Origin of the sequence: Escherichia sp. 94.0001 (assembly GCF_013369155.2) — a bacterium.
GTDB classification, from domain to species: Bacteria; Pseudomonadota; Gammaproteobacteria; order Enterobacterales; family Enterobacteriaceae; genus Escherichia; species Escherichia coli_F.
Genome location: NZ_JABWMS020000022.1, coordinates 1 through 57,671 on the forward strand (window position 1 = coordinate 1; position 57,671 = coordinate 57,671).

A 57,671-nucleotide genomic window follows, 5' to 3' on the forward strand; every position below is an offset into this window, starting at 1 on the left:
GACATATGGTTATTATTCCACTTGTATATTATCAAATATATCATGCTTTGAAAGTGACTTATCAAACACAACCTTTTTCAATGGAGAAATAAATAATCTTTTCTTAAAAAAATGTAATATATTTGGAGTATTCTTCATTAAAACAAAAATAAAAAACCTTCTCTGTGAAGATATTATGCCTGTTCGATGGACCACTCAACTTGTCAATAAGTACTTAGGTAACATATATACAGGAGTATTCAAAACACTGGGAAGTATTGATGACAAAGCGTCTCGTTTCGAAATTTTGATTCCATTGGTTCAAACATTAGTTCGCGACAATGTAACGCTAAATAATGATGTGTATCAAGAATTGAGTAAGTATATGCACGATTACGACAAAACATCTCCGGAAATGAGTAAATACCTTCAGAGCATCAATGAAAGTATGTTCCTTATGACAAACATCCCTCATCAGGATCCCCCCCCAAAGAAAGATGTTATTCAGAATAAAATTACATCTGATGTATATTAATTCACTGCAGAGAAATAAAAAAACCTGAAACATGCACTCAAATATCCTACTCTTCACTCTAATGAGTGAACCCCAGAACTTTTATAAAGAAGCGAGCAACGAAGAATATTAAACTTTCAACATTTCATCAACTTCACATCAAAAATTTAAAAACTTAAACATTAATATAAATACTAACAACCTGATCACATAATCAGGTTTGAAAATGAGTAACCTTCCATACTAGTCAATTAAGAATGATTTATGAAAAAGTATATTATTCCGTTCGTGGCGACAACGTTGATATTCAGCGTAACAACCTTCGCCAAGGATGTCGATCAAGGAACACTAACCGTTGGAGGAGAAGTTGTTGATACAACGTGTTACTTTGTTAATGGTGATTCAACAACCGATATTGTTGTCGAAGATGTTGTAACCAGTGCAATGAATCAACTTATTAATAATGAAATCTATACTTTAAAAACCGGTTCAACCGCTCATGACTTAGAAATTCAGTGTGATGGCAATACAGCACCAAATATCGAAGTATTAGCCTCAGAGTTTGATGCTAATAACTTTACGTTGAATAAAGGAACTGCTGAAAACGTTGGCTTTGCCTTTTTCCTCGGTGATGGAAATATGACAAGAATATTGCCAGGTGTAAAAACACCGCTGAAAGATAATGGTTCTGGACAATATTTTCTTAATATAATTGCACAATATGAGCGTACAAGTACCGATCCTGTAACAAAAGGTTCCGTGGAGTCAACCGTGACGATTAAAATCAGTGCAGATTAAAATTTTTATGCCGGTAGCTCTGCTACCGGTATTATTTACGGAGTGATTACATGAGAATTATAACAGCATTGCTGATGTCATTTTTTATTTTACCTGTTCATGCGGGTGTGGTCATCTATGGTACGCGTATTATCTATCCAGAAAAAACAGAGAAGTTCTCGTACAGTTAATGAATCAAAGCAAAAATGCCTCTTTGATTCAGGCATGGATCGATGATGGAAACACAACTATCGCGCCAGAAAAAATTCAGGTCCCATTTATTCTCACTCCGCTAGTAAGTCGTGTAGCAGGAGGTTCTGGCCAACAACTAAAAATAAAAAAATGCCAAACAATTTACCTCACAATAAAGAAAGTTTATTTTATCTAAATGTTATAGACATCCCTCCAAACAACCCACAAAATGCTGGAAAAAACAAAATTAAACTTGCATTACAAAACCGTATAAAGTTATTTTGGCGTCCCGAAGGAGTAGCGCCGGTAGATAAAAAAAGCCTGTCTCAATTAAATATCAAAAAGAAAGATAATGCCATCTCAATAAACAATGAAACAGCGAACTGGATAACGATTACAACTATCAAAGCCCAAAATGTGAAAGTTAATAATGAAAGTATATTACTACCTCCATTTTCTAATAACGACATTACATTAAAAAATAACAACGCCTCAGAGTATGAACTAACGGTAGTTGATGATTACGGGAATAATATCAATAGTAAAATCGCTGCAAAATAACAGGTAAAAGTCATGTTAAGGACGACACGATGGGTCGCTGCAATTATTATTTTGTATTCTTTTCCAGGTTATGCTGAAGAAACTTTTGATACACACTTTATGATCGGCGGCATGAGAGGAGAAAAAGTTTCTGAATATCATTTAGATAATAAACAACCGCTTCCAGGAAACTACGAACTTGATGTTTATGTAAACCACCAGTGGCGTGGAAAACAAGATATCATGATCCCAGAGTCACCAACCAAACCATGTCTGCCTGAGGAGCTGTTCACCAAACTGGGGGTGAAGACCGATAAGATCAATACAGAAGATAATTGTATTTCACTGGATGAAGCGGTTCATGGTGGTCAATATCAGTGAACACCGACTAAATTTAACGATCCCACAGGCGTATATCATTGAACTTGAAAGAGGCTACGTTCCCCCAGAAAGTTGGGATCGCGGCATTGATGCTTTTTATACCTCCTATAATTTAAGTCAGTATCGCTCTTATGACAGCAATAATAACAGTAATACAGCCAGTTATGGCCGATTTAACAGCGGATTAAATTTATTTAGTTGGCAGATACACTCTGATGCCAGCTATAGCAAACCTGATGATATGAAAGGCACATGGCAAAGTAATACTCTTTACCTGGAACATGGCTGGTCGCAAATATTAAGCACAATTCAGATAGGAGAAAATTATACATCCTCACTCATATTCGACTCTCTGCGATTTAGCGGAATACGCTTATTTCGCGATATGCAAATGTTACCTGATTCCATGCAGAGCTTTACACCTTTAGTACAAGGTATTGCGCAAAGTAATGCATTGATAACGGTTTCGCAAAATGGCTACATCATTTACCAAAAAGAGGTTCCCCCGGGACCATTTACTATCGCAGATTTGCAACTTTCGGGCAGCGGCTCTGATCTCGATGTCAGCATAAAAGAAGCAGATGGTAGTGTTCATTCCTTTTTGGTGCCCTACTCTTCCGTGCCCAACATGCTGTAACCAGGTGTTTCAAATTTCGATTTTATCGCCGGACGCAGTAAGATATATGGTGTAAACAATCAGGAGGACTTTCTTGAGGCAAATTATTTATATGGCCTCAACAATCTTGTGACACTGTATGGCGGTACGATTTTAACCGATAACTATAATGCAATAACGTTAGGAAATGGTTGGAATACACCGCTGGGTGCTATTTCTTTTGACGCTACCCGATCGAGTAGTAAGTTAAATAATGATAAAATACACGAAGGTACAAGCTATCAGGTCGCCTATAATAAATATTTAGTGCACACGGCTACTCGCTTTAGCGTAGCCGCATGGCGTTATGCTTCACAGGATTATAGAACATTCAGCGACCATCTTCACCAAAATGATAAAAACAATCATCAGAGTGATTATGATCATTTTTATGATAATGGCAGAAAAAACAGCCTTTCTGCCAATATCATGCAACCTTTATCCACCGGCATAAAAATTGCTCTCAACGATGAACAGAACTTATTTTGTACCATTACTTTTAAAAACGTTATCGATGAAAATAAAACATATATATGTCAGTAAAAGGAGTTTACTATGAAGTGGCTTTTATTGCTCTCCTTGAGTCTATATTCTTTTATTGTGCAAAGTGCTCCCTGTACACTGACCAATGTCGGTGAACAACGTGGAACTTACACTCTAAAACCACTTAATGTGAAAGGTAATCTCGCTGTTGAAAAAATTGAAAACACTGGAAATATCATTGAGTGTGCGGATTTGCAAGATACGACCAACGCCATTAAAGTTCATTTTTTAACACTGAACGCCTTAAGGTTTAAAGTGGGGGGGTCGTCATTATATTATTAATTTTCCTTTTGAATCTAACGGTAAAAAAATAGAACTACCCGGCAAATCATCTTATAATTTAGAAGAAATCTTATCTGCAATAAATTTCACGATTCCATATTCTATTACTTCGTTACCAGATAATTCTTATATCTCAGATATTTTTCCAGGGGCACCTTTTCCTTTGTTGTTCGAAATTGAAGTGAGCTCATGCATAGGGAGTAATACTAATTGTAACAGCGTCCGCTTTAACTTTAATTTAAATACCATTTTACAGGTTAACTTAATGACTTGTGGTTTTGAAGACAAATCCATCGACACTGGACGATTTGTACTGTCTCGTATCAATAGTGAAAATTATCAGTTTCATCATATAAGATTTGACTGCATCCAGGGCGAGCAAGGTGAATTAGTTTTTGAACCCAGCGAAGTTGAATATTACTTTGAACCAGTGACGATACAGGAGTCAGGGAGCAGCATATTAAAAAATGAGTTAGAAAATAGTGAGGAAGGTGCTGGTCAAGTAGGCTTTCAACTCTCGAATGATGATACGAATGAAATCCTGTATGGCAAAAGCAATAGCTATGCTTTTCAGCATCCCCATGAAGGAAGTAATCAGATTCCTCTTTTTATTCGCCCGCGTACATATGGAAATAATGTCTCAAGCGGGCAAATAATGAGCCGAGTCAAAATTGTGGTTATATACAACTAATCTATCTCCCCCACCTTAACTTTGGGGGAGTTGCCGATTAACGCGCCGCAGGACTAAAAAGCGCAGAATAATCCGTATTGCAGATTCGCTGTACCGCTGGATGCTGAATCATCCGCTCAGCAAAAATGGCATGGTACTCTTCCATCACATTTTCTACGCGACCAATTTCCACGACAGTTTTATCGGCATAAAAGTCATATGCATAAAGCGTTGGAGCAACGAAGATTGCATTGTGCATCGCACCAAAAGCTTTCATTAATGCGGCATCATCAAACTCGCCAAGGATTTCTACGTTTAATCCCTGGGAGTTAAACCAGTTAAGCAATTTGCGTCCCAACATTGAACGCCGTCCAGGAATCAAAAGCCGCCGTTCTTCCAGACAAGCCGGGAATGGTTTTTCCGGTGGTGGATTTGTACACCAGAAGCTCACGCCACATTCGCCAATTCTCACGGAGAACAGGCCTTCCTGCTGCGTAGAATCTATCGGGCAATCGGAAATGATCATATCCAGTTTATGCTGACTTAATTGCTCCAGCAGCATTTCGTGGGTGGATTCGAAGCAGCGAAGATGAATCGGCTCACCTTCTACCACTGCGGCGTTCAGTACGCTACTGACCAGGCGTTTGGAAAGTGCATCAGCCACGCCAACGTCAAACAATAAATTGGACTCTTTGCGATAGTTCACGATATCCAGCATTTCCTGGCTTAAGGTAAACATTTTATCGGCATAGCGATAGACCAGCTCTCCCAGTTCGCTGGGTTCGAGACCACGTCCCTTGCGCTTAAATAGTTTACCTTGCAGGCGCTCTTCCAGCGCCCGGATCTGCCCGGTAATGGTTTGTGGTGTTAAATAAAGCGCCTCCGCTGCGCCAACCACGGAACCTTCTTTATAGACATGCCAGAAGTAATACAAGTGGTTGTAATTGATATGAGACATGCTCATTTCTCTCCCTGATAATAATGAAAAGGGAGCCGTTTATGGCTCCCCGGTAAACCGTCCTGTCAAACTGATGGACGTAAACGAACGCGTAACCAGCTGTAGCCAATTACCGCCGAAGAGATAGAACCGACCAGGATACCGAGTTTCGCCCAATTAATCAGTTCTGGATCTACGCTACCAAAGGCCAGGCTGGCAATAAAGATAGACATAGTAAAACCGATACCGCACAGGATCCCCACCGCCATAATTTGCTGATAAGTCGTTCCCTCAGGCAGATGCGCCAGTTTCAAACGCAGCGCCAACCAGCAGAACAGACTAATCCCCAGCGGTTTGCCAATCAGCAAGCCAGCGATGATCCCCAATGGCAGAATGGAGGTCAAGCCATCCAGCGTGACGCCTTGCAGTGAAACGCCAGCATTAGCAAATGCAAACAGCGGCAAAATCAGATATGCCACCCACGGGTGCAACACATGCTCCAGTCGCTTCGCTGGAGAACGCCCATGCTTCTCTTTCAAAGGAATAAAGAAGCCGACAATTACCCCCGCCAGTGTTGCGTGAACCCCCGATTTCAACACCGCAGTCCACAACACCACACCAACCAGAATATAAACGCCCGTGCGGCGTACACCACACAGATTCAGTACCGCGAGTACGGCAATTGCAACGGCCGCGACGCCAAGAGAGGCCATCGATAAGTCATTAGTGTAGAACAATGCGATGATAATGATGGCCCCAAGATCGTCGATAATAGCCAGAGCCATCAAAAAGATCTTCAGCGCTAACGGAACACGACTTCCCAACAGCGCCAGCACACCAAGTGCAAAGGCTATGTCAGTAGCCGCCGGGATCGCCCACCCTTCGCGGGTAATCGGATCGGCATAGTTAAAGGCCAGATAGAGCAATGCTGGCACAATCATCCCACCAATAGCGGCGATAACTGGAAATGCGGCCTGGCGTAAGCTGGCTAGCGATCCTTGCATCAGTTCACGTTTAACTTCCAAACCAACTAACAGGAAAAATACCGCCATCAGCGCGTCATTTATCCATAACAGCATGTTTTTGTTGATTTCGAGTGAACCAACCCGGAGCTGAACCGGCGTCTCCAGAAAGTCGTGATACCATCCACTGGTTGCGCCGCTATTGGCCATAATCATCGCCAGGATAGCGGCAATGATAAGAATAATGCCTCCCGAGGCATCACTGCTAAAGAATCGATGCAGATGTTTCACTTTTTATTTCTCTTTCAGGTGAATAGATCGTTTTTACTATTTTATCCCGCACAAATCATCGTTAAAATCAGATTATAGTGTAGGAATAATTCGTTTTTTACGAGCCATTGAAGGATTTGCGTCATCAGTGATGAGATGAGTTTTTGACGGCTGTAAGCGCTGACATGTGACCCTAAGCCCTGATAATCATAGCTTAAGGTCAGGATTTCTGAGGGATTAATTAGGAAAAGTAATAATAAAATCGCACTGTGCTATAGCTGTTTATTCCAGAGATGCTTGAAAATATCTAATGTTGAGACAACATTGGCAGGCGACATTCGGTTTAATGAGGGTAGAAAGGGATGAGCCTCCAGGAAGTTGATAAAACGAGTCGCGCTTGCCAACGTCGAATACCGCATTTCATTTGCTTTCTTGTTTCCTGTAAGGTTACAAACAGCCATTGAATAATCACGGGCGGAAAATGCACGCCAGACATTATTTCTCACGCCACCACTCAAAAATAACCGCGGCGGCGTATCATAATGAGTCGTTTTCTCGCCGCGTTCTTTCACAAAGGAAATATGGCACCGGCTTTGATGAATGTGCTGTAAGTTAGCCATCAGACAACCGCCTAATATAAAGCACTCGTGATCAAGGTAGTGTTGAATATTTATAGAATATGCTTCAGTCAGTGCTCTAACCAGTTCAAAATGGCGATATGCCGGAAGAACCGGTTTCACCAGCATCCCCGGATCGTTTTGATGTAATATCGCCCGACCATAATCAATATCAAATAAGGTATCACGCCGCATAGTAAGTAACTCCTTGCGTTGTACGTGATGCGCCAGTGTACCTGGAGACAAACGCTCTTCATAACTTGATGCATATTGATAATGCGACTCTACCGCTGATGAAGAATAATTTGTTGAAATAGCGACGACTCTACCGCTTTGTTCTTCTGCGGTAACAAGACTATAAAGATAGTTGTTACTACCGTTAAACTTTACGCGAAAAGCGCGGGTAGCGAGAGAAATATCAGAAGCAGAAGAGTACTGGCAACTTTCTTTATAGTTTACTTCCCGGGCTAGTTTCATCAACTCACGGTTAAGCCCTGTGCTATTAAGAAGTAATAATTTACGGATATCTGCAAGTGAGGCCCCTTGCTCAATCATCAATGCTAAATGTGTTCTTCGCGGCGTTGTATTTACATGATCCAGAGTGATAAAAGTTCTGGAACAATGATGACAATACATTCTCCTCTGCCCCTGAGCTGAATAGCCATACTTTTTCAGAGATGTGCTTCCGCAAGCTGAACATTGTGGAACCAACCCTCTCCATGAATGATTAACACGATTACGATAAATATTAAGAGATCGTTCAGATATCACAGGAAACAAGTAACCGCATTCCCGACATAAAATATTTTTGCCTTGTGCAATATAATTCTGACTATTCAACAACCCCAGGTTTTTGCATCTTGGTGTTTTGCAACAATCAACATTTACGTTGGTAAACATATTCACTCCCTGCGAATACCCGGATATTATCGTCATATGTCAAAGAAAAGAACCTGATTCAATGTGTAACATTGAATCAGGCGGGCATAGCCCTGAAAGGCATACATTACATTTATTATGGTTACCAGGTTAGCCCCAGGTTACCGCTTCCGGTTTATCACCTCTGGCTTTCATTAATGAATCATTATCAATATCGGCTTTATACTTTAAGAAATTACCATACATTTGTTTTTCAATGTCTGGATTTTTACCTATCTGATTAATGGTCTCAAAACGATCGGTTTTGAGGTTGTATAGGTACTTTGGCTTATTGTTACGATCGATGATCATTTTCCAGTCACCATCACGTATCGCCCATTCGTCGGTTGGATCATCCTGGAATGGCATGTCAATTCCGAAGATTAATGGCTTTTCACGTTTTAGCGCCTTGTTCTCAAGGACAGGAACCAACGATTCGCCATCAAAAGTGCGGTCCGTCGGTAATTTGAAGTTCATCATTTTCGCCAGCGTAGGCATCCAGTCCAGACCATAAACGGGAGTATCTGAAACCATTCCCTTTGGAAGATGCTTTCCGTATTTAATAATCGCCGGAACACGGATGCCGCCTTCCCAAAGATTATCCTTGCGACCACGTAATCCATCAGTTTCCCCTGCCAAATTCAGTTCATAAACTTTACGTGCTTCACGGGTTACTGGGCCGTTATCACTGGTAAAAATAACGATGGTGTTATCTTCTTCACCCATCGCTTTGATTTTATCCAGTACTTTTCCAACCTGAGCATCCAGATAACTGATGTTGGCATAATATTCCCCCACACCACGCCAGGGTTTATCCGCCCAGTCGCCATAAAATAAATCAGGATGCTGCTTCTGATACGCGCTCATATATTGTGAGTACATGTCGAGGTATTTTTTGGGCGAAGCCAGGGGGCTATGCACTTCGGTAAAAGCGACATAAAGGAAGAAAGGCTTACTATCCTTTTTGTTATCCAACCAGTTAACGACTTCCGAACTGACATACTCACCACTCATTTTATCGGCACGAGGTGTGGGTTGCCCGTTACGCAACCAACCCGTCGGATACACCATGCCAAAACGGGGACGCTCCTTCGCATTATCCAGAGTAGCGTCGGTAACAAAACCCGCCGTATTAACCAGTGAGTAATCAAAGCCCATATCTTGTGCTTGTGGCTGATCGGTGCGATCGCCGCCTGCATTCAGATGCAGCTTACCCATCATTGCCGTGTCGTACACTTGCGCTTTGAGTAGATTAGCAATCGTGAGTTCGTTACGCCCTAAGGCAACATCTTTGCCTGAAGGAATCCATGAGCGAATTCCAGTACGAAATGGCATCCGGCCGGTTAATAGCCCAGCGCGTGAAGGTGAACTTAAAGGGGCGGGGGCATAGTAGTCAGTAAATTTGACCCCTTCCTGGGCAAGCCTGTCGATATTAGGTGTTTTAACGATCTGATGACCATATGTTGCTAAATCGCCATAACCTAAATCATCCGCCATAATAATGACTAAATTAGGTTGTTTAGCCTCTGCGGCTAAGGCAGGACTAAAAGCATTCCCTGTGCAAACTGCAAGGCCGATCAAACTGGCCATTAATGTTTTCTGCATAATTATTCCCTGATGAAAATTAGAAATCATAACCAAGCATATAAATCATTTGATCGCCAAAACCATCGTAGCCCAACTTATTATCGAAATAACGCCACGTCACACTGGCTTTCCAGCGAGGATAGAACTTCCAGGCCACTGTTAAACCGCCATTTAGCCCATTCCGACCAAATTGTTGTTCCGCATAGGCATCATTTCTGTCCAGTTCTATTTCATTCCAGTTAGATAAAACAAATTTTTCGTCAAATAACGTAAAAGGTAATACTGCTGTCCAGCCAACAACATAACCATTCCAGCCATTTGTTTGTCCATATTTGGCTGAGACGTAGTCACCAGATTGATTATGTAATCCAATATACGGTTTAAAAAAGCCCCACTCGCCGTTCCAGCCGAGGTAACCGAATCCATAAAACATGTCCAGATCGTCACCCCATGAGTTATCCCATTGGCCATAAATTTTGCCAAAGAATGTCATATCAGAGTCAAAGAGTCTGACATGCGTCATTGCTGAAACCGTATGATTTCTCCCTGCTACAGCATGATTGAGTACATTACTTTCATAAAATGAGTAAAATTCTGCTTCTTTAAAATTTACCCCAAAATCCGCAGTCACTTTCCATACTTCACCACGGTGAGTATTTACAAATCCACTATTCCAGTCTGCATAACCTGCATTTATTGAGCCAAAGGAACCTTTATATTCTAATGAAGAATATGCAGGAAGATGATAGAAAATCGTTGTCAGGGCACACGCAATAAGAAGCCGTCTTTTGGCAGACATATAATATGCTCTCCATTCATTGTTTTTATGGTTCCATAGAAATCAATACATCAGATAATTTATTTTGATTAAGAACGACTCAGAAAGTATATTTAAAGGTGAATGGCAAAGCGTGATGGAGATCGCAGATTACTTTTACCCCCGGGTGTGGAGGTATCGTGTTTCAAAAAGTGTGTCGATTTTAAATATCACTCATTGATTTATAAACATTTTTCCTCACAAAAAGAAAATTCAATTCTGTACAAGAATATTTTGTATCTTCTATTACTTTCTCCAGTAATAACTCACCATTCAGGCATAACTTAAACCTCTTGTTCATAATCTCAACTTTTGTAAATGAAAACGCACATAAGAGTTAAAATAAACAATGTACTAAAGATTAATTACGCAAAAATGCGAGGCGTCTTCAGGATTAGAATCGATAAAACAGAATGGGTTAAAGAGAGCGATATAATAGCGGCGGGTGCTTGAGGCTGTCTGTCTCAGGCATTAGCTGAACGGCAGATAGAGAAAAGCCCCGAGTGATATTTTACCATCAACCCGAGGCCCCCTATATGCAGAACACATGTAGAGTGCCTCTTACTGACCGTAAGGTCAAGGAGAAGAGAGCAATGAAGCAGCATAAGGCGATGATTGTCGCCCTGATCGTCATCTGTATCACCGCCGTAGTGGCGGCGCTGGTAACGAGAAAAGACCTCTGTGAGGTTCACATCCGAACTGGCCAGACGGAGGTTGCTGTTTTCACGGCTTACGAATCCGAGTAAGAGCAACGGCGGGGAGTGATCCCCGCCACTTTACAGGTGCTCGCATATCTTCAACGCACCCTATTTTTACCCAAGCCTGCCCATAGGCAGGCTTTTGGGGAGGTTAGCGAGTCAGGTCGTCAAAAAACTTCTTCACACCATCAAAGAAGCTCTTTGAACGCGGGCTGTTGTGCTCACCGGTTGGGCCACCGAAGCTTTCCTGCAGCTCTTGCAGCAGCTGTTTCTGCTTCTCGTTCAGACCTACCGGTGTTTCGACGACAACGCGGCACAGCAAGTCACCTTGCGCACCGCCGCGAACAGACTTGACGCCTTTACCGCGCATACGGAACAGCTTACCGGTCTGGGTTTCGCCAGGCACTTTCAGTTTGACGCGACCATCAAGGGTCGGTACTTCGATTTCGCCACCCAGCGCTGCCATAGCGAAGTTGATCGGGACTTCGCAATACAGGTTGTTGCCTTCACGCTCGAAAATCGGGTGCTGTTTAACCTGAACCTGAACGTATAGATCGCCTGCCGGTGCGCCATGCTCGCCCGCTTCACCTTCGCCCGCAAGACGGATGCGGTCTCCAGTGTCCACTCCTGCCGGGATTTTAACGGACAGCGTTTTGCTGCGCTCAACACGACCATGACCATGACATTTGTTGCACGGATCTTTGATCAGCGTACCGCGGCCCTGACAGTGTGGACAGGTCTGCTGTACAGCGAAGAAGCCCTGGCGCATCTGCACCTGACCAGAGCCATGACAGGTCGGACAGGTCTGCGGCTGTGTACCTGGTTTTGCACCGCTACCGTGGCAAACGTCACACTCTTCCAGAGTCGGAATGCGGATCTCTTTGGTCACGCCACGTACAGCTTCTTCGAGGGTGAGCTCCATGTTATAGCGTAAATCAGCACCGCGCGCCGCACGTTGACGACCACGTCCGCCGCCAAAAATATCGCCGAAAACGTCACCAAAAATATCGCTGAAGTCTGCGCCGCCGCCAAAACCGCCGCCGCCCATGCCGCCTTGCTCAAACGCAGCATGACCATACTGATCGTATGCCGCACGTTTTTGCGAGTCGGTCAGAACTTCATAAGCTTCCTTGATCTCTTTAAATTTCGCCTCGGCCTCTTTGTCACCCTGGTTACGGTCCGGGTGGTATTTCATGGCCAGGCGTTTGTAGGCCTTTTTGATTTCACGCTCTTCCGCTGTTTTGGAAACGCCTAAAATCTCGTAATAATCTTGCTTAGCCATCTTTTTTAAATTGCCCCTAGATGAATGCACGGGCGGAGAGGAAATTCCCCTTCGCCCGTGTCAGTATAATTACCCGTTTATAGGGCGATTATTTTTTGTCTTTGACTTCTTCAAATTCAGCGTCGACAACATCGTCATCTTTCGCGTTGTTTGCAGAAGCATCAGCACCGGCAGTCTGCTGCTGGGCATGTTGCTGCTGGGCGATTTCCATCAGTTTCTGGGAAACCTGTGCCAGTTCCTGCATTTTCGCTTCGATAGCGGCTTTGTCTTCACCTTTCAGAGCAGTTTCCAGTGCAGTCAGCGCAGACTCGATAGCAGTTTTGTCGTCAGCCGGCAGTTTGTCGCCTGCTTCTTCAACCTGCTTACGGGTGCTGTGCAGCAGATGGTCGCCCTGGTTGCGAGTCTGTACCAGCTCTTCAAACTTACGGTCAGCTTCGGCGTTAGCTTCTGCGTCGCGTACCATTTTCTGGATTTCATCTTCGTTCAGACCAGAAGAAGCCTTGATGGTGATCTTCTGCTCTTTACCGCTGTTTTTATCTTTCGCGGAAACGTGCAGGATACCGTCAGCATCGATATCGAAGGTAACTTCGATCTGCGGCATACCGCGCGGTGCCGGGTTGATACCATCCAGGTTGAACTGACCCAGAGATTTGTTATCAGCTGCACGTTTACGTTCACCCTGCAGCACGTGGATGGTTACCGCAGACTGGTTATCTTCAGCGGTAGAGAACACCTGGCTGTGCTTGGTCGGGATAGTGGTGTTTTTCGCGATCAGCGTCGTCATCACACCGCCCATGGTTTCGATACCCAGAGACAGCGGGGTAACGTCCAGCAGCAGTACGTCTTTTACGTCACCAGTCAGAACACCACCCTGAACAGCAGCGCCGATTGCTACAGCTTCGTCCGGGTTAACGTCTTTACGCGGCTCTTTACCAAAGAATTCAGCAACTTTCTTCTGAACCATTGGCATACGAGTCTGACCACCCACGAGGATAACGTCGTCGATATCAGATACGGACAGGCCAGCGTCCTGCAGTGCAACTTTCAGCGGCTCAATGGAACGGTTTACCAGGTCTTCAACCAGGCTTTCCAGTTTCGCACGAGTCACTTTGATGTTCATGTGTTTCGGACCGGTCGCGTCTGCAGTGATATACGGCAGGTTAACGTCGGTCTGCTGAGCGGAAGAAAGTTCGATTTTCGCTTTTTCTGCCGCTTCTTTCAGGCGCTGCATTGCCAGCGGATCGTTGCGCAGGTCAATGCCCTGATCTTTCTTGAATTCTTCAACCAGATAGTTAATCAGACGGCTGTCGAAGTCTTCACCACCCAGGTGGGTATCACCGTTGGTTGCCAGAACTTCGAAGGTTTTTTCGCCGTCAACTTCGTCGATTTCGATAATAGAAATATCGAAAGTACCACCACCCAGGTCATAAACCGCGATAGTACGGTTGCCAGTACCTTTGTCCAGACCATAAGCCAGCGCAGCTGCGGTCGGTTCGTTGATGATACGTTTTACTTCCAGACCAGCGATACGGCCTGCGTCTTTGGTTGCCTGACGCTGAGCATCGTTAAAGTATGCCGGTACGGTAATAACAGCTTCAGTTACCGGTTCGCCCAGGTAATCCTCCGCGGTTTTCTTCATTTTTTTCAGCACTTCAGCAGAAATCTGCGGCGGTGCCATTTTTTGGCCTTTAACTTCGACCCAAGCGTCGCCGTTATCAGCAACAATAATTTTGAACGGCATGATGGAAACATCACGCTGTACTTCTTCGTCCTGGAAGCGGCGGCCAATCAGGCGTTTAATCGCAAACAGGGTGTTTTGCGGGTTCGTCACTGCCTGACGTTTAGCCGGCTGACCAACCAGAGTTTCACCATCCTGGGTATAGGCAATGATAGAAGGCGTGGTGCGATCGCCTTCGGCGTTCTCCAGCACTCGCGGAGTGGTGCCATCCATAATCGCTACACAAGAGTTGGTAGTACCCAGGTCGATACCAATTATTTTACCCATCTAAACGTCTCCACTATATATTCGGTCATCATGTGGTTGTGAGTCTGTAATAGGGGCGAAACGTCTGGTTTCAACTGCCCAATTTCATTTTTTTGCAGACTCACTCACTGCGGTTGACTACTAAATGGGGTCGTAACCCACGTCATCAAGGGGGAGATGCAAAAATTTTTTGTGCTTTTGCGCAGAAATTTCGCGATATGCCAGAACAAGACACGAAACTGACAGCAATTTTATTCATATAAAGAATGAATGGCAGCCAAGACATTCATAGAAAAATTGTAATAAAAAGAAAATATTACGTACCTGAATCTTCTCTTTATCAGCAGTAAACTAGTGGGTATTCATCCCCTACCTCTCCCCACTAAGAGAATACTTATGAAATCCGTTTTTACGCTTTCCGCCAGCCTGGCGATTAGCCTGCTGCTGTGCTGCACGGCGCAGGCAAACAACCATAAAATCCTCGGCGTCATTGCCATGCCGCGTAACGAAACCAACGATCTGGCGCTGAAACTTCCTGTTTGCCGCATTGTTAAGCGTATACAACTCTCTGCCGACCATGGCGATTTACAGTTAAGTGGTGCATCGGTTTATTTCAAAGCCGCCCGTAGCGCCAGTCAGAGCCTGAATATTCCTTCAGAAATAAAAGAAGGGCAAACCACTGACTGGATCAACATTAACAGCGATAACGACAATAAACGCTGCGTCTCAAAAATCACCTTTTCCGGCCATACGGTGAACTCATCGGATATGGCCACGCTGAAAATTATCGGCGACGACTAACGCCAGAATATAGAAGCCACAAAAAATGAATGTTAATTACCTGAATGATTCAGATCTGGATTTTCTCCAGCATTGTAGTGAGGAACAATTGGCAAATTTCGCCCGGCTGCTCACCCATAATGAAAAAGGCAAAACTCGCCTCTCCAGCGTACTGATGCGCAACGAACTGTTTAAATCGATGGAAGGACATCCCGAGCAACATCGCCGCAACTGGCAGCTGATTGCCGGAGAATTACAGCATTTTGGTGGCGATAGTATCGCCAACAAACTGCGTGGACACGGTAAATTGTATCGGGCCATTTTGCTCGATGTTTCAAAACGATTGAAGCTGAAAGCCGACAAAGAGATGTCTACGTTTGAAATTGAGCAACAGTTACTGGAACAATTTCTGCGTAATACCTGGAAGAAAATGGACGAGGAACATAAGCAGGAGTTTCTGCACGCGGTCGATGCCAGGGTGAATGAGCTGGAAGAGCTGCTGCCGCTGCTGATGAAAGACAAATTATTGGCAAAAGGCGTGTCGCATTTGCTTTCCAGCCAATTGACCCGCATTTTACGCACCCACGCAGCAATGAGCGTACTTGGGCATGGTTTGCTGCGCGGCGCGGGGCTGGGAGGCCCTGTAGGCGCGGCACTAAATGGGGTTAAAGCGGTCAGCGGCAGCGCCTATCGCGTGACGATTCCAGCCGTACTGCAAATCGCCTGCCTGCGCCGGATGGTTAGTGCCACTCAGGTCTGATACCGGAAACCGGGGAAAATTTTCATTTTCCCTTCAAAAGATCGTAGACACTGCCCCACTGGCTGATTATTATGCCGCGCCCTGAAAACACTACAGTTATTCAGGGAAATTATTTCACCATTCATTCGATGATGATTTTTGAGGAATTATGGGCAACACTAAGTTGGCTAATCCGGCACCGCTGGGCCTGATGGGCTTCGGCATGACCACCATTCTGCTTAACCTGCACAACGTGGGTTATTTCGCTCTTGACGGTATTATTCTTGCAATGGGCATTTTCTACGGCGGCATCGCGCAAATTTTTGCTGGTCTGCTGGAGTACAAAAAAGGCAACACTTTCGGTTTAACCGCATTCACCTCTTACGGTTCTTTCTGGCTGACGCTGGTTGCGATTCTGCTGATGCCGAAACTGGGTCTGACCGATGCGCCAAATGCACAGTTCCTTGGTATCTACCTTGGTCTGTGGGGCGTATTTACGCTGTTTATGTTCTTCGGCACGCTGAAAGGCGCACGCGTTCTGCAATTCGTTTTCTTTAGCCTGACCGTGCTGTTTGCCCTGCTGGCGATCGGTAATATTGCCGGTAATGCCGCGATCATCCACTTTGCCGGCTGGATTGGTCTGATCTGCGGTGCCAGCGCAATCTATCTGGCGATGGGTGAAGTGCTGAATGAGCAGTTTGGTCGCACCGTTCTGCCGATTGGTGAATCCCACTAATTGTTTTGAGATCCCCCCGCTCGGGGGGATTTTTTTATTCGCTAACTTCGCGTCTTGCACTCTTCGGTCTGAATGCTGCAACCACTTCCGGTGCCGTTTCAACGTATGGCCCTTCCAGCAACTGAATGCAGTACGGTACGCTGGCAAAAATACCGTGTACCACAACGTTACCCTCAGCATCCTTCACCCCTTCCAGCGTCTCTTTAATAGACTTCGGCTGACCGGGTAAGTTAAGGATTAGTGCTTGTTTGCGAATCACGCCCACCTGGCGCGAAAGGATCGCGGTTGGAACAAAATGCAGGCTAATTTGGCGCATCTGTTCACCAAAGCCCGGCATCTCGCGGTCCGCTACTGCCAGCGTCGCATCGGGCGTGACGTCACGACGCGCCGGACCAGTTCCGCCCGTGGTGAGCACCAGATGGCAACTCATTTCATCCACCAGCTCACACAACGTTTGCTCAATGATCGCCTGCTCATCGGGGATTAAGCGGGTTTCCAGTTCAAACGGCGTGGTCAGCGCCGATGTCAGCCATTCTTCCAGTGCAGGGATGCCTTTATCCTGATAAACGCCGCTGGATGCGCGATCAGAGATGGAAACTAAGCCAATACGTAAAGTATTCATCAAGATTTTTCCGTTTAAACAGTCTCGTTAAACAGAATGATACACTGCGAAGGGAGTGACAGACAGGCTTCAGAAGAGGTAGCGTGACCGACTTCCCGGTCACGCTAAGAATGATTACAGCAGATCGCCGATCATTTTTTCCAGTTTTTCCTGGTCAACAGCAAACTTACGGATACCTTCCGCCAGTTTATCTACTGCCATTGGATCCTGGTTGTGCTGCCACAGGAACTCGGACTCAGTGATACGCGCCGGACGCGCTTTCACTTCGCCGGTGTAAGACAGTTTACGCTCGATAGCCCCTTCGCTCTCAGCCAGCTCTTTCAGCAGTGCCGGTGCGATGGTCAGACGGTCGCAGCCTGCCAGTTCCAGAATTTCGCCGATGTTACGGAAGCTTGCGCCCATAACCACGGTTTCATAACCGTGCTCTTTGTAGTACTGGTAGATTTCAGATACAGAAACCACACCCGGATCTTCTGCCGGAGCGTACTCTTTCTTATCGGTATTCGCTTTGTACCAGTCAAGAATACGGCCAACAAATGGCGAGATCAGGAACACGCCTGCTTCCGCACAAGCACGAGCCTGAGCGAAGGAGAACAGCAGGGTCAGGTTACAGTTGATACCTTCTTTTTCCAGCTGTTCTGCAGCACGGATACCCTGCCAGGTAGAAGCCAGTTTGATCAGAATACGATCGTTGCTAATACCTGCATCGTTGTAGAGTTTGATCAGGCGTTTTGCTTTCGCAATTGACGCTTCGGTGTCATAGGAAAGACGCGCATCAACCTCAGTTGAGATACGGCCCGGAACCAGTTTCAGGATTTCCAGACCAATATTTACTGCCAGTTTGTCGGTCGCGTCCACGATCTGCTGCGCGCGATCGTTGCTCTGCTGTTTCGCCCAGGCGACAGCATCATCAATCAACTTACGATATTCCGGAATCTGCGCTGCGTTAAGAATGAGAGAAGGGTTGGTTGTGGCATCCTGCGGTTGATACAGCTTCATTGCCGCGATGTCCCCAGTGTCGGCCACTACGGTGGTGTACTGACGAAGGGAGGTCAATTTGTCCGTCATGATAGTATTTCTCTTTAAACAGCTTGTTAGGGGGATGTAACCGGTCTGCCCTGATGATATCACGACGCAACGTCAGCGCAACCGCCGACAAGACGGTTATCGCCTGGCGAGACTGTTTCGGATTTCTGACACTGCGTTGATATCGCCCGCCATTTTTATACAAAACCTCATGTATGCTACGCAGAAGTTATCAACTACCTCGTAGCGTATATACTTCTTAAACAATTGGTAACGTTTACACAGGAAAGTCATCGCGACCGGCAATAAGAGGGATATGCATGCCAGATTTTTTTTCCTTTATTAACAGCGTCCTCTGGGGCTCGGTAATGATTTACCTGCTCTTCGGCGCAGGTTGTTGGTTCACTTTTCGCACCGGTTTTGTGCAGTTTCGCTACATCCGCCAGTTTGGCAAAAGTCTTAAAAATAGCATTCATCCACAGCCAGGCGGTTTAACCTCATTTCAGTCATTGTGTACCAGTCTTGCGGCGCGCGTGGGTAGCGGTAACCTGGCTGGCGTTGCACTGGCAATTACCGCCGGTGGACCTGGAGCCGTCTTCTGGATGTGGGTTGCCGCGTTTATTGGCATGGCGACTTCTTTTGCTGAATGCTCCCTCGCACAACTTTATAAAGAACGTGACGTCAGTGGGCAGTTTCGCGGCGGGCCAGCATGGTATATGGCGCGAGGACTGGGGATGCGCTGGATGGGCGTTCTGTTCGCCCTCTTTTTACTCATCGCCTACGGCATAATTTTCAGCGGAGTTCAGGCGAACGCCGTTGCCCGCGCTCTGAGTTTTTCTTTCGATTTCCCTCCGCTGGTGACAGGTATTATTCTCGCTGTCTTTGCTCTGCTGGCAATCACTCGCGGTCTTCATGGCGTCGCCCAGCTCATGCAGTGGTTTGTCCCGTTGATGGCGTTAATCTGGGTACTGACCAGTCTGGTGATTTGCGTAATGAATATCGGGCAACTTCCCCACGTCATTTGGTCTATTTTTGAGAGTGCTTTTGGCTGGCAGGAAGCGGCAGGCGGCGCGGCGGGATATACCTTAAGCCAGGCGATTACTAACGGTTTTCAGCGCAGTATGTTTTCCAATGAGGCGGGAATGGGGTCGACGCCAAACGCGGCAGCGGCAGCTGCGTCCTGGCCTCCGCATCCCGCAGCGCAAGGGATTGTCCAGATGATTGGCATTTTTATCGACACCCTGGTCATCTGTACGGCAAGCGCCATGCTGATATTACTGGCGGGTAACGGCACAACCTACATGCCGCTGGAAGGTATTCAGCTTATCCAGAAGGCGATGCGGGTGCTAATGGGCTCCTGGGGTGCGGAGTTTGTTACCCTCGTGGTTATTCTGTTTGCCTTCAGCTCCATCGTTGCCAACTACATTTATGCCGAAAACAATCTCTTCTTCTTACGCCTGAACAACCCTAAAGCGATCTGGTGTCTGCGAATCTGCACCTTCGCAACGGTCATCGGCGGCACCTTGCTAAGTCTTCCGCTGATGTGGCAACTGGCAGATATCATAATGGCCTGCATGGCTATTACCAATTTGACCGCCATATTACTGCTCTCGCCTGTGGTTCATACCATTGCCAGTGATTATCTACGCCAGCGTAAACTCGGCGTGCGCCCGGTGTTTGATCCGTTGCGTTATCCGGATATTGGTCGCCAGCTTTCTCCGGACGCGTGGGATGATGTTTCGCAGGAGTAATCACAACTATCGATCAACTCATTCTCTTTTTTTGCTAAAGTCGGCATAAATTTCCCGCAAGGACTGGATATGCTGATTCTTATTTCACCTGCGAAAACGCTCGATTACCAAAGCCCGTTGCCCACCACGCGCTATACGCTGCCGGAGCTGTTAGACAACTCCCAGCAGCTGATCCATGAAGCGCGGAAACTGACGCCTCCGCAGATTAGCACGCTGATGCGCATCAGCGACAAACTGGCGGGTATCAACGCCGCTCGCTTTCATGACTGGCAGCCAGATTTCACGCCAGAGAATGCCCGACAGGCGATTCTGGCATTTAAAGGTGATGTCTATACTGGCTTGCAGGCCGAAACCTTCAGCGAAGACGATTTTGATTTTGCCCAACAGCATTTGCGAATGCTTTCCGGCTTGTATGGCGTACTGCGCCCGCTCGATTTAATGCAGCCTTATCGTCTGGAAATGGGGATCCGTCTTGAGAATGCCCGAGGGAAAGATCTGTATCAATTCTGGGGAGATATCATCACCAACAAGCTGAACGAGGCGCTCGCAGCACAAGGCGATAATGTGGTGATTAATCTGGCGTCAGATGAGTATTTTAAATCGGTGAAGCCGAAGAAATTGAATGCCGAGATTATCAAGCCAGTGTTCCTCGATGAGAAGAACGGCAAATTTAAGATAATCAGCTTCTACGCTAAGAAAGCACGCGGTCTGATGAGTCGTTTCATTATTGAAAATCGGCTGACCAAACCAGAGCAACTGACTGGTTTTAATAGCGAAGGTTACTTCTTTGATGAAGCTTCCTCCAGCAACGGCGAACTGGTGTTTAAACGCTACGAGCAGCGTTAAGTTTGCAGTAAATGCCGGATGGCAATCCGGCATTCATATTTAGCGATGATGTTTGTCCGGCCCCGGACGATGATCGCCACGGTGGTCATTACGATGATCATGGTGCTTGTTATGACGTGGCGGCGGTCCGTGTGGGTGCCAGCGATTGCCTCGCCATTCATAATGTTGTTTCCACCAGCCGTGGTCGCGCCAGTGACCGCCATCCCAGTAATAGCCACGATTATCACGATCGCCTATCTGTAATTTTACTGACGGGACTAACGTAATTTCCGCAGCCTGTGCTGCCATGGGAGCGACCAGAACCAGGGAAAGTGCGAGTACGATAGATTGCATCTTTTTCACAGGTTACTCCTTTTATCATTGCCCGTTATGGGTCGATATCCGGAGATTACGCGATGAGAACGGCGGTTGTTATTCTCCGCAATCCTAATCTCTAAGTTACCGCATTTATTGAGAATTTCTCCTTTTTTCCTGTCGTTTTTCTCCATATTTTCTTCATAAAAAAGCCGGGCTGTATAAAAGCAAACCCGGCCTGATTGAGATAATGAATAGATGTTACTGATGATTCATCATCAATTTACGCAACGCAGCAAAATCGGCGGGCAGATTATGCGAAAGCAAGGGTAAATCAGCACGTTCTGCCAGCTCTTTTGGCAGATCCAATGTTTCACCGAGAATCGCTTCCACGCTCTCTTTAAATTTCGCCGGATGCGCGGTGCCGAGGAACAAGCCATATTCGCCTGGATGCAACTGGTCACGCAGCGCACGATAAGCTACGGCAGCGTGCGGCTCCGAGGTATAGCCCAGCGCTTTTAACTCACGCATTGTCTGTTGCGTGGTTTCATCATCTACGGCTGCATAACCCAGCTCTTTCAGTTGCCAGATTTTGCGGCGGAACAACTCTTCCACACGCGGCCAGTTGTTCGGTTGACTCACGTCCATCGCGTTGGATAACGTCGCCTGAGTCGCTTTAGGGGACCACTGCCCGTCGTGCAGGAAACGCGGCACTGTATCGTTCACGTTAGTGGCAGCGATAAAACGCTTCACCGGCAGGCCAAGAGATTTCGCCAGCAGGCCCGCAGTCAAATCGCCGAAGTTACCGCTCGGCACCGAGACAACCAGCTGGTTGCGCGCTTCCTGCGGCAGCTGCGCAACAGCTTCAAAGTAGTAGCAAATCTGCGCCAGCAAACGGCTGATGTTAATGGAGTTAGCAGAGTTTAGCCCCAGCGCCACTTTCAGTTCTTCATCATCAAACGCCTGCTTCACCAGCGCCTGACAGGCATCGAAATCGCCGTCGATGGCAACAGTTTCAATATTGCCGCCCAATGTACAGAACAGTTTTTCTTGCAGTGGACTGATTTTGCCTCTTGGATAGAGGATAACCACTTTCACATTCGGTAAACCGTAGAAAGCATGAGCCACTGCCGCTCCAGTATCACCGGAGGTCGCGGTCAGAATGGTCACTGGCTTATCGCCCGCAATATGGGTCAGCATTTGTGCCATAAAGCGACCGCCGAAATCTTTAAATGCCAGTGTTGGCCCATGAAACAATTCCAGACAACCGACATCGCTTTCAACATTGGCGACCGGAGCCGGGAAGGCAAACGCCGCGCGCACGCGCTCTTCCAGTATTTCCTGCGGGATCTCATCACCAATAAACGCCGAGAGGATCTTCGCACTGCGGGTGACAAAATCCAGTTTCAGCATCTCATCAATTTCAGTCAGGCTGAATTCCGGCAGGTCGTGCGGAAAAAACAGCCCCTGATTTTTGCCCAACCCCTGAGTTACGGCTTGCGCAAAGCTGACCTGTTCGTTGTGATCTTTCAGATTGTAGAGTTTCATTTAGTTTTCCAGTACTCGTGCGCCTGCCGTATCCAGCCGGCAAATATGAACAAAACCTTCCTGATTTTGCAGGTAGTTCTTACCCAACCAGTCGGCAACGCGCTGGGCGGTATCCGGCTTGTCACACAGAGCGAACAAGGTCGGCCCGGAGCCAGAGATACCGCTCGCTACCGCGCCGATTTCCGCGACCGCCTGCCGCGCCTGCCGGAAGCCTGGCAGTAACCGTTCACGGTAGGGTTCAGCGATAACATCTTTCATCAGCTTCGCGGCAAGCTCAGGCTGACGGGAATAGCAGGCGTGAATGAAGCCTGCCAGATGTCGCCCGTGCGCAATGCAATCCTGGCGGCGATACTGCGCCGGTAAAATCGCCCTGGCTTCTGCCGTCGAGACTTTAATCCCCGGATATGCCAGCACCCACAGCCACTCATCAAACCCTGGCACTTGCTGGCTGATGATGTCGTTTTCTTCGATCATCAACTGCATACCACCAAGAAAACACGGTGCCACGTTGTCGTAATGAATGCTGCCGGAGATACGCCCTTCCAGCTCGCCCATCAAAGCCAGCAAACGAGTGTCATTAAGCGGCTTGCCGCAGTGTTCATTCATCGCCATCAGCGCCGCGACCACCGAACAGGCACTGGAGCCTAAGCCCGAGCCGATCGGCATATTCTTTTCCAGCGTCATTGCCACTGGAATTTGCTTGCCCAGCTCCTGGCAAAAACGCTCCCAGCACTGATAAACGATATTTTCCCTTGGTTCTGACGGCAGCTTATCGGCAAAGCGTCCAAGGTTGTTGAGACTGAATGTCTCTGCCGCCTCAACCGTGACTACATCTCCGAGCAATGCACCATCAACAGGTGTCACCGCCGCCCCGAGCACATCAAACCCGACGCTCATATTGGCACTGGAAGCCGGGGCATAAACTTTAACCATGTCAGACTCCTAACTTCCATGAGAGGGTACGTAGCAGATCGGCAAAGACACCAGCAGCTGTAACGTCATTGCCCGCGCCATATCCGCGCAGAACCAACGGCAGCGGCTGATAATAGTGGCTATAGAAGGCCAGGGCGTTTTCGCCATTTTTCACTTTGAACAGCGGATCATTGCCATCCACTTCGGCAATCTTCACGCGGCAGATGCCGTCTTCATCAATATTGCCAACATAGCGCAAAACTTTGCCCTCATCACGAGCCTTCGCCACGCGTGCGGCAAAGAGATCGTCGAGCTGTGACAGATTCGCCATAAAAGCTGCAACATCACCCTCTGCGTTAAACTCTGCGGGCAGCACAGGTTCAATTTCAATATCCGCCAGTTCCAGTTCACGTCCCGTTTCACGGGCGAGAATCAATAGCTTACGCGCCACATCCATACCAGAAAGATCATCTCGCGGGTCCGGTTCGGTATAACCCATTTCCCGCGCCAGCGTGGTCGCCTCGGAGAAACTCATGCCTTCGTCTAACTTGCCGAAGATATAAGAAAGCGAACCGGAAAGAATGCCGGAGAACTTCATTAATTCATCACCTGCGTTGAGCAGATTTTGCAGGTTCTCAATAACCGGTAATCCAGCCCCAACGTTAGTGTCATAGAGGAATTTACGCCGCGATTTTTCCGCCGCATAACGCAACTGATGGTAGTAATCCATCGACGAGGTGTTGGCCTTTTTGTTTGGCGTAACCACGTGGAAACCTTCGCGCAGGAAGTCAGCATACTGATCCGCCACCGCCTGGCTGGAGGTACAGTCGACAATCACCGGATTCAGCAAATGATATTCTTTCACCAGGCGAATTAAGCGCCCGAGGTTAAACGGCTCTTTGGCTTGCGCCAGTTCTTCCTGCCAGTTCTCCAGATTAAGGCCATGCACATTGGTGAGCAGAGCCTTTGAGTTGGCAACGCCGCAGACACGTAAGTCGATATGTTTATTCTTCAGCCAGCTTTGCTGGCGCTTCAGTTGCTCCAGCAGCGCACCGCCAACACCACCGACGCCAATCACAAACACTTCGATAACCTGATCGGTATTGAACAGCATCTGGTGGGTAACGCGCACGCCAGTGGTCGCATCATCGTTATTTACCACGACAGAGATTGAGCGTTCAGAAGATCCCTGAGCAATGGCGACAATGTTGATATTGGCGCGGGCCAGCGCGGCAAAGAATTTCGCCGAGATCCCACGCAAGGTGCGCATACCATCACCTACCACCGAGATAATGGCTAGCCGTTCCGTCACCGCCAGCGGCTCCAGCAAGCCTTCCTTCAGTTCAAGATAGAACTCTTCCTGCATCGCCCGTTCAGCTCGCACACAGTCGCTTTGTGGAACGCAGAAACTGATACTGTATTCAGAAGACGATTGCGTAATCAGCACCACTGAAATGCGAGCGCGTGACATCGCTGCAAAGACGCGCGCCGCCATGCCGACCATCCCTTTCATTCCCGGACCGGAAACGCTAAACATTGCCATGTTATTCAGATTGGAAATGCCCTTGACTGGTAATTCGTCTTCATCACGGCTGGCGCCAATGAGCGTACCTGGTGCTTGAGGATTTCCGGTGTTTTTAATCAGGCAAGGGATTTGGAACTGGGCGATAGGGGTAATGGTGCGGGGGTGAAGAACTTTAGCGCCGAAGTAGGAAAGCTCCATCGCTTCCTGGTAGGACATCGACTTCAACAACCTCGCATCGGGCACCTGACGCGGGTCGCAGGTATAGACCCCGTCAACGTCCGTCCAGATCTCGCAACAATCGGCGCGTAAACAGGCAGCCAGTACCGCGGCGGAGTAGTCGGAACCGTTACGTCCAAGCACCACCAGTTCGCCTTTTTCATTACCGGCGGTGAAACCTGCCATCAGCACCATGTGGTCAGCCGGAATGCGGCTTGCCGCAATACGGCGGGTGGACTCAGCAATATCGACGGTAGATTCGAGGTAATGACCGACTGCCAGCAGTTTTTCGACCGGATCGATTACGGTAACGTTGTGACCACGCGCTTCTAACACGCCGGCCATAATGGCGATCGACATTTTCTCGCCACGGCAAATCAGTGCCGCGTTGATGCTATCCGGGCACTGCCCTAACAAACTAATACCATGCAGGACATGTTTAATTTGGGCAAATTCCTGGTCGACGAAAGTTTTCAGCTGCGCCAGCGGGAATCCCGGCTGAGCGGCGGCGAGTCCCGTCAGAAGTTCGGCAAAAATACGTTCGGCATCGCTGATATTGGGTAAAGCATCCTGGCCGCTAATGGTTTTTTCAATCATCGCCACCAGGTGGTTGGTGATTTTGGCGGGGGCAGAGAGGACGGTGGCCACCTGCCCCTGCCTGGCATTGCTTTCCAGAATATCGGCAACCCGCAGAAAACGTTCTGCATTTGCCACTGATGTACCGCCGAACTTCAACACTCGCATGGTTGTTACCTCGTTACCTTTGGTCGAAAAAAAAGCCCGCACTGTCAGGTGCGGGCTTTTTTCTGTGTTTCCTGTACGCGTCAGCCCGCACCGTTACCTGTGGTAATGGTGATGGTGGTGGTAATGGTGGTGCTAATGCGTTTCATGGATGTTGTGTACTCTGTAATTTTTATCTGTCTGTGCGCTATGCCTATATTGGTTAAAGTATTTAGTGACCTAAGTCAATAAAATTTTAATTTACTCACGGCAGGTAACCAGTTCAGAAGCTGCTGTCAGAGACACTTTTTTTAATCCACACAGAGACATATTGCCCGTTGCAGTCAGAATGAAAAGCTGAAAAATACTTACTAAGGCGTTTTTTATTTGGTGATATTTTTTTCAATATCATGCAGCAAACGATGCAACATTGCCGTGTCTCGTTGCTCTAAAAGCCCCAGCCGTTGTTGTAACCAGTCGACCAGTTTTGTGTCATCTGCCACTGCCAGGGTCGTCAGCAATGACATGGCTCGTTCGCGTAAAGCTTGCAGTTGATGTTGGTCTGCCGTTGTGTCACTTTTGGCCGGTTGTTGTATTAATGTTGCTAATTGATAGCAATAAACCATCACCGCCTGCCCCAGATTCAGCGAAGGATAATCTGCCACCATCGGCACACCAGTAAGAACGTCAGCCAAGGCTAACTCTTCGTTAGTCAGCCCGGAATCTTCGCGACCAAACACCAGCGCGGCATGGCTCATCCATGAAGATTTTTCCTCTAACAGCGGCACCAGTTCCACCGGCGTGGCGTAGTAATGATATTTCGCCCGACTGCGTGCAGTGGTGGCGACAGTGAAGTCGACATCGTGTAACGATTCAGCCAGAGTTGGGAAAACTTTAATATTATCAATAATATCACCAGATCCATGTGCAACCCAGCGGGTAGCTGGCTCCAGGTGTGCCTGACTATCGACAATTCGCAGCTCGCTAAACCCCATCGTTTTCATTGCCCGCGCCGCTGCCCCAATATTTTCTGCTCTGGCGGGTGCGACCAGAATAATCGTTATACGCATATTGCCACTCTTCTTGACCTAATAACCGCGCACAGGGTGATCATTGTCAACTTATTACGCGGATCGAATTTACAAACCCTTAACGTAAGTCGCAGAAAAAGCCCTTCACTTAACTTAAAAAAGGCTAAACTATTTCCTGACTATACTAATGGTTGAATTGTTAAAAAATGCTACATATCCTTCTGTTTACTTAGGATAATTTTATAAAAAATAAATCTCGACAATTGGATTCACCACGTTTATTAGTTGTATGATGCAACTAGTTGGATTATTAAAATAATGTGACGAAAGCTAGCATTTAGATACGATGATTTCATCAAACTGTTAACGTGCTACAATTGAACTTGATATATGTCAACGAAGCGTAGTTTTATTGGGTGTCCGGCCCCTCTTAGCCTGTTATGTTGCTGTTAAAATGGTTAGGATGACAGCCGTTTTTGACACTGTCGGGTCCTGAGGGAAAGTACCCACGACCAAGCTAATGATGTTGTTGACGTTGATGGAAAGTGCATCAAGAACGCAATTACGTACTTTAGTCATGTTACGCCGATCATGTTAATTTGCAGCATGCATCAGGCAGGTCAGGGACTTTTGTACTTCCTGTTTCGATTTAGTTGGCAATTTAGGTAGCAAACATGCAGACCCCGCACATTCTTATCGTTGAAGACGAGTTGGTAACACGCAACACGTTGAAAAGTATTTTCGAAGCGGAAGGCTATGATGTTTTCGAAGCGACAGATGGCGCGGAAATGCATCAGATCCTCTCTGAATATGACATCAACCTGGTGATCATGGATATCAATCTGCCGGGTAAGAACGGTCTTCTGTTAGCGCGTGAACTGCGCGAGCAGGCGAATGTTGCGTTGATGTTCCTGACTGGCCGTGACAACGAAGTCGATAAAATTCTCGGCCTCGAAATCGGTGCAGATGATTACATCACCAAACCGTTCAACCCGCGTGAACTGACTATTCGTGCACGCAACCTGCTGTCTCGTACCATGAATCTGGGTACTGTCAGCGAAGAACGTCGTAGCGTTGAAAGCTACAAGTTCAATGGTTGGGAACTGGACATCAACAGCCGTTCGCTGATCGGCCCTGATGGCGAGCAGTACAAGCTGCCGCGCAGCGAGTTCCGCGCCATGCTTCACTTCTGTGAAAACCCAGGCAAAATTCAGTCCCGTGCTGAACTGCTGAAGAAAATGACCGGCCGTGAGCTGAAACCGCACGACCGTACTGTAGACGTGACGATCCGCCGTATTCGTAAACATTTCGAATCTACGCCGGATACGCCGGAAATCATCGCCACCATTCACGGTGAAGGTTATCGCTTCTGCGGTGATCTGGAAGATTAATCGGCTTTACCACCGTCAAAAAAACGGCGCTTTTTAGCGCCGTTTTTATTTTTCAACCTTATTTCCAGATACGTAACTCATCGTCCGTTGTAACTTCTTTACTGGCTTTCATTTTCGGCAGTGAAAACGCATACCAGTCGATATTACGGGTCACAAACATCATGCCGGCCAGCGCCACCACCAGCACACTGGTTCCCAACAACAGCGCGCTATCGGCAGAGTTGAGCAGTCCCCACATCACACCATCCAGCAACAACAGCGCAAGGGTAAACAACATGCTATTGCGCCAGCCTTTCAATACCGCCTGCAAATAAATACCGTTCATTAACGCCCCAATCAGACTGGCGATTATCCATGCCACGGTAAAACCGGTATGTTCAGAAAGCGCCAGCAAGAGCAAATAAAACATCACCAATGAAAGCCCCACCAGCAAATATTGCATTGGGTGTAAACGTTGCGCGGTGAGCGTTTCAAAAACAAAGAACGCCATAAAAGTCAGTGCAATCAGCAGAATGGCGTACTTAGTCGCACGGTCCGTTAATTGGTATTGATCGGCTGGCGTCGTCACTGCGACGCTAAACGCGGGGAAGTTTTCCCAGCCGGTATCATTGCCTGAAGCAAAACGCTCACCGAGATTATTAGCAAACCAGCTGCTTTGCCATTGCGCCTGAAAACCTGACTCACTAACTTCCCGTTTGGCTGGCAGAAAATCACCTAAAAAACTGGGATGCGGCCAGTTGCTGGTTAAGGTCATTTCGCTATTACGCCCGGCAGGCACCACAGAAAGATTGCCGGTACCGCTTAAATTCAGCGCCATATTCAGCTTCAGGTTCTGCTTCCGCCAGTCCCCTTCGGGTAAAGGGATATGCACGCCCTGCCCGCCTTGATCTAACCCGGTACCGGGTTCAATGGTCAGCGCCGTTCCGTTAACGTCAGGTGCTTTCACCATACCAATACCGCGCGCATCCCCGACGCCAATCACAATAAATGGCTTGCCTAAGGTGATATTTGGCGCATTGAGTTCGCTAAGACGCGAAACATCAAAATCGGCTTTTAGCGTTAAATCACTATGCCAGACCTGACCGGTATAAATCCCAATCTTGCGTTCTTCCACGTTCTGATTGCCATCAACCATCAATGACTCAGGTAACCAAAAATGGATAAAACTTCGTTTCCGCTCCACGGTTTTATCCTCTTCCTGCACCGTATAAAGCTCGGTCACAGGAATAGCGATGAGCGGCCCAACGAGTTTTTGCGGCCCGCTGGTACTTTGGCGAATCGCATCTTCCACATCGCTACGGTAATCGGCACGTTCGACAATCACCTGCCGAATCAGCATTATCGGAATCAACAACAGCAATACTGCAGCAAACAGGGTGGTCATTTTCCAGAACAGGGGGGATTTCAACATAGTCTTCTCCTTTGCAATGGCCGCAGGTTACAAAGGCTATGTGGGAAGAATTTGAAGCTATGTGAAGTGACGGTGAAGTCGAAGCGAAGCCAGCACACCGCCTTGTGGCACGTTGCACAGTGTGACTTCGCCATTAAGCAAACGAGCAACCTCACTGACGAACGCCAACCCCAGACCACTACTTTTTTGCCCATTCGCACGCGGCAAAGAGTAAAAGCGCTCAAAAACACGCGACAGGGCGTAGTCAGGAATACCACTACCGGTATCCAGCACCTTAAGCGTAACGTGTTCATGATCCACTTCAGCGCTTAGCGTTATGCTACCGCCCTCGGGGGTAAAATCGATGGCGTTATCCAATAAATTCCCCAGCGCCTGCTCCAGTAACGCCGATTCAGCAGCAACGTTAACCTCGGTGGGCATAACATGTAGAGTGATGTTTTTTTCCGCCAACTGCACGGTGCGCGCTTCGCTGATGCGGCGAAATAATGCCGCCACATCAACAGCAGTCAGAACGACTTCCTGACGATTCTCCAGTCTTGCCTGGCGTAGTAACGTTTCCACCAGCGCCTGCATTCGCGCATTTTGTGTCAGAATGTTGTCAGTAAAACGAGCCACCACTTCCGGCGGCGGACCTTCGCGTAAAATTTCCGCCGCACCACGAATCGCCGCCAGTGGGCTTTTTAGCTCATGAGTTAACGCATAAACATACTGCTCAATATAGTTTTTCCCTTCCAGCTTCACGCGCATACTTTCCAGCGCCTGCGCGAGTTTACGCAGCTCGCTACTACCGAGATCGGGGAGAGGAACGGGCTTATTGTCAGTGACAGAATCAGCATAGCGAGTGAGCCGGGCAATGGAGCGGTTGATCCACCAAACCATGCCTGCGCCAATCACCAGTGCAATCCCCAACAAAATGGCGCTGGCCCATAAAATTCGCCGCTCGCTGCGCTTAATGACCGGAGCCATCGCCGCGTTCGGTTTGCCTACGCTCAAAACGCCAATAAGCCGCGAGCCGTCCATAATTGGCGCGGCAACATACATCACAGAACTTTCGGGATCGTCAGGATTTTGCAACGTGCTGCGCGCACCATACTGACCACGCAACGTTAGCCAGACGTCATTCCAGCGCGAGTAATCCTGTCCAACGGCTTTATTTGCCGAATCGAACAATACTTTGCCCTGCGCATCAGTCATGTAGACATGATATTCATTGCGCACTTTGTGAATGCCACCGATATTGGCGCGAAACGGGCGATGTTGTAGCTGATTAAACGCCTGCGCCAGTTGCCCATGCGTTGGGTCCCCAGAGAGCAAATCGGGACGCGCCAGCTCCGCCAGCAACGTTGCGGTGTCGATCAACGTCCCCTCCGTTGCTCTTCGCACGCCCGGTTTAACTTCTTTGACAAAAATTGCCAGTACGAACCAGGCCGCCACTGCCACCAGTAAAAAATAGCCCAGCAACAACCTCATGCCGATACGCATTACAGTCCCCTCAGGCTATATCCCATGCCGCGATGAGTATTAATCGGGGAAAGATCGGGGTTAATGGCGCGCAGCTTGGCACGCAGCGTTTTAATGTGGGTATCGACGGTGCGATCGTAGGTGTCCTGCGCATCTTCCCACACGCTATCCATCAGTTGCTGGCGGGACCAGACGCGGCCCGGCGACTTGAGTAATGTTTTCAGCAGCAAAAACTCATACCGCGTCAGCGTTAATGGCGTGTCAAACCAGCTGATCTGCGCCGCAGGTTCATTCAATTCAAAATGACCAATACGGATAACGGGAGACGGCGTCGAGAACTTCCTCACCCGACGCAGTAAGGTGCGCACTCTGGCGCACACTTCGCGAGGTGAAAACGGTTTAGCCACGTAGTCGTCAGCGCCAATTTCCAGCCCAAGCAGGCGATCGACCTCTTCACTTCGGGCCGTCAGGAACAGTACAGGTAACGCCGGATGGAGCGCCAGTAACTGGCGGCACAATTCAAAGCCGCTGATATCAGGCAAACCAACATCGAGAATCATGACATCGGGAACCTGCTGGCGAGCTTTATCCAGCACCGGCAAGCCTCGCTCAAAGACCTCGACGGCAAAACCTTCCTGTTGCAACATGTAGACTAGCGTGTCGGCTATCCCTTGCTCATCTTCCACTAACCAGACCGTTTCCCGTTGCATAAATCGCCTCTGTTATTGCCGCCACGGCATGACAGGAACCGCGCTAATCGCGTTTTTCGGCGAACCTTCTACGACTTTGTCGGAGTAAGCCAGATAAGCGAGCGCGTTGCGTTTGGCGTCATAAAAGCGCACGACCTGTAACGACTTAAAGACCAACGACGTGCGTTTTTTGAATACTACCTCGCCCTGAGCTTTGCCGTTTTTAATGCGATCTGACAGTTCAATCGGCCCGACTTGCTGACAAGAAATAGCCGCATCGGAAGTATCTTCCGCCAGGCCCAATCCCCCTTTAATACCGCCGGTTTTCGCCCGGCTCACATAGCAGGTGACATTTTTCACATCGGGATCGTCAAAGGCTTCCACAACAATTTTGTGATCAGGGCCGATCATTTTAAATACAGTGTCGACCGAACCAATCTCTTCTGCATGAGCCAACGGCCCCAGCATTATCAGGCTTAAAGACAGAATCAAATGCTTGTATTTCATATTGTTACCATTTTTATCTATGACATGAGCAATTAGTTCACCACGATAAATAACATATTGATTAAGAACAAAATCTCAATACTTTTATTTCCGTCAAGACCTAAAACATACTCGACTAAGAAAAAAACACTGAATGCTAAAACAGCAAAAAATGCTATTATCCAATTACCTGATGTCAGGTGCTCGTTGTTGAAAGGATGAGGATATTTTATGGATCAGGCCGGCATTATTCGCGACCTTTTAATCTGGCTGGAAGGTCATCTGGATCAGCCCCTGTCGCTCGACAATGTAGCGGCGAAAGCAGGTTATTCCAAGTGGCACTTACAGAGAATGTTTAAAGATGTCACTGGTCATGCTATTGGCGCGTATATTCGTGCTCGTCGTTTGTCGAAATCGGCGGTCGCACTACGCCTGACTGCGCGTCCAATTCTGGATATCGCGCTGCAATACCGCTTCGACTCTCAACAGACATTTACTCGCGCATTCAAGAAGCAGTTTGCCCAAACTCCTGCTCTTTACCGCCGTTCTCCTGAATGGAGCGCCTTTGGTATTCGCCCGCCGCTGCGTCTGGGTGAATTCACCATGCCAGAGCACAAATTTGTCACCCTGGAAGATACGCCGCTGATTGGTGTTACCCAGAGTTACTCCTGTTCGCTGGAACAAATCTCTGATTTCCGCCATGAAATGCGTTATCAGTTCTGGCACGATTTTCTTGGCAACGCGCCGACCATTCCGCCTGTGCTCTACGGCCTGAATGAAACGCGTCCGAGCCAGGATAAAGACGACGAGCAAGAGGTGTTCTATACCACCGCATTAGCCCAGGATCAGGCAGATGGCTATGTATTGACCGGGCATCCTGTGATGCTGCAAGGCGGTGAATATGTGATGTTTACCTATGAAGGTCTGGGAACAGGCGTGCAGGAGTTTATCCTGACGGTATACGGAACGTGCATGCCAATGCTTAACCTGACGCGCCGTAAAGGTCAGGATATTGAGCGATACTACCCGGCAGAAGATGCCAAAGCGGGAGATCGCCCAATTAATCTGCGCTGTGAACTGCTGATTCCGATCCGTCGTTAACGCTGCAGCTCATCTAATGCAGGGGCGTCCAGATGCGAGATGTCCCCTGCGGTTTCAACCACCCAGCCAGACGCCAGCCACAAGCTTTCCTGATAATCCACGCGCGAAATAGAACAGTTACGCAGACGTAAGCGACGCTCTGCCCATGCTGGTAATCCGAGAATCGTACTCACCAGGCATCCCAGTGCAATACCGTGGCTCACCAGCAGCGGTCGGCTTCCCTGCGGTAATTCCCGACAAGATTCCAGTGCCGCATTGACACGATCGCTGAGCTCCTGCATAGACTCGCCTTCAGGAATACGTCCGTCGACAGTGCCATTGACCAGTTGGCGACGCCAGTTTTCTTCTTCTTCGGTGAGTGAATCGATATTTCTTGTTTCCAGTACACCCATATTTAATTCACGCAGACGAGGATCAAGGAGAATATCACAGCCGCAGGCCTGGGCGATGATTTCCGCCGTGCGGCGGGTGCGCCCTAAATCGCTACTGATGATATGCGTAATGCCAAGCTCTTTGGCACGGGTCGCCACCTGCATCGCCTGTTGCTCACCTTTGGCAGTCAGCGGGCTATCAGACTGGCCCTGAATACGTCGCTCGGCGTTCCACTGGGTTTCACCGTGGCGGACTAGGTATACCTGTAACATGCTTTTTTTCCGTATACTGCTGTAACGTTAATTTTCTGAGTAATGCTGATTATGCACCAAGTTGTCTGTGCGACCACCAATCCCGCTAAAATTCAGGCCATTCTGCAGGCATTTCACGAGATCTTCGGCGAAGGATCCTGCCATATTGCATCCGTTGCCGTCGAGAGCGGTGTACCGGAACAGCCCTTTGGTAGTGAGGAAACGCGCGCTGGCGCACGAAATCGGGTGGCAAATGCTCGCTGTTTACATCCAGAGGCTGATTTTTGGGTGGCGATTGAAGCTGGCATTGATGGTGACAGCACCTTCAGTTGGGTGGTGATTGAAAACGCCAGCCAGCGTGGCGAAGCGCGTTCGGCAACTTTGCCGTTGCCTGAGGTGATTCTGGAGAAAGTGCGTGAAGGCGAGGCGCTCGGCCCTGTGATGTCGCGTTATACCGGCATTGATGAAATTGGCCGTAAAGAAGGTGCAATCGGCGTATTTACCGCCGGGAAGCTCACTCGCGCCAGCGTCTATCACCAGGCGGTGATCCTGGCGCTGAGTCCGTTTCATAATGCCGTGTATCAGTGATCTTTCAGCAACACCTCTTCCAGCCACTGGCGCAGCTCGACAGGCGCGGCTTTCAGACTGTTAGATCCACGCGTAATCGTCGCGATGCCCGCGCCGAGTTCATTTTTCAACTCACGCTGGCTCATTTCGCCGCGCAACAGCTCTTCGACAATACGCACGCGAGTCCCCAACGCTTCGCGCTCATCTGGCGTCAGCATCAGGTTTAACAACGGTAAATGGAGATCGTTTTGGTAGGCATTCTTAAGCAGGTCGACAAAACGTAACCACTCCTGGTGACGCTGTTCTGCCATCGCTGCTGAATAGGGTGATTGTTGGGCCATAATATGTCGCCATTGTTAGCGGGGGAAGCAAAATGCCTCCCCCGGTTGTACTCGCTAAAGAGTACGATAGCATATCATAAACGTGCGGATCAGTAACGACGTCCCCATTCCATGGCGCTCATCAACGTTGGTTTATCCCCCATGAAATAGCGGTAGTAAGCGTCATAAGCCAGCACGTTCTTCACATAACCGCGCGTCTCGGAGAACGGAATACTCTCGACAAATGCCACTGCGTCGATACGACCAGCGCTGTTGCCGAGCCAGGTGCGCACTCGTCCAGGTCCGGCGTTATAAGCTGCTGAGGCGAAAATACGGTTATTGCCAAACTGCTGATAAACATATTGCAGGTAACTGGTGCCGATGTTGATGTTCGTTTCCGGATCCAGCAATTGCCCAGGGCTGCTGTAGCCAGGAATAGAGAACATCTTCACCGTATGGGTCGCCGTACCAGGCATAATCTGCATCAGCCCGCTGGCCCCTACCGGTGACTTCACTTTCGGATTCCAGGCGCTCTCCTGACGGGCAATCGCCATCGCATAGCTTTGCGGGATCTCCTTACCGCTGGTGTAACGTTTGAAAAAATCGTTGTAGGCCAGCGGGAATCGTTCTTCCAGATGATCCCACAACTTCCCGGCGATCGTCGCCTGAACGCTGAGATCCCACCATTGGTTGTTGAAAGCATACCGTGCCAGCTGTGCCTGCTCTGTTTTTGACTTGCTCTTCACCAGATTGGCCCACTCGCTACGCGCGGTGTTATCGAGATTCCAGTACATCAACTCGCGCACGCGCGCCATCTCCGGCCCCTGAGTCAGGGTGCTGTCAACATTCTGCGGCGCTTTATCAATCTTCAGCTCATACTCTTCGCCGATGCGCTGTGCAGCAACCATCGGGTAGAAACCACGCTGTTGCATGAGTTGATGCAGAATCTCTTTCGCTTCAGCTTCGCGTCCGCGTTCCAGCAATAAATCGGCCTGCCAGTAACGCCATTCATCTTTCTCTTTCGCTTCCATCGGCAAACGCGCCAGCCAGGTATTCAGGCCACGCCGATCGCCAGTGCCAAGCGCCATCCGTACTCGGCGTTCAATCAACGAGGTGGATTGCGAGCGCATAATGGCGTCATCGCGCCATTTCGCCTGCTCGTCGGTGACATCGTTGCCCATCAAACGCCAGGCGACGATATCGCGCAGTTCCTGAATCTGATCTTCATTAAGCTGCTGTGCCTGAGCAAGCGATGGAATCATCAGCCGTGCATTTTCAGCATCCTGCCGCGCCACGCTGGCAAACGCCACCGCCGCCATTTGACGGGTAAAATCGGTCGCACCGGTTGTACGCGCGAAGGTCAGTACCGTATTAGGGTTGTTCGCCAGAGAAATAATCGCCGAGGCGATAGTCTGGTAATCGGCAGGCATCTGCCCTGCCAGCACTGTTACCAGACCTGTGTTACCTGCTTTCATCGCCAGACGGATACGCTCTAAATACGCCAGCGGATCTTGTTTACCTGACGCACGCCAGACGCTAAATAACTTGTCACAGGCGTTAGGCTGGCTCTTGCCGGTTAGCCACAGCTCTTTCGCCCCTTGCCAGGCTTCTTCACTCTGCCCGGTGTTCCATTTCGCATAGTAGTAATTACATTGCGCTTCGGTAGTTCCGGGCTTTTCCGGGCTAAAGGCTAACAAGCCACGCCAGTCTTCACGCCGCGCCAGTTCATTGACGAAACGAGATTGCAGCGTGCGAGCGGGAGGAAGCGTGGGGTTAGCGCGAACAAAGTTAGTGACCGTCACCGCCGGTTGATTCATCAGGTCATCGGTGATCTGGCGGTATTCCAGGTAGGGATAAAGCGGATAATCCTTCAGTCCAGGCATCATTTGTTCGACCACATCCATTTGTCGATTATCCCAGGCCTGCTTAATTTGCGCGTAACGGCTACGCTGCTCATCCAGTGAGTCGGCTCGCGCCACGCTGCTGACCGTCAGCAGACAGACACCGACAGCCAACAGCCGCCAGGTAACGTGTTTGGCTTTTTCCACAAGCGCATCCTCTAAGTGTCAATACATCAATGCAGCGTCATGCCGCGTAATAGATTTATGCTAACCAGTCATTGCCGTTTACGCCACGTTACGGACACTTTTTTACTTTTACTGCGAGGGTGATCGACCGGCTGGGATTAGATAAGGAAACAGGCTACACTTCGCCTTTGAAAACTCATCATCACGATAAACATAGAGGCGAAGTCCAACGTGGCTCAATTCGTTTATACCATGCATCGTGTCGGCAAAGTTGTTCCGCCGAAACGTCATATTTTGAAAAACATCTCTCTGAGTTTCTTCCCTGGGGCAAAAATTGGTGTCCTGGGTCTGAACGGCGCGGGTAAGTCTACCCTGCTGCGCATTATGGCGGGCATTGATAAAGACATCGAAGGTGAAGCGCGTCCGCAGCCAGACATCAAGATTGGTTACCTGCCGCAGGAACCTCAGCTGAACCCGGAACACACCGTGCGTGAGTCCATTGAAGAAGCGGTTTCTGAAGTGGTTAACGCTCTGAAACGTCTGGATGAAGTGTATGCGCTGTACGCCGATCCGGATGCCGATTTTGACAAGCTGGCCGCTGAACAAGGCCGTCTGGAAGAGATCATTCAGGCTCACGACGGTCACAACCTGAACGTTCAGCTGGAGCGTGCGGCGGATGCGCTGCGTCTGCCGGACTGGGACGCGAAAATCGCTAACCTTTCCGGTGGTGAGCGTCGTCGTGTGGCGTTGTGCCGCCTGCTGTTGGAAAAACCAGACATGCTGCTGCTCGACGAACCGACCAACCACCTGGATGCCGAATCCGTAGCGTGGCTGGAACGCTTCCTGCACGACTTCGAGGGCACCGTGGTTGCGATTACCCACGACCGTTACTTCCTCGATAACGTTGCAGGCTGGATCCTCGAACTTGACCGCGGTGAAGGTATTCCGTGGGAAGGTAACTACTCCTCCTGGCTGGAGCAGAAAGATCAGCGTCTGGCGCAGGAAGCTTCACAAGAAGCAGCGCGTCGTAAGTCGATCGAGAAAGAGCTGGAGTGGGTACGTCAGGGAACTAAAGGCCGTCAGTCGAAAGGTAAAGCACGTCTGGCGCGCTTTGAAGAGCTGAACAGCACCGAATATCAGAAACGTAACGAAACCAACGAACTGTTTATTCCACCTGGACCGCGTCTGGGCGATAAAGTGCTGGAAGTCAGCAACCTGCGTAAATCTTACGGCGATCGTCTGCTGATTGATGATCTGAGCTTCTCGATCCCGAAAGGGGCGATCGTCGGGATCATCGGTCCGAACGGCGCGGGTAAATCAACCCTGTTCCGTATGATCTCTGGTCAGGAACAGCCAGACAGTGGCACCATCACTTTAGGTGAAACGGTGAAACTGGCATCTGTCGATCAGTTCCGTGACTCAATGGATAACAGCAAAACCGTTTGGGAAGAAGTTTCCGGCGGGCTGGATATCATGAAGATCGGTAACACCGAGATGCCAAGCCGCGCCTACGTTGGCCGCTTTAACTTTAAAGGGGTTGATCAGGGTAAACGCGTTGGTGAACTCTCCGGTGGTGAGCGTGGTCGTCTGCATCTGGCGAAGCTGCTGCAGGTTGGCGGCAACATGCTGCTGCTCGACGAACCAACCAACGATCTGGATATCGAAACCCTGCGCGCGCTGGAAAACGCCCTGCTGGAGTTCCCGGGCTGCGCGATGGTTATCTCGCACGACCGTTGGTTCCTCGACCGTATCGCCACACACATTCTGGATTACCAGGATGAAGGTAAAGTTGAGTTCTTTGAAGGTAACTTTACCGAGTACGAAGAGTACAAGAAACGCACGCTGGGCGCAGACGCGCTGGAGCCGAAGCGTATCAAGTACAAGCGTATTGCGAAGTAATGCGTAAAATGCCGGATGCGGCGCGCCAGCATCGCATCCGGTAATAGTTAAATGATTAATGGGAGGCAAGTTCCCGGAAAAAGGCAGGATTTTCTTTAATTGTGGCAAGTACTTTTGCAGCCAATCCCGTAGGATTTCTTCGCTTCGATTCCCAGCTTTTAATGGTATCCACACTGGTTCCCAGAGCTTTTGCCATCTCACTTTGCGAAACGTTGAGTTGCTCACGAATAGCTTTAACATCCGCAATTTCGTAGCGGGTCACCCGTGCAGGTTCTTTTAAACCTTGTTTAATCTCGACAGCCTCTTCCAGAGAGGTTTTCAACTCATCAAAAAAACTCATTTTATACCTCACCTTTGAGCAGTTTCGTCAACTTCTTTAGTTGAGCTTTTTCCGTATCTGTCAGACTGTCTTTGGCATTCTTCGGATAGGCCATAATCAAATAAATAATCTCTTCCGTCGCCAGAAAGTAAATTATTCTGACACTACCACTTTTTCCCTGTGAACCCGCAGCCATTCGGACTTTACGCAATCCACCAGTCTGCTGAATGAGATCACCTTTATCGGGAGTTCCGATGAGTTCTTTTTGCAATTCCTTTAATTCATCATCGGTTGCAATCTGCTTGATCTGACGCGTAAACATTGGCGTCTCTATAAATATTATCGCCTTGCCCATTACCCCTCCCTGGCAGGTACATTGTACACCAAAATGGAGTACTAAGTACACTTTTGAATCAGTAATATCACTCAACATCTTATAAAGATGATTATCCCTGCTCCCCCATCATCTCCCGCACCAGCTCCACGCAGCGCAGGAAACGGCTATCGTAATCGTCCTCTTCAACCCGAACAAATTCGATATTGTTCTCTTCCAGCATCTCCACCAGCAAGTTCTGGAACTCTTTGCGATCCACCGAACTGCCGAGACTGCGTAAACCATCCGCCACCCACGGCGTGTTGTTCTCCAGCAGAATCACCAGATCAAAACGGTATTCATCGATCAGCGCCTGTACGAACGGATGCTCGCGCCCTTCGTACTTTTTGCAGAACGCCTGAGTTGTCACAAAATCGGTGTCGATAAACGCCACTTTATTGGCATATTTTACTGCAAAATCAATATATTGAGCGTGTCCAAGCGCGATTTTATCGTAGTCGGAATACTGCAATGCAATCTCATCGCCGCCAAGATGCGAAAAGACATAATCGCGACCATATTCCCATGCACTGGTAGTGTTGAAGATATTGGCAAGTTTGTTTACCAGGGTGGATTTACCGCTCGATTCGCCGCCGAGGATCGCCACGGTGCGCACAAAGAACGGCTTCACTTCGGTGGGAATATATTCCCAGTAGCGGAACGGGTTTTCGCGGATCTGCGCACCGCTGATACTCATAAAGGTGCGTTTCGGATCGACCAACACCGTTTCGATCCCCAGATGTTCCATATACTGCGGCGCATCGGCTTCTTCCGAGGTGTAGATCAGATCCGGCTGGATCCCTTTTTCAGCCATAAACTTTTTGATGCCGTTGCTCCACACATCCCAGCCATGCGGATACGGCTCCATGCCCTCTTCGTTGAAAGCATGAATGCGAATATTTTTCTGATATTTAAAAGTTTGCAATAACCAGCGCAGACGATCCGGCACCGTGGGCTGCTGCGACATGGCGCTATCTTCGAACAACGCGCGGTCGCGGGTATCGTCAAAGCCCATAATGATATGCAGTTCGTCAACCTGACTACAGGCACGCTGGATAAGGTAGATATGTCCGGTATGCAGCGGGTAAAACTTACCGAATACAACACCAATAGTTTTCTTCTGCCGGGGAAATTCAAGTCCCAAATAACGGTGCAACGCCTCCAGCTTTTGCGCGCTGGGGCTTTTAATTTTGGCATTCAGTAACTGGCTTAAATACCCTTTGGTCATACCGCTGGCATCAGCCACCTGCTGTAGCGTACAGCCCTGTTGCTTGATGGCAGTTTTCAGATAATCAAATGACGACATATCTCCCTCCCTATCTCTCATTATAAGTCGTCGAACACGCTAAGCGCGTCGGAGAGTTTTTTAACGCCAAAAATCTGCATCCCTTCCGGCGCTTTTTTCGGCACGTTGGCTGCCGGAACAATCGCCCGCCGAAAACCATGTTTCGCCGCTTCAGAGATTCGTTCCTGGCCGCTGGGCACCGGGCGGATCTCCCCTGCCAGCCCGACTTCACCAAACACCACCAGATCCTGCGGTAGCGGTCTGTCGCGCAGGCTGGAAACCATCGCCAGTAGTAACGCTAAATCGGCACTGGTTTCCGTCACCTTCACGCCGCCGACCACATTCACAAATACATCCTGATCGGCCATTTGCAACCCACCGTGACGGTGCAGCACCGCCAGCAGGATCGCCAAACGGTTTTGCTCCAGCCCTACTGCGACGCGGCGTGGATTCGCCATCATCGAGTGATCGACCAGCGCCTGGATCTCCACCAGCAGCGGACGCGTTCCTTCCCACACCACCATCACTGAGCTGCCGGAGGTCACTTCATCGCCGCGGCTTAAGAAGATGGCGGAAGGGTTGCTAACTTCACGCAGTCCCTGTTCAGTCATCGCGAAGACGCCCAGCTCATTCACCGCGCCGAAACGGTTTTTATGGCTGCGTAAGGTGCGGAAACGGGAATCGGCATCGCCGTCCAGAAGCACCGAGCAGTCGATACAGTGTTCCAGCACTTTAGGGCCTGCCAGCGAACCATCTTTGGTTACGTGCCCCACCATGACAATCGCCACGCCACGCGTTTTGGCGAAGCGCGTCAGATAAGCCGCCGTTTCACGCACCTGCGCCACGCTGCCAGGTGATGATTGTACATCCGCCATATGCATCACCTGGATGGAGTCAATAACCATCAGCTTCGGTTGCTCTTCTTCGGCAATCAGGCAGATCTGTTCGATGCTGGTTTCCGACAACATATTGAGATTGTCAGTCGGCAGGCCGAGGCGATGAGCGCGCATTGCCACCTGTTGCAGCGACTCTTCGCCGGTGACATACAGCGTTTTCATCTGCTGGGCCAGTTTGCACAGCGTTTGCAGTAGCAGCGTGGATTTCCCTGCGCCTGGATTACCGCCAATCAGAATGGCGCTTCCCGGCACCACCCCACCACCTAATACGCGGTCGAACTCTTTAAATCCGGTTGAAAAACGCGGCAACTCCTCAAGGCTGATATCGGAAAGTTTCTGGACTTTTGCCACCCCGGCGCTACCGGCATAGCCACTGAGACGCTCGTTACGCGCCACCGTTGGCGACGCAGCAAGACGCACCTCGGTGATGGTGTTCCAGGCATGGCAGGCGCTGCACTGCCCCTGCCAGCGCGGATAATCGGCCCCGCATTCATTACAAACAAAGGCGCGTTTTGGAGCTTTTGCCACGGTGTACCTCGTTAATGCTGTGCCGCCCGCAGGATGACGGGCGGACAATTACTTCTGATTCAGGCTGCCAGAGAGGATGCAGAATACCCCCATCAGGTCAGCGTGACGGATGGTGACTTCCGTCTTTTCATTCACTTTTGGCTTGGCATGGTAGGCAATCCCCAGACCTGCCGCTTTGATCATCGGCAGGTCGTTGGCACCATCGCCAATCGCCACGGTTTGCGCCAGCGGGATTTCATACTCCTGCGCCAGGCGGGTCAGGGTTTTCGCTTTATACTGAGCGTCTACAATGTCGCCAATCACATTACCGGTAAATTTACCGTCCATAATCTCCAGTTCATTGGCTACTACGGCGGTCAGGCGCAGCTTATCGCGCAGGTATTCGGCAAAGAAGGTAAAACCGCCGGAGGCAATCGCCACTTTCCAGCCCAGCGTTTCCAGCTTGAGTACCAGTTGCGTTAAGCCTGGCATCAGCGGCAGATTTTCCCGCACCTGTTGCAGAATGTTCGCGTCAGCGCCTTTCAGCGTCGCCACGCGGCTGCGCAGGCTGGCGGTAAAATCGAGTTCGCCGCGCATCGCCCGCTCGGTTACTTCCGCCACCATCTCGCCGGTTCCGGCCAGTTTGGCAATTTCATCGATACATTCAATCTGGATGGCGGTGGAGTCCATGTCCATCACCAGCAAACCCGGCGTGCGCAGGTGCGGGATTTTCCCCAGCGGGGCGACATCCAGTTGTGCTTCATGGGCCAGGCGCGTAGCCCGGGCGGTAAGTGAACCTGCCAGACGAATCACCTGATAATCTTCCACGCACCAGGCGGCAACAATCACCATCGCTGCGCCCAGTTTGCTCTGGTACTGAGTCAGACGTTGTTTATCCAGCCCACGACCATACAGCAGCCAGCCGCTACGACCTGCGTGGTAATCCAGTGGCATCACTTCATCACCACTTAATGAAAGAGGCAGACCAGGCCATAAAGAGACATCTTCAGGCAGGTCGCACCAGGTAATGTTAGGCATTAAGGCTCCTGTAAAATCGTTCGAAGCAGGGAAAATAACGCATGAGGCTACCTTGTATCCATTGCTTCTGGCAACATTAAGTCTCAAATTTTCAAAGGGTGGAAGATGGCTCGCACAAAACTGAAATTCCGGCTGCATCGGGCAGTGATTGTCCTGTTCTGTCTTGCCTTGTTAGTGGCGCTGATGCAGGGGGCATCATGGTTTAGTCAAAACCACCAGCGACAGCGTAATCCGCAGCTGGAAGAACTGGCCCGCACCCTGGCGCGGCAGGTGACGCTGAACGTTGCGCCGCTGATGCGTACCGACTCGCCGGATGAAAAACGTATTCAGGCGATCCTCGATCAGTTAACGGATGAAAGCCGCATCCTCGACGCGGGCGTCTATGACGAACAAGGCGATCTTATCGCCCGTTCTGGCGAAAGCGTCGAAGTGCGTGACCGGCTGGCGCTCGACGGTAAAAAAGCGGGCGGCTATTTTAACCAGCAGATTGTCGAACCCATTGCAGGGAAAAATGGTCCGCTTGGCTATCTGCGCCTGACGCTCGACACCCATACGCTCGCCACTGAAGCCCAACAGGTGGATAACACCACTAACATTTTACGCCTGATGTTGTTGCTCTCGCTGGCAATCGGCGTAGTGCTGACCCGCACGCTGCTACAGGGTAAACGCACCCGCTGGCAGCAATCCCCCTTCCTGTTAACCGCCAGCAAACCGGTGCCGGAAGAGGAAGAAAGCGAGAAAAAAGAGTGACCCATTACTACAAGAAAGGAAATCGTTATGTCCACATTACGCCTGCTCATCTCTGACTCTTACGACCCGTGGTTTAACCTGGCGGTAGAGGAGTGTATTTTTCGCCAGATGCCCGCCACGCAGCGCGTTTTGTTTCTCTGGCGCAATGCCGACACGGTAGTGATTGGTCGCGCGCAGAACCCGTGGAAAGAGTGTAATACCCGGCGGATGGAAGAAGATAACGTTCGCCTGGCACGGCGCAGTAGCGGTGGCGGCGCGGTGTTCCACGATCTCGGCAATACCTGTTTTACCTTCATGGCTGGCAAGCCGGAATACGATAAAACGATCTCCACCTCGATTGTGCTCAATGCACTGAACGCGCTCGGTGTCAGCGCCGAAGCGTCCGGACGTAACGATTTGGTGGTGAAAACCGCCGAAGGCGACCGTAAAGTCTCAGGCTCGGCCTATCGCGAAACCAAAGATCGTGGCTTCCATCACGGCACCTTGCTACTCAATGCCGACCTTAGCCGCCTGGCAAACTATCTCAACCCGGATAAAAAGAAACTGGCGGCGAAAGGCATTACGTCGGTACGTTCCCGCGTGACCAATCTGACCGAATTGCTGCCGGGAATTACCCATGAGCAGGTTTGCGAAGCCATAACCGAGGCCTTTTTCGCCCATTATGGCGAGCGTGTAGAAGCGGAAATTATCTCCCCGGACAAAACGCCGGACTTGCCGAACTTCGCCGAAACCTTTGCCCGCCAGAGTAGCTGGGAATGGAATTTCGGACAGGCTCCAGCGTTCTCGCATCTGCTGGATGAACGCTTTACCTGGGGCGGCGTAGAACTGCATTTCGACGTCGAAAAAGGCCATATCACCCGCGCCCAGGTGTTTACCGATAGCCTCAACCCCGCACCTCTGGAAGCTCTCGCCGGACGACTGCAAGGCTGCCTATACCGCGCTGACATGCTGCAACAAGAGTGTGAAGCGCTGTTGGTTGACTTCCCTGAACAGGAAAAAGAGCTACGGGAGTTGTCGACGTGGATAGCGGGAGCGGTACGGTAACTCGCTGATTAAAATATCCAGGGAAGGAAATATGATCGATCTGAAGAACCAGGAACGGGAGATTATCAATTTAATGTTCAGCCAGGGTATATCCTGGCTAACCGTCGTGCGTATCAGGCATAAACTATCACTTGCTGAAGTTAGTAAAATGTTGGGTATCTCGATTAATTCTCTAAAACAAATCGAAAAGACGGAACGGCTTAGTTCAAACATCAAAAACAAAATGGCAGGAATTTATGGTTGTCCGCCAGAGTTGCTGATATGCCCTTACTGGATGACGGCTGAACATAAATGAATAGATTCGTGAATAGATACTCGAATGGATTTAATTTTCTATCTATATGAAAAATAATAGTAAATCTATAAATCAGTTGCTATTGATGAATAAATACTAAAAAGCCGGAGCAGTCTCCCGCTCCGGCTTCACAAGGCAATCGCCTTTCAGCAAAACACAATTACTCTTTATCGCCCAGCAGAACGGATTCCAGTGCGATTTTGATCATGTCGTTGAAGGTGGTCTGACGCTCAGCGGCAGTGGTTTGCTCGTGAGTGCGGATGTGGTCAGACACGGTGCAGATGGTCAGGGCTTTCGCGCCAAACTCTGCAGCCACGCCGTAGATACCAGCCGCTTCCATTTCCACGCCGAGGATGCCGTATTTTTCCATCACGTCGAACATTTCGCCGTCCGGAGAGTAGAACAGGTCAGCGGAGAACAGGTTACCAACGCGAGCATCAATGCCCAGTGCTTTAGCTGCATCTACTGCGTTACGCACCATGTCGAAGTCAGCGATAGCTGCAAAGTCATGGTCTTTAAAACGGATGCGGTTAACTTTGGAATCGGTGCAGGCACCCATACCAATCACTACGTCACGCAGTTTTACGTGCGGCAGAACTGCGCCACAGGAACCAACGCGAATGATTTTCTTCACGCCGAAATCGGTGATCAGTTCTTTAGTGTAGATGGAGCAGGACGGGATACCCATACCGTGGCCCATTACAGAAATTTTGCGGCCTTTGTAAGTACCGGTGAAGCCCAGCATACCGCGAACGTTGTTCACTTCACGAGCATCTTCAAGGAAAGTTTCAGCAATATACTTCGCACGCAGCGGGTCGCCTGGCATCAAAACTACGTCAGCGAAATCGCCCATTTCTGCATTAATGTGTGGAGTAGCCATCATTTTATCCTTTTTGTGACATATTAAAGGCGGAGTCACTGCTCCGCCCAAATCCATCAGAACATGGCTTTGCCATATTCCATATCAGAAGTACCAAAATATTTTGCCAGAGTCTGGCCGATATCCGCGAAAGTTTCACGGTGCCCCAGCGAACCCGGTTTTACTTTCGGGCCGTAAACCAGTACCGGAATATGTTCACGGGTATGGTCAGTACCGGTCCAGGTCGGATCACAACCGTGGTCAGCAGTGAGGATCAGGATGTCGTCATCGCGCAGCAAAGACATCAGCTCTGGCAGACGGCGGTCGAACAGTTCCAGACCCGCAGCATAACCGGCAACGTCGCGACGGTGGCCCCAGGAAGAGTCGAAGTCAACGAAGTTGGTGAAGACGATGGTGTTATCACCCGCTTCTTTCATCTCTTTGATGGTGGCGTCAAACAGCGCGTCCAGGCCGGTCGCTTTCACTTTTTTGGTGATGCCGCAGTTAGCGTAGATGTCTGCAATTTTACCGACAGAAACCACCTGGCCGTGTTTTTCATCAACCAGTTTCTGCAGCACGGTCGGTGCTGGCGGTTCAACAGCCAGGTCATGACGGTTACCGGTACGCTGGAAGTTACCGGCTTTGTCGCCGATAAACGGACGAGCGATAACACGACCGATGTTGTAGCCGCCGTTGGTCAGCTCTTCACGGGCGATTTCGCACAGTTCGTAGAGTTTATCCAGGCCAAAGGTTTCTTCGTGGCAAGCAATCTGGAACACGGAGTCAGCGGAGGTATAGAAAATCGGCTTGCCGGTTTTCATGTGCTCTTCGCCCAGCTGATCCAGAATGACCGTACCGGAAGAGTGGCAGTTACCGAGGTAACCCGGCAGATTAGCGCGTTCGACCAGTTTATCCAGCAGCTCTTGCGGGAAGCTGTTTTCGTGATCGGAGAAGTATCCCCACTCAAACAGAACCGGGACACCGGCAATTTCCCAGTGACCAGACGGGGTGTCTTTACCGGATGACATTTCGTGCGCCCATGCGTACGCGCCGATAACTTCAGCGTTGCCGTCCATTCCCGCCGGAATGAAACCGGTAGAACCTTCGTGTGCTTTCGCCAACCCCAGACGGGTCAGATTTGGCAGATTGAGCGGGCCTTTACGACCATTATCAGCTTCGCCTTTGGCACAAGCTTCTGCGATATGACCCAGGGTGTCAGCCCCGACGTCACCAAAGCGTTCTGCATCTTCTGTAGCGCCGATGCCGAATGAGTCCAGCACCATAATAAATGCACGTTTCATATGTTCTCCGTACTCAGTGCTTCAAATTTAAATGATCAGATCAGTATACCGTTATTCGCTGATACGGCGATAGACAGTTGGTGTGCTTTCCGGTGCTTTATCGGCAAGTTTAATTGCCGCTTTCACCGCTTTCGCCGCTTCCTGCCAGCTGTTTTCGTCTTTCGCGTGGATAACCGCCAGCGGACGCTGGCCGTCGACCTGGTCGCCCAGACGCGCCATATCAGTAAAGCCGACGCTGTAATCGATGGTGTCAGATGCCTGACGGCGACCGCCGCCCATTGCAACCACTGCCATTCCCAGCGCGCGGGTATCCATTTCACTGACAAAACCTTCGGTATCAGCATAGACTGCTTTCGTCAGCATCGCTGTCGGCAGATACTTCGCGTAGTTCTCAACGAAGTCGGTCGGGCCTTTTTGTGCCGCTACCATACGACCAAAGACTTCTGCCGCTTTACCGTTGTCCAGTACCGCCTGCAATTTCGCGCGCGCTTCGGCGTCATCTTTCGCCAGTTTGCCGGAGGTAAGCATCTCCACACACAACGCCATCGTGACATCAAACAGACGCAGGTTACGGTACTCACCTGTCAGGAACTGCACCGCTTCACGAACTTCAACCGCGTTACCGGCACTGGAGGCCAGCACCTGATTCATGTCGGTGAGTAGCGCGGTGGTGCGCACGCCAGCGCCGTTAGCCACGCCAACAATCGCTTCGGCAAGGGCTTCAGAGAGTTCGTAGGTCGGCATAAACGCGCCGCTACCGACTTTCACGTCCATCACCAGTGCATCCAGACCTTCCGCCAGTTTCTTCGCCAGGATCGAGGCAGTGATCAGCGGGATGGAATCCACGGTTGCGGTAATATCGCGGGTCGCGTAGAAACGTTTATCCGCCGGAGCCAGTGAACTGGTCTGGCCAATAATCGCCACGCCGACGTCTTTAATAATTTCGCGGAAACGGTTGTCATCCGGGAAAATGTCGAAGCCAGGGATGGATTCCAGTTTGTCGAGCGTACCGCCAGTATGGCCGAGGCCACGACCGGAGATCATCGGAATATAGCCGCCGCAGGCAGCGACCATTGGCCCCAACATCAGCGAAGTCACATCGCCGACGCCGCCGGTCGAGTGTTTATCAACAATCGGGCCATTCAGATGCAGGCTTTTCCAGTCGAGAACGGTTCCTGAATCTCGCATCGCCATCGTCAGCGAGACACGCTCCGGCATTGTCATATCGTGGAAGAAAATGGTCATCGCGAGGGCGGCAATCTGCCCTTCGGAGATAGTGTTGTCGCGAATGCCGTTGATAAAGAAGCGAATTTCTTCATCGCTCAGCGCATGACCATCACGTTTTTTACGAATAATTTCTTGTGCGAGAAACAAGGTAACCTCCCGTGGAATAAGTTTGAAGGCGTTGTTGCCAGATGGCGGATGTTGTTATTGCCTGATGCTGACCGCTTCTTATCCTGCCTACACGGCAATCGTCCCGTAGGCCGGATAAGGCGTTCGCGCCGCATCCGGCATCCACCCTCTGGCAAAAGGCAGCTTAGTAGCTGCTGGCGCTCTTACCGTCGCCGTGGCCCAGCGCTTTCAGCAGGCTTGCCAGCAGGCTGGAAGCACCAAAGCGGTAGTGACGCGCATCAGCCCAGTCAGCACCGAACAGTTCATCTGCGATGGCAAGATATTTCTGCGCATCTTCCGCAGTACGCACGCCGCCCGCCGGTTTGAAACCAACGGTTTTTTCTACGCCCATGTCGCGAATCACTTCCATCATGATGCGCGCGCTTTCCGGCGTCGCATTCACAGCCACTTTACCGGTAGAGGTTTTGATGAAATCAGCACCCGCTTTAATGGAGATTTCAGACGCTTTGCGGATCAGCGCTTCGTCTTTCAGTTCGCCGGTTTCGATGATCACTTTCAGCAGTACATTCGCTGCCGCGCAAGCCTCTTTACAGGCTTTCACCAGGTCAAAACCTACCTGCTCGTTACCCGCCATCAGCGCACGGTACGGGAACACCACATCAACTTCATCGGCACCGTAGGCGATTGCCGCGCGGGTTTCGGCCAGCGCGATTTCGATATCGTCGTTACCGTGTGGGAAGTTGGTTACCGTAGCGATACGGATTTCCGGGGTACCCTGCTCTTTCAGCGTTTTGCGAGCAATTGGGATAAAGCGAGGATAGATACAGATAGCGGCGGTATTGCCGACCGGAGTTTTGGCCTGATGACACAGGGCGATCACTTTCTCGTCGGTGTCGTCGTCATTCAGGGTGGTCAGGTCCATCAATTTCAGTGCACGCAGGCTGCTTGCTTTCAGATCAGTCATTTCATTCTCCTGGCTTGTCGCCAATAAAATTCACCTTGCGAGTTTGTTAGTATTCTAACATCGACTCCGCAACACACTTCGATATACATCACAATTAAGGAAATCTACTTACAAAATTGCATTACTGTAATGCGATCTGGTTCAAATAATTCACTTTCAAATGAATGCGTCAGTGGTGGCAAACGCATCAGGATCAAAGTGAACATCACGAAACTTCTTACAATGGCGCATCACCTTCGGCATAAAAAGGAACAGAAGATGCCCACTTCTCATGAAAATGCACTGCAACAACGTTGCCAGCAAATTGTCACCAGCTCAGTACTTAGCCCGGAGCAGAAGCGCCATTTTCTGGCGCTGGAAGCAGAAAACAATCTGCCTTACCCACAGCTTCCTGCCGAAGCCCGCCGCGCGCTGGATGAAGGTGTAATCTGCGATATGTTTGAAGGTCATGCGCCGTATAAACCGCGCTATGTCTTACCCGATTACACCCGTTTTTTGGCCAACGGTTCCGAATGGCTGGAGCTGGAAGGCGCAAAAGATCTTGATGACGCACTCTCTCTGCTGACCATTCTTTACCACCACGTTCCTTCGGTCACATCGATGCCGGTCTACCTGGGGCAACTGGATGCGTTGTTGCAACCGTATGTTAGAATTCTAACACAAGACGAGATCGATATTCGAATAAAACGTTTCTGGCGTTACCTCGACAGAACCCTGCCAGACGCCTTTATGCACGCCAATATTGGCCCATCTGATTCACCCATTACCCGTGCGATTTTACGCGCAGACGCAGAGCTGAAGCAGGTTTCACCGAACCTGACTTTTATCTACGATCCTGAAATCACCCCTGATGACCTGCTGCTGGAAGTGGCGAAAAACATCTGTGAATGTAGCAAACCGCACATCGCCAACGGTCCCGTGCATGATAAAATTTTCACAAAAGGGGGCTACGGGATTGTGAGCTGTTACAACTCACTGCCGCTGGCGGGTGGTGGCAGCACGCTGGTACGCCTTAACCTGAAAGCCATTGCCGAGCGCAGCGAATCGCTGGATGACTTCTTTACGCGCACTCTACCGCACTACTGCCAACAGCAGATCGCCATCATCGATGCGCGGTGTGAATTCCTCTATCAACAATCACACTTCTTTGAGAATAGCTTCCTGGTGAAAGAAGGGCTGATTAACCCTGAACGTTTTGTGCCTATGTTTGGCATGTATGGGCTGGCGGAAGCGGTTAACTTGTTGTGTGAGAAAGAAGGAATTGCCGCGCGTTACGGTAAAGAAGCCGCCGCAAATGAAGTGGGTTATCGCATTAGCGCGCAACTGGCGGAGTTTGTCGCCAATACCCCCGTGAAATATGGCTGGCAAAATCGCGCCATGCTACACGCACAGTCGGGGATAAGTTCCGATATCGGCACCACGCCGGGCGCGCGTTTGCCGTATGGCGATGAGCCAGATCCGATCACCCATCTGCAAACTGTCGCCCCGCATCATGCTTATTATTATTCCGGCATCAGCGACATTTTGACGCTCGACGAAACCATCAAACGTAATCCGCAGGCGCTGGTACAGCTTTGCCTCGGTGCCTTTAAAGCCGGAATGCGTGAATTTACCGCCAATGTCAGCGGTAACGATCTGGTTCGCGTTACCGGTTATATGGTGCGTTTGTCGGATTTAGAAAAATATCGTGCCGAAGGTTCACGTACCAATACCACCTGGCTGGGAGAAGAAGCCGCACGCAACACTCGTATTCTGGAACGCCAGCCGCGCGTTATAAGCCATGAACAGCAGATGCGCTTTAGTCAGTAAGATTATCCCCTTCTCCTGCGTTGACGGGCCAGGCAGTCGTCTGGCTCTGTTTTTACAGGGCTGCAATCTGCGCTGCAAAAACTGTCACAATCCGTGGACGATGGGGCGCTGTAATGATTGCGGGGAGTGCGTGCCACAGTGTCCGCATCAGGCGTTGCAGATTGTTAACAGCAAAGTAGTGTGGAACGCAGCCGTCTGCGAGCAGTGTGATACCTGCCTGAAGATGTGTCCGCAACATGCCACGCCGATGGCGCAATCCATGAACGTGGACGAGGTGCTTAGTCACGTCCGCAAAGCGGTGCTGTTTATTGAAGGGATAACGGTAAGCGGCGGCGAAGCCACGACCCAGTTACCGTTTGTGGTGGCGCTGTTTACTGCTATCAAAAATGATCCACAACTGTGTCATCTCACCTGTCTGGTGGACAGTAACGGCATGTTGAGCGAAACCGGCTGGGAAAAATTACTCCCGGTGTGCGACGGCGCGATGCTCGATCTCAAAGCGTGGGGAAGCGAATGTCATCAACAGCTAACCGGACGCGATAATCAGCAGATCAAGCGCAGTATTAGTCTGCTTGCCGAGCGCGGCAAGCTGGCAGAACTGCGTTTGCTGGTAATCCCAGGCCACGTGGATTATTTGCAGCATATCGATGAGCTGGCGGCGTTTATCAAGGGACTTGGCGATGTTCCGGTACGCCTGAACGCGTTTCATGCCCACGGCGTGTATGGCGAGGCGCAAAGCTGGGCGAGCGCCACGCCGGAAGACGTTAAGCAATTGGCTGATGCGTTACGGGAGCACGGGGTGAGCCGGTTGATATTTCCGGCGCTGTATTTGTGACATGGCGGATGCAGCCTACGGTTCGGCACAGACCTGTAGGCCTGATAAGACGCGTCAGCGTCGCATCAGGCATTGTGCGCCAACTGCCGGATGCGGCGTGAACGCCTTATCCGGCCTACGGTTCGGCACAGACTTGTAGGCATGATAAGACGCGTCAGCGTCGCATCAGGCATTGTGCGTCGACTGCCGGATGCGGTGTGAACGCCTTATCCGGCTTACGAAGGGCAGACTACCCACGAACGTTAAACACCGCATACGTGTTATTAAGCAACACTTCGGCAATCTCATCCGCGGGTTCCGGGCGTAACTCGCACAGCACGGCAAACACACGGGCGGCCTGTTCAGGGCGATTAGGCTGCCCCTGAAAACCATTGAGCGGCATATCTGGTGCGTCGGTCTCCAGCAACAACGATGCCAGCGGCAGCTTTGCGATGACATCGCGGGTTTTACTGGCGCGTGGATAGGTGATAGTACCGCCTACGCCAATTTTGTAGCCCAGCTGCACAAACCGTTCAGCCTGTTGCAGGCTGCCAGAAAAACCATGAACCACACCAGTGCGTGGCAAATTTTGGCGTTTAAGATGCATCGCCAGTTTGTCATGCGTGCGCCGTGAATGAAGGATCACCGGCAGATCGTAGCGTTTCGCCAGTTTCAGTTGTTCATCAAGCAACCACTGCTGCCTCTCAAATTGCGGATCGTCACCAAAGAGATCCAGGCCGATCTCCCCCACCGCCACCACCTTCGTCGGACGTCTTCCCAACGCCTGCTGTAACTGATCCAGCGATGCATCGTTATGTTTTTCCAACATCCCCGGATGCAACCCTAAAGCGGCATACAGCGGTTGATAATTTTCCGCTAACGCCTGCACGCGGGCAAAATTTGCCGCCTCGGTGGCCGGAACAATGATCTTGCCTACGCCCGCTTGTGCCGCGCGTTGCAGGCTGGCCTCTTCATCGCCACTAAACGGCGGGAAATCAAAATGGCAGTGGGTGTCGATAAAACGGCAAATCAAGCCAAATCCTCATTGTTAAATGTCGGGTCGTTCGCCTGTGGAGCGTCTATCACCTCGGTAACCAGCGTATCGTTGGCGACGGGTGCAGGCGGAATAACGATCGACTCCGGCGTCACCACCGGCACCAGATGGCGGCTCAGCGGCGCTTTTTCAGTCAATAACTTACCGACCGTTGCCAGAAAATAACGCCCGCATAAACGCCCAAGTTTATAGTCTTCACGCAGCGCCGGAATCCGACTGCCGAGCGCGATACTATGTAATGGCTTCGGCGGATAAATTTCGAATATCCTCAACTGGCCCGGTGGTTTCTCAATAAATTGCTGAATCTCACGATAGCTGGTTTCATGATGCTGCACCAGATTGACCAGCGGCTGCAGGCTACTGTCACCCAGCCAGCGTTCCATGCGTTTGAACCACTGCGGCGTGTAGTACATTTGTGACGGCACAGTGCGGATGACGACTAACGTTTTTGCGCCCTGCCTTGCCGCCTCTTTAACCGGGATCGCATCACTGATCCCGCCATCCAGGTAATTAATGCCTTCCAGCGACACTCCGGTACGATAAAAGCCCGGTATCGCACTGGAGGCGCGAATCACATCCAGCCAGTTCTGTTTGTTTGGCAAAAAGTAATTCGGCGCATAGTCATCCTGACGACAAGCGCACATATAAAACGATTTGCCGCTGTCAAATAGCCGCGCTGCGGTGTCCATTTGCAACGGCATCTGGCTTGCGGTGGCCTCCACCAGCCAGTCGAGATCGATAAGATTTCCTCCACGGACAAAGCGCAATGGATCGAAAAATTCGCGTTTTGTGGTATAGCGCATGATGACTTTGCGCGCGTAACCGGGCTGATTGCAGATATACGCCGAGAGGTTCTGCGCCCCGGCAGATGTGCCGAGATAAAGATCGAAAGGATTAAACTGCGCGCGCATAAACTCATCCAGCACGCCAGCTGTGAAAATTCCACGCTGCCCGCCGCCTTCGCACACCAGAGCTATTCGTCCAGGCTGGAACGGCCTTAGCGACAACGGCGCAATATTACCAAGCGTTACAGGTATTCGCTGCCCCACCTCTGCCTTCCTGTTTTTGTTGTGAAAGAATGACAAAGTAACGCAATTTATTATTCGCTAAAACAGCAAAAGCCAGTCCGCTGGACTGGCTTTGGATAAAATTTTCTTAATGGTCTGAAATCTAGGGTCGTTTTCGGCCCATGAACAAACTCACCAGGAACAGAATAATCCCGACGACAAAGACAATTTTAGCTGCGCCCGCAGCGGTACCGGCCAGACCACCAAACCCAAGTGCGGCGGCGATTAACGCGATAACCAGAAATATGATGCCCCAACGAAACATATAAGCGTCTCCTTTACCATAGTTAATGTCACCGCTTGATATGAGCGTGAAAATCACTCAATGCGATATTTTTAGTGTGGTGCACATCGCGCCTCCCGACAAAGTTCGGGAGGTCGAATTACGACGAATTACTTAGTTTTCAGATCATTTTTAACGCTTTTCACACCATCTACCGCTTTGGCGATACTTTCAGCACGGTCACTTTGTGCCTGAGAATCTACGGTACCGGAGAGCTGAACCACACCATCGGTGGTTTCAACTTTCACTTTACGTGAAGGGACGATATCGTCCGCCAGCAGTTTGGCTTTGATTTCACTGGTGGTGGCGGTGTCACCCGCGTAGCCCTTCACAGAACCTTCTTTAGCGTCGCGAACGTGCAGTTTGTCGCTGACAGAGGTCACGCCTTCAACGCCTTTCGCCACTTTCACTGCCTCTTCGGCCTGGGCCTGGCTTTCAACGAAACCGCTCAGAGTCACGACTTTTTGATCGGTTTTGACAGAGATATCGGTGCTCTTGATGTTGTCATGATCCACCAGGGCCGCCTTCACTTTCGCGGTGATGGCGCTGTCATCCATGAAATTACCGACTTTATTCATAGAGCTATCGACTTTTTGCCCTGCGCTTTCATTGGTAGTCTGCGCGTTGTTTTCTGCGTAGGCAGAGCCGGTCGCGACGGCAGAGGTCAACATTACAGCCAGCAGAGTTTTCGAAATCTTCAGTCTTGTCATAGTCATCGATTTATTCCTGTATGTTTGCTCGTAATTTGAGCCTGGCAACACGAGGTTGCATTGCTGAATAGGGAGAGGCTTCACCCTCTACAGAAGTCAATGGTCGCTATCACAAAAGCGATGGCTGATGAATAACGACCATTACAGCCTCTGAATCAGTTATTAATATCGGTAGAATGACAATCGACGGCTTTAGATACTGATATCTACGCATTGAACGGTATTTAACGCCGTCAGAAATGTCATTACTTTGTTAAATATAGATCACAATTTTGAAACCGCTCGGGATATCCCCTAAAACATAAGTAAAAGTGAATGTTTTAAGAACATTCCGTAAGCGGCTAATAAGGAAGGGAAATTGACAGGGCGCAGCGGCTACCGCGCCCTGGAGGCAAGAATTAATGCTCGCGAGTCTGGTGGAACTGAACGTCCGGATAACGTTCCTGCGCCAGGCGCAGGTTGACCATGCTGGTAGCGATGTAAGCGAGGTTATCGCCGCCATCAAGCGCCAGTTGGCTTTCGTTCTTACGCTTGAACTCTTCGAATTTCTTCGCGTCCGCACATTCTACCCAGCGTGCAGTGGCAACGTTGACTGACTCATACACTGCTTCAACGTTGTATTCGCTCTTCAGGCGCGCTACCACCACATCAAACTGCAGCACACCAACCGCACCAACGATCAGGTCGTTGTTGGAGATCGGACGGAACACCTGCACCGCGCCCTCTTCGGAAAGCTGTACCAGCCCTTTGAGCAGCTGTTTTTGCTTCAGCGGATCTTTCAGGCGGATACGACGGAACAGTTCCGGCGCAAAGTTCGGGATACCGGTGAACTTCATCATCTCCCCCTGGGTAAAGGTGTCGCCGATCTGAATAGTGCCGTGGTTGTGCAGACCAAGGATGTCGCCCGGATACGCTTCTTCAACATGCGAACGGTCGCCCGCCATAAAGGTCAGCGCGTCGGAGATCACCACATCTTTCGCGGTGCGCACCTGGCGCAGCTTCATACCTTTTTCATATTTACCAGATACCACACGCATAAACGCCACGCGGTCGCGGTGTTTCGGGTCCATGTTGGCCTGAATTTTAAATACGAAGCCGGTAAATTTATCTTCGCTCGCCTCTACGGTACGGGTATCAGTCTGACGCGGCATCGGCGCAGGTGCCCACTCTACCAGGCCATCCAGCATATGATCGACGCCGAAGTTACCCAGCGCAGTACCAAAGAACACTGGAGTAATTTCGCCCGCAAGGAACAATTCTTTGTCGAACTCGTTAGACGCGCCTTTCACCAGTTCCAGTTCGTCACGCAGCTGCTGTGCCAGATCTTCACCAACCGCAGCATCGAGATCCGGGTTATTCATCCCTTTAACAATACGGACTTCCTGAATGGTGTGACCTTTACCGCTCTGATAGAGATAGGTTTCGTCTTTATAAAGGTGGTAAACGCCTTTAAACAGCTTGCCGCAGCCAATCGGCCAGGTGATCGGTGCGCAGCCGATTTTCAGCTCGTTCTCAACTTCATCGAGCAGCTCCATCGGATCGCGGATATCACGGTCAAGTTTGTTCATAAAGGTGAGGATCGGCGTGTCGCGCAGACGGGTAACTTCCATCAGCTTGCGGGTAC

Annotated in this window: 53 protein-coding genes, 4 pseudogenes and 1 other annotated feature (1 of these 58 running past the window's edge); of the genes and pseudogenes, 20 read left to right on the forward strand and 37 right to left on the reverse strand. The window is 49.8% G+C overall.

Translation table 11 applies throughout. From position 1 onward, the window contains the following. The 5 genes and pseudogenes from HEN33_RS12480 to HEN33_RS12505 all read left to right on the forward strand — a co-directional run. Positions 1-514 (forward strand): annotated as a pseudogene (locus HEN33_RS12480) (pentapeptide repeat-containing protein); the annotation flags it as partial. Positions 515-757: 243 nt separating this feature from the next. Then, entirely contained in the window at positions 758-1,291 is a 534-nt protein-coding gene (locus HEN33_RS12485; RefSeq protein ID WP_176263168.1) for a fimbrial protein, read from the forward strand. 50 nt (positions 1,292-1,341) lie between these two features. After that, positions 1,342-2,023 (forward strand): annotated as a pseudogene (locus HEN33_RS12490) (fimbria/pilus periplasmic chaperone). Between the two features lie 12 nt (positions 2,024-2,035). Then, positions 2,036-3,491 (forward strand): annotated as a pseudogene (locus HEN33_RS26345) (fimbria/pilus outer membrane usher protein); the annotation flags it as partial. Between the two features lie 102 nt (positions 3,492-3,593). Then, a pseudogene (locus tag HEN33_RS12505) lies at positions 3,594-4,554 on the forward strand (fimbrial family protein). Between the two features lie 37 nt (positions 4,555-4,591). On the opposite strand, the gene nhaR reads toward HEN33_RS12505, so the two are convergent. From nhaR to HEN33_RS12530, 5 genes are all read right to left on the reverse strand, one after another. Beyond that, a complete protein-coding gene (gene nhaR / locus HEN33_RS12510) occupies positions 4,592-5,491 on the reverse strand; it encodes a transcriptional activator NhaR (RefSeq protein WP_001300855.1) in 900 nt (299 codons plus the stop codon). A 65-nt stretch (positions 5,492-5,556) separates the two neighbouring features. Continuing rightward, a complete protein-coding gene (nhaA, locus tag HEN33_RS12515) occupies positions 5,557-6,723 on the reverse strand; it encodes a Na+/H+ antiporter NhaA (protein ID WP_000681360.1) in 1,167 nt (388 codons plus the stop codon). Positions 6,724-6,974: 251 nt separating this feature from the next. Beyond that, the gene (locus tag HEN33_RS12520) at positions 6,975-8,219 is read right to left on the reverse strand and encodes an IS1 family transposase (RefSeq protein ID WP_176263806.1); all 1,245 of its coding nucleotides are present in this window, start codon (positions 8,217-8,219) and stop codon (positions 6,975-6,977) included. A 129-nt stretch (positions 8,220-8,348) separates the two neighbouring features. Continuing rightward, positions 8,349-9,842, reverse strand: coding sequence for a sulfatase family protein (locus HEN33_RS12525; protein ID WP_176263805.1), 1,494 nt, complete (start codon positions 9,840-9,842; stop codon positions 8,349-8,351). Positions 9,843-9,861: 19 nt separating this feature from the next. Beyond that, entirely contained in the window at positions 9,862-10,623 is a 762-nt protein-coding gene (locus tag HEN33_RS12530; protein WP_176263804.1) for an outer membrane protein OmpK, read from the reverse strand. Positions 10,624-11,234: 611 nt separating this feature from the next. On the opposite strand from HEN33_RS12530, the gene mokC reads away from it, so the two are divergent. Then, on the forward strand, positions 11,235-11,387 hold the full coding sequence (gene mokC / locus HEN33_RS12535; protein ID WP_000809168.1) for a type I toxin-antitoxin system toxin MokC: 153 nt from the start codon (positions 11,235-11,237) through the stop codon (positions 11,385-11,387). A gap of 103 nt (positions 11,388-11,490) precedes the next feature. On the opposite strand, the gene dnaJ is transcribed toward mokC, so the two are convergent. Beyond that, the gene (gene dnaJ, locus HEN33_RS12540; RefSeq protein ID WP_001118464.1) at positions 11,491-12,621 is read right to left on the reverse strand and encodes a molecular chaperone DnaJ; all 1,131 of its coding nucleotides are present in this window, start codon (positions 12,619-12,621) and stop codon (positions 11,491-11,493) included. Positions 12,622-12,709: 88 nt separating this feature from the next. After that, positions 12,710-14,626 carry a molecular chaperone DnaK gene (gene dnaK / locus HEN33_RS12545; RefSeq protein WP_096266740.1) on the reverse strand — a complete coding sequence of 639 codons (1,917 nt, stop codon included), beginning with the start codon at positions 14,624-14,626 and terminating at the stop codon, positions 12,710-12,712. A 375-nt stretch (positions 14,627-15,001) separates the two neighbouring features. Between dnaK and HEN33_RS12550 the strand changes: the two genes are divergently transcribed. The 3 genes from HEN33_RS12550 (at position 15,002) to satP (ending at position 16,860) form a co-directional block, all read left to right on the forward strand. Continuing rightward, a complete protein-coding gene (locus tag HEN33_RS12550; protein WP_033870795.1) occupies positions 15,002-15,406 on the forward strand; it encodes a DUF2541 family protein in 405 nt (134 codons plus the stop codon). Positions 15,407-15,431: 25 nt separating this feature from the next. After that, positions 15,432-16,145, forward strand: a complete 714-nt coding sequence (gene msyB, locus HEN33_RS12555; RefSeq protein ID WP_001102367.1) for an acidic protein MsyB — start codon at positions 15,432-15,434, stop codon at positions 16,143-16,145. Between the two features lie 148 nt (positions 16,146-16,293). Beyond that, entirely contained in the window at positions 16,294-16,860 is a 567-nt protein-coding gene (satP, locus tag HEN33_RS12560) for an acetate uptake transporter (protein ID WP_087900540.1), read from the forward strand. 34 nt (positions 16,861-16,894) lie between these two features. On the opposite strand, the gene mog is transcribed toward satP, so the two are convergent. Further along, the gene (mog, locus tag HEN33_RS12565) at positions 16,895-17,482 is read right to left on the reverse strand and encodes a molybdopterin adenylyltransferase (RefSeq protein WP_001094685.1); all 588 of its coding nucleotides are present in this window, start codon (positions 17,480-17,482) and stop codon (positions 16,895-16,897) included. A gap of 114 nt (positions 17,483-17,596) precedes the next feature. Beyond that, a complete protein-coding gene (gene tal, locus HEN33_RS12570; protein WP_000130187.1) occupies positions 17,597-18,550 on the reverse strand; it encodes a transaldolase in 954 nt (317 codons plus the stop codon). Positions 18,551-18,828: 278 nt separating this feature from the next. On the opposite strand from tal, the gene HEN33_RS12575 reads away from it, so the two are divergent. Next, the gene (locus HEN33_RS12575) at positions 18,829-20,259 is read left to right on the forward strand and encodes an alanine/glycine:cation symporter family protein (RefSeq protein ID WP_105288085.1); all 1,431 of its coding nucleotides are present in this window, start codon (positions 18,829-18,831) and stop codon (positions 20,257-20,259) included. Between the two features lie 69 nt (positions 20,260-20,328). Next, entirely contained in the window at positions 20,329-21,105 is a 777-nt protein-coding gene (gene yaaA / locus HEN33_RS12580) for a peroxide stress protein YaaA (protein ID WP_000906178.1), read from the forward strand. Between the two features lie 39 nt (positions 21,106-21,144). Here yaaA and HEN33_RS12585 read toward each other — a convergent pair whose 3' ends face one another. The 7 genes from HEN33_RS12585 to yjjY all read right to left on the reverse strand — a co-directional run bounded on the left by HEN33_RS12585 (position 21,145) and on the right by yjjY (position 27,930). Beyond that, positions 21,145-21,447 (reverse strand): DUF2502 domain-containing protein, encoded by a 303-nt coding sequence (locus HEN33_RS12585; RefSeq protein WP_032183165.1) that lies wholly within the window; start codon positions 21,445-21,447, stop codon positions 21,145-21,147. Between the two features lie 213 nt (positions 21,448-21,660). After that, positions 21,661-22,947, reverse strand: coding sequence for a threonine synthase (gene thrC / locus HEN33_RS12590; RefSeq protein WP_000781057.1), 1,287 nt, complete (start codon positions 22,945-22,947; stop codon positions 21,661-21,663). Beyond that, entirely contained in the window at positions 22,948-23,880 is a 933-nt protein-coding gene (thrB, locus tag HEN33_RS12595) for a homoserine kinase (RefSeq protein ID WP_000241660.1), read from the reverse strand. A 1-nt stretch (position 23,881) separates the two neighbouring features. After that, on the reverse strand, positions 23,882-26,344 hold the full coding sequence (thrA, locus tag HEN33_RS12600; protein WP_001264706.1) for a bifunctional aspartate kinase/homoserine dehydrogenase I: 2,463 nt from the start codon (positions 26,342-26,344) through the stop codon (positions 23,882-23,884). Between the two features lie 25 nt (positions 26,345-26,369). Beyond that, positions 26,370-26,489: a sequence feature (Thr leader region), on the reverse strand. Beyond that, positions 26,425-26,490, reverse strand: coding sequence for a thr operon leader peptide (gene thrL, locus HEN33_RS12605; protein WP_001386572.1), 66 nt, complete (start codon positions 26,488-26,490; stop codon positions 26,425-26,427). It overlaps the preceding feature by 65 nt. A 213-nt stretch (positions 26,491-26,703) precedes the next feature. Further along, positions 26,704-27,390, reverse strand: coding sequence for a tRNA/rRNA methyltransferase (locus tag HEN33_RS12610; RefSeq protein ID WP_001223153.1), 687 nt, complete (start codon positions 27,388-27,390; stop codon positions 26,704-26,706). Between the two features lie 399 nt (positions 27,391-27,789). Beyond that, entirely contained in the window at positions 27,790-27,930 is a 141-nt protein-coding gene (yjjY, locus tag HEN33_RS12615; RefSeq protein WP_001303782.1) for a YjjY family protein, read from the reverse strand. 95 nt (positions 27,931-28,025) lie between these two features. Between yjjY and arcA the strand changes: the two genes are divergently transcribed. Further along, positions 28,026-28,742 (forward strand): two-component system response regulator ArcA, encoded by a 717-nt coding sequence (arcA, locus tag HEN33_RS12620; RefSeq protein WP_001194358.1) that lies wholly within the window; start codon positions 28,026-28,028, stop codon positions 28,740-28,742. Between the two features lie 58 nt (positions 28,743-28,800). Here the strand turns inward: arcA and creD are convergent, their stop codons facing one another. The 4 genes from creD to creA are packed head-to-tail and all read right to left on the reverse strand — an operon-like array spanning position 28,801 to position 32,810. Continuing rightward, entirely contained in the window at positions 28,801-30,153 is a 1,353-nt protein-coding gene (creD, locus tag HEN33_RS12625) for a cell envelope integrity protein CreD (RefSeq protein ID WP_176263843.1), read from the reverse strand. Between the two features lie 57 nt (positions 30,154-30,210). Next, positions 30,211-31,635: a two-component system sensor histidine kinase CreC gene (gene creC / locus HEN33_RS12630; RefSeq protein WP_176263842.1), complete on the reverse strand. Its 1,425-nt coding sequence runs from the start codon at positions 31,633-31,635 to the stop codon at positions 30,211-30,213. After that, positions 31,635-32,324 (reverse strand): two-component system response regulator CreB, encoded by a 690-nt coding sequence (gene creB, locus HEN33_RS12635; RefSeq protein WP_001188682.1) that lies wholly within the window; start codon positions 32,322-32,324, stop codon positions 31,635-31,637. The genes creC and creB overlap by 1 nt, the downstream gene beginning before the upstream one ends. 12 nt (positions 32,325-32,336) lie before the next feature. Next, entirely contained in the window at positions 32,337-32,810 is a 474-nt protein-coding gene (creA, locus tag HEN33_RS12640) for a protein CreA (protein WP_000875487.1), read from the reverse strand. A 210-nt stretch (positions 32,811-33,020) separates the two neighbouring features. Between creA and robA the strand changes: the two genes are divergently transcribed. Then, the gene (gene robA / locus HEN33_RS12645) at positions 33,021-33,890 is read left to right on the forward strand and encodes an MDR efflux pump AcrAB transcriptional activator RobA (RefSeq protein ID WP_000371666.1); all 870 of its coding nucleotides are present in this window, start codon (positions 33,021-33,023) and stop codon (positions 33,888-33,890) included. On the opposite strand, the gene gpmB is transcribed toward robA, so the two are convergent. Next, positions 33,887-34,534: a 2,3-diphosphoglycerate-dependent phosphoglycerate mutase GpmB gene (gpmB, locus tag HEN33_RS12650; protein ID WP_000942355.1), complete on the reverse strand. Its 648-nt coding sequence runs from the start codon at positions 34,532-34,534 to the stop codon at positions 33,887-33,889. The two genes, robA and gpmB, sit on opposite strands and share 4 nt — an antisense overlap. Positions 34,535-34,585: 51 nt before the next feature. Between gpmB and yjjX the strand changes: the two genes are divergently transcribed. After that, positions 34,586-35,101, forward strand: a complete 516-nt coding sequence (gene yjjX, locus HEN33_RS12655; protein ID WP_022646480.1) for an inosine/xanthosine triphosphatase — start codon at positions 34,586-34,588, stop codon at positions 35,099-35,101. Here the strand turns inward: yjjX and trpR are convergent. Together trpR and sltY are read right to left on the reverse strand one after the other, a co-directional pair. Further along, positions 35,095-35,421 (reverse strand): trp operon repressor, encoded by a 327-nt coding sequence (gene trpR, locus HEN33_RS12660; RefSeq protein WP_000068678.1) that lies wholly within the window; start codon positions 35,419-35,421, stop codon positions 35,095-35,097. The two genes, yjjX and trpR, sit on opposite strands and share 7 nt — an antisense overlap. An 89-nt stretch (positions 35,422-35,510) precedes the next feature. Then, the gene (gene sltY, locus HEN33_RS12665) at positions 35,511-37,448 is read right to left on the reverse strand and encodes a murein transglycosylase (protein ID WP_176263841.1); all 1,938 of its coding nucleotides are present in this window, start codon (positions 37,446-37,448) and stop codon (positions 35,511-35,513) included. Positions 37,449-37,658: 210 nt separating this feature from the next. Here sltY and ettA point away from each other — a divergent pair, with 210 nt between their 5' ends. Continuing rightward, on the forward strand, positions 37,659-39,326 hold the full coding sequence (gene ettA / locus HEN33_RS12670) for an energy-dependent translational throttle protein EttA (RefSeq protein WP_000046749.1): 1,668 nt from the start codon (positions 37,659-37,661) through the stop codon (positions 39,324-39,326). A 55-nt stretch (positions 39,327-39,381) separates the two neighbouring features. On the opposite strand, the gene nadS is transcribed toward ettA, so the two are convergent. The 5 genes from nadS to serB form a co-directional block, all read right to left on the reverse strand. Then, the gene (nadS, locus tag HEN33_RS12675; RefSeq protein ID WP_000007436.1) at positions 39,382-39,666 is read right to left on the reverse strand and encodes a NadS family protein; all 285 of its coding nucleotides are present in this window, start codon (positions 39,664-39,666) and stop codon (positions 39,382-39,384) included. 1 nt (position 39,667) lies between these two features. Beyond that, positions 39,668-40,000 carry a type II toxin-antitoxin system RelE/ParE family toxin gene (locus HEN33_RS12680; protein WP_000513551.1) on the reverse strand — a complete coding sequence of 111 codons (333 nt, stop codon included), beginning with the start codon at positions 39,998-40,000 and terminating at the stop codon, positions 39,668-39,670. Positions 40,001-40,091: 91 nt separating this feature from the next. Further along, positions 40,092-41,324: a multifunctional transcriptional regulator/nicotinamide-nucleotide adenylyltransferase/ribosylnicotinamide kinase NadR gene (gene nadR, locus HEN33_RS12685; RefSeq protein ID WP_000093833.1), complete on the reverse strand. Its 1,233-nt coding sequence runs from the start codon at positions 41,322-41,324 to the stop codon at positions 40,092-40,094. Between the two features lie 20 nt (positions 41,325-41,344). Next, on the reverse strand, positions 41,345-42,727 hold the full coding sequence (radA, locus tag HEN33_RS12690; protein WP_001029698.1) for a DNA repair protein RadA: 1,383 nt from the start codon (positions 42,725-42,727) through the stop codon (positions 41,345-41,347). 48 nt (positions 42,728-42,775) lie between these two features. Next, positions 42,776-43,744, reverse strand: a complete 969-nt coding sequence (serB, locus tag HEN33_RS12695; RefSeq protein ID WP_001132956.1) for a phosphoserine phosphatase — start codon at positions 43,742-43,744, stop codon at positions 42,776-42,778. Positions 43,745-43,849: 105 nt separating this feature from the next. Between serB and HEN33_RS12700 the strand changes: the two genes are divergently transcribed. The 3 genes from HEN33_RS12700 to HEN33_RS12710 are packed head-to-tail and all read left to right on the forward strand — an operon-like array spanning position 43,850 to position 45,833. Next, positions 43,850-44,494, forward strand: coding sequence for a YtjB family periplasmic protein (locus HEN33_RS12700; RefSeq protein ID WP_000124615.1), 645 nt, complete (start codon positions 43,850-43,852; stop codon positions 44,492-44,494). Between the two features lie 27 nt (positions 44,495-44,521). Continuing rightward, positions 44,522-45,538 carry a lipoate--protein ligase LplA gene (lplA, locus tag HEN33_RS12705; RefSeq protein WP_000105851.1) on the forward strand — a complete coding sequence of 339 codons (1,017 nt, stop codon included), beginning with the start codon at positions 44,522-44,524 and terminating at the stop codon, positions 45,536-45,538. Positions 45,539-45,569: 31 nt separating this feature from the next. Continuing rightward, entirely contained in the window at positions 45,570-45,833 is a 264-nt protein-coding gene (locus HEN33_RS12710; RefSeq protein ID WP_176263840.1) for a helix-turn-helix domain-containing protein, read from the forward strand. Positions 45,834-45,993: 160 nt separating this feature from the next. Here the strand turns inward: HEN33_RS12710 and deoD are convergent, their stop codons facing one another. The 4 genes from deoD to deoC all read right to left on the reverse strand — a co-directional run bounded on the left by deoD (position 45,994) and on the right by deoC (position 50,310). Continuing rightward, positions 45,994-46,713, reverse strand: a complete 720-nt coding sequence (gene deoD, locus HEN33_RS12715; protein WP_000224877.1) for a purine-nucleoside phosphorylase — start codon at positions 46,711-46,713, stop codon at positions 45,994-45,996. Positions 46,714-46,769: 56 nt separating this feature from the next. Next, on the reverse strand, positions 46,770-47,993 hold the full coding sequence (deoB, locus tag HEN33_RS12720; protein ID WP_000816471.1) for a phosphopentomutase: 1,224 nt from the start codon (positions 47,991-47,993) through the stop codon (positions 46,770-46,772). A 51-nt stretch (positions 47,994-48,044) separates the two neighbouring features. Beyond that, complete coding sequence (deoA, locus tag HEN33_RS12725) at positions 48,045-49,367, reverse strand: thymidine phosphorylase (protein ID WP_176263839.1); 1,323 nt, start codon at positions 49,365-49,367, stop codon at positions 48,045-48,047. A gap of 163 nt (positions 49,368-49,530) precedes the next feature. Further along, positions 49,531-50,310, reverse strand: a complete 780-nt coding sequence (gene deoC, locus HEN33_RS12730) for a deoxyribose-phosphate aldolase (protein WP_001295412.1) — start codon at positions 50,308-50,310, stop codon at positions 49,531-49,533. 258 nt (positions 50,311-50,568) lie between these two features. Here deoC and HEN33_RS12735 point away from each other — a divergent pair, with 258 nt between their 5' ends. Together HEN33_RS12735 and HEN33_RS12740 are read left to right on the forward strand one after the other, a co-directional pair. Beyond that, on the forward strand, positions 50,569-52,119 hold the full coding sequence (locus HEN33_RS12735) for a YjjI family glycine radical enzyme (protein ID WP_176263838.1): 1,551 nt from the start codon (positions 50,569-50,571) through the stop codon (positions 52,117-52,119). Further along, positions 52,091-52,954, forward strand: coding sequence for a YjjW family glycine radical enzyme activase (locus tag HEN33_RS12740; RefSeq protein WP_176263837.1), 864 nt, complete (start codon positions 52,091-52,093; stop codon positions 52,952-52,954). Before HEN33_RS12735 ends, HEN33_RS12740 begins: the two co-directional genes overlap by 29 nt. Positions 52,955-53,183: 229 nt before the next feature. Here HEN33_RS12740 and HEN33_RS12745 read toward each other — a convergent pair whose 3' ends face one another. The 5 genes from HEN33_RS12745 to prfC form a co-directional block, all read right to left on the reverse strand. After that, positions 53,184-53,966 (reverse strand): metal-dependent hydrolase, encoded by a 783-nt coding sequence (locus tag HEN33_RS12745; RefSeq protein WP_032183151.1) that lies wholly within the window; start codon positions 53,964-53,966, stop codon positions 53,184-53,186. Then, entirely contained in the window at positions 53,963-55,036 is a 1,074-nt protein-coding gene (locus HEN33_RS12750; RefSeq protein ID WP_032183149.1) for a patatin-like phospholipase family protein, read from the reverse strand. The genes HEN33_RS12745 and HEN33_RS12750 overlap by 4 nt, the downstream gene beginning before the upstream one ends. A gap of 121 nt (positions 55,037-55,157) precedes the next feature. Continuing rightward, positions 55,158-55,319: a DUF1328 domain-containing protein gene (locus HEN33_RS12755; RefSeq protein WP_000490275.1), complete on the reverse strand. Its 162-nt coding sequence runs from the start codon at positions 55,317-55,319 to the stop codon at positions 55,158-55,160. 128 nt (positions 55,320-55,447) lie between these two features. Beyond that, positions 55,448-56,053 carry a molecular chaperone OsmY gene (gene osmY, locus HEN33_RS12760; RefSeq protein ID WP_001295410.1) on the reverse strand — a complete coding sequence of 202 codons (606 nt, stop codon included), beginning with the start codon at positions 56,051-56,053 and terminating at the stop codon, positions 55,448-55,450. A 392-nt stretch (positions 56,054-56,445) separates the two neighbouring features. After that, a protein-coding gene (prfC, locus tag HEN33_RS12765; RefSeq protein WP_176263836.1) for a peptide chain release factor 3 crosses the window boundary here: on the reverse strand, positions 56,446-57,671 show its 3' portion. Its footprint extends 361 nt past the window's final position; only the last 1,226 of its 1,587 coding nucleotides appear in the window; its start codon lies off the right edge, out of view — the gene reads right to left on this strand; its stop codon occupies positions 56,446-56,448.

Bases quoted from the DNA above. Each gene is read 5' to 3' on its own strand.
- HEN33_RS12485 (WP_176263168.1), top strand. From the start codon at position 758: ATGAAAAAGTATATTATTCCGTTCGTGGCGACAACGTTGATATTCAGC.
- nhaR (WP_001300855.1), bottom strand. From the start codon at position 5,491: ATGTCTCATATCAATTACAACCACTTGTATTACTTCTGGCATGTCTAT.
- HEN33_RS12520 (WP_176263806.1), bottom strand. From the start codon at position 8,219: ATGTTTACCAACGTAAATGTTGATTGTTGCAAAACACCAAGATGCAAA.
- HEN33_RS12525 (WP_176263805.1), bottom strand. From the start codon at position 9,842: ATGCAGAAAACATTAATGGCCAGTTTGATCGGCCTTGCAGTTTGCACA.
- HEN33_RS12530 (WP_176263804.1), bottom strand. From the start codon at position 10,623: ATGTCTGCCAAAAGACGGCTTCTTATTGCGTGTGCCCTGACAACGATT.
- mokC (WP_000809168.1), top strand. From the start codon at position 11,235: ATGAAGCAGCATAAGGCGATGATTGTCGCCCTGATCGTCATCTGTATC.
- dnaJ (WP_001118464.1), bottom strand. From the start codon at position 12,621: ATGGCTAAGCAAGATTATTACGAGATTTTAGGCGTTTCCAAAACAGCG.
- dnaK (WP_096266740.1), bottom strand. From the start codon at position 14,626: ATGGGTAAAATAATTGGTATCGACCTGGGTACTACCAACTCTTGTGTA.
- HEN33_RS12550 (WP_033870795.1), top strand. From the start codon at position 15,002: ATGAAATCCGTTTTTACGCTTTCCGCCAGCCTGGCGATTAGCCTGCTG.
- msyB (WP_001102367.1), top strand. From the start codon at position 15,432: ATGAATGTTAATTACCTGAATGATTCAGATCTGGATTTTCTCCAGCAT.
- satP (WP_087900540.1), top strand. From the start codon at position 16,294: ATGGGCAACACTAAGTTGGCTAATCCGGCACCGCTGGGCCTGATGGGC.
- mog (WP_001094685.1), bottom strand. From the start codon at position 17,482: ATGAATACTTTACGTATTGGCTTAGTTTCCATCTCTGATCGCGCATCC.
- tal (WP_000130187.1), bottom strand. From the start codon at position 18,550: ATGACGGACAAATTGACCTCCCTTCGTCAGTACACCACCGTAGTGGCC.
- HEN33_RS12575 (WP_105288085.1), top strand. From the start codon at position 18,829: ATGCCAGATTTTTTTTCCTTTATTAACAGCGTCCTCTGGGGCTCGGTA.
- yaaA (WP_000906178.1), top strand. From the start codon at position 20,329: ATGCTGATTCTTATTTCACCTGCGAAAACGCTCGATTACCAAAGCCCG.
- thrC (WP_000781057.1), bottom strand. From the start codon at position 22,947: ATGAAACTCTACAATCTGAAAGATCACAACGAACAGGTCAGCTTTGCG.
- thrB (WP_000241660.1), bottom strand. From the start codon at position 23,880: ATGGTTAAAGTTTATGCCCCGGCTTCCAGTGCCAATATGAGCGTCGGG.
- thrA (WP_001264706.1), bottom strand. From the start codon at position 26,344: ATGCGAGTGTTGAAGTTCGGCGGTACATCAGTGGCAAATGCAGAACGT.
- HEN33_RS12610 (WP_001223153.1), bottom strand. From the start codon at position 27,390: ATGCGTATAACGATTATTCTGGTCGCACCCGCCAGAGCAGAAAATATT.
- yjjY (WP_001303782.1), bottom strand. From the start codon at position 27,930: ATGACTAAAGTACGTAATTGCGTTCTTGATGCACTTTCCATCAACGTC.
- arcA (WP_001194358.1), top strand. From the start codon at position 28,026: ATGCAGACCCCGCACATTCTTATCGTTGAAGACGAGTTGGTAACACGC.
- creD (WP_176263843.1), bottom strand. From the start codon at position 30,153: ATGTTGAAATCCCCCCTGTTCTGGAAAATGACCACCCTGTTTGCTGCA.
- creC (WP_176263842.1), bottom strand. From the start codon at position 31,635: ATGCGTATCGGCATGAGGTTGTTGCTGGGCTATTTTTTACTGGTGGCA.
- creB (WP_001188682.1), bottom strand. From the start codon at position 32,324: ATGCAACGGGAAACGGTCTGGTTAGTGGAAGATGAGCAAGGGATAGCC.
- creA (WP_000875487.1), bottom strand. From the start codon at position 32,810: ATGAAATACAAGCATTTGATTCTGTCTTTAAGCCTGATAATGCTGGGG.
- robA (WP_000371666.1), top strand. From the start codon at position 33,021: ATGGATCAGGCCGGCATTATTCGCGACCTTTTAATCTGGCTGGAAGGT.
- gpmB (WP_000942355.1), bottom strand. From the start codon at position 34,534: ATGTTACAGGTATACCTAGTCCGCCACGGTGAAACCCAGTGGAACGCC.
- yjjX (WP_022646480.1), top strand. From the start codon at position 34,586: ATGCACCAAGTTGTCTGTGCGACCACCAATCCCGCTAAAATTCAGGCC.
- trpR (WP_000068678.1), bottom strand. From the start codon at position 35,421: ATGGCCCAACAATCACCCTATTCAGCAGCGATGGCAGAACAGCGTCAC.
- nadS (WP_000007436.1), bottom strand. From the start codon at position 39,666: ATGAGTTTTTTTGATGAGTTGAAAACCTCTCTGGAAGAGGCTGTCGAG.
- HEN33_RS12680 (WP_000513551.1), bottom strand. From the start codon at position 40,000: ATGGGCAAGGCGATAATATTTATAGAGACGCCAATGTTTACGCGTCAG.
- nadR (WP_000093833.1), bottom strand. From the start codon at position 41,324: ATGTCGTCATTTGATTATCTGAAAACTGCCATCAAGCAACAGGGCTGT.
- serB (WP_001132956.1), bottom strand. From the start codon at position 43,744: ATGCCTAACATTACCTGGTGCGACCTGCCTGAAGATGTCTCTTTATGG.
- HEN33_RS12700 (WP_000124615.1), top strand. From the start codon at position 43,850: ATGGCTCGCACAAAACTGAAATTCCGGCTGCATCGGGCAGTGATTGTC.
- lplA (WP_000105851.1), top strand. From the start codon at position 44,522: ATGTCCACATTACGCCTGCTCATCTCTGACTCTTACGACCCGTGGTTT.
- HEN33_RS12710 (WP_176263840.1), top strand. From the start codon at position 45,570: ATGATCGATCTGAAGAACCAGGAACGGGAGATTATCAATTTAATGTTC.
- deoD (WP_000224877.1), bottom strand. From the start codon at position 46,713: ATGGCTACTCCACACATTAATGCAGAAATGGGCGATTTCGCTGACGTA.
- deoB (WP_000816471.1), bottom strand. From the start codon at position 47,993: ATGAAACGTGCATTTATTATGGTGCTGGACTCATTCGGCATCGGCGCT.
- deoC (WP_001295412.1), bottom strand. From the start codon at position 50,310: ATGACTGATCTGAAAGCAAGCAGCCTGCGTGCACTGAAATTGATGGAC.
- HEN33_RS12735 (WP_176263838.1), top strand. From the start codon at position 50,569: ATGCCCACTTCTCATGAAAATGCACTGCAACAACGTTGCCAGCAAATT.
- HEN33_RS12740 (WP_176263837.1), top strand. From the start codon at position 52,091: ATGAACAGCAGATGCGCTTTAGTCAGTAAGATTATCCCCTTCTCCTGC.
- HEN33_RS12755 (WP_000490275.1), bottom strand. From the start codon at position 55,319: ATGTTTCGTTGGGGCATCATATTTCTGGTTATCGCGTTAATCGCCGCC.
- osmY (WP_001295410.1), bottom strand. From the start codon at position 56,053: ATGACTATGACAAGACTGAAGATTTCGAAAACTCTGCTGGCTGTAATG.